The sequence below is a fragment of the Pseudoflavonifractor intestinihominis genome (genome assembly GCF_040096055.1).
In the GTDB taxonomy this organism is placed as follows: Bacteria; Bacillota; Clostridia; order Oscillospirales; family Oscillospiraceae; genus Pseudoflavonifractor; species Pseudoflavonifractor intestinihominis.
This window is the reverse complement of sequence record NZ_JBBMFK010000001.1, coordinates 113,648-170,464: the sequence shown is the minus strand read 5'-3', so window position 1 is coordinate 170,464 and position 56,817 is coordinate 113,648. Positions and strand designations below refer to the sequence as shown.

Below are 56,817 nucleotides of genomic sequence, written 5' to 3'. Positions count from 1 at the left end.
GTAAAGCCCATGGGCCCCTTCAGGATGGACTTGCCGCTCTCGCTCAGGTTGAGGGCCATCTCGTTCTGCAGGGAGAAGTGGAGGCCCTTTTCATCCACGCCCACATAGAGCACATTGAAGATGTTGCGGATGATCTCGCCGAAGGCCAGGGTGACGATGGCCAGGTAGTCGCCCCGCAGGCGAAGCACGGGCACGCCCACGATGACGCCGGCCACGCCGGCCAGCGCCGCGCCCACCACCATGGCGATGGCCAGGCGGAGGCCGTCGTTGGGGATGACGTTCTGGAGGGACATGGCGGCCACCACGCCGGAGAAGGCGCCCACGCTCATGAAGCCGGCGTGGCCCAGGCTCAGCTCGCCGGAGATGCCCACCACCAGGTTCAGGGCGATGGCCATGACCACATAGGCGCAGATGGGCACCAGCTGGCCCTGGATGGAGGGGGACAGCAGGCCGCCGGCGTTGCAGGCCTGGAGGATGATGAAGGCGACGATGACGATGGCGTAGGTGATGGAGTTGTTGACCAGCCGCTTGCGGCCGGTAGAGAGCTTTTTCATATCGGCCACCTCACACTTTCTCGCGGATGGTCTTGCCCAGCAGGCCCGCAGGCTTGACCAGCAGCACGATGATGAGCACGGCGAAGACCACCGCGTCGGAGATGTTGGTGTTGATCACCTTGGCAAAGGTCTCGATGATGCCCAGCAGGATACCGCCCAGCATGGCGCCGGGGATGGAGCCGATGCCGCCGAACACGGCGGCGGTAAAGGCCTTGATGCCGGGCAGGGAGCCGCTGGTGGGGATCAGGTTCTTGTAGCTGGAGAAGAGCAGGGCGCTGGCGATGGCCGCCAGGGCGGAGCCGATGGCAAAGGTCATGGAGATGGTGCGGTTGACGTCGATGCCCATGAGCCGGGCCGCGTCCTTGTTCTCCGAGCAGGCCCGCATGGCCTTGCCCATCTTGGTCTTGCTGGTGAACCAGGTGAGGGCCAGCATGATGACGATACACACCAGCACGGTGACCAGGGACACGTAGGTGATGTTCACCCCTTCAATGGGCAGGGAGCCCTCGGGAATGACGGAGGTAAACACCTTGGGGTCGGCGCCCCACAGCAGCAGGGCGGCGTTCTGCAAAAAGTAGCTGACGCCGATGGCGGTGATGAGCACCGCCAGGGAGGACGCCTGGCGCAGGGGCTTGTAGGCCAGGCCTTCGATGACCACGCCCAGGACGGTACACACCACCACGGCCAGCAGGATGCCCACGATGGGGTTGAGCCCGAAGCTGCCGGTGGCGAAGAAAATCATGTAGGCGCCCACCATGATGACGTCGCCGTGGGCAAAGTTCAGCATCTTGGCGATGCCGTATACCATGGTGTAGCCCAGGGCGATGATGGCGTAGACGCTGCCCAGGCTGATGCCGGTGATGAGATTATTGAGGAAACTCAAGCCATTCACCTCTCTCTGTGTATTTCAGGCACTGTGTATGGCAGAAACATCAGCGGCCCGCCGGGCTGCGGATGTGTCCGCCATACAAACGGATAATACGGGGAAAAGCGGGCTGCCGGGTGCGCCGGCAACCCGCTTTCAATCCCTATGTCAGCGGAGCTGGATCAACTTACTGGGTGACGTACACGCCGCCCTCGACCTTGACCACCACGGGGGCCTTGGAGACCTCGCCGTTGGTGGACCAGGTCATGCCGGTGCCGGTCAGGCCGTCCACGCTGAAGTCGTCGGAGGTGAACTGGGCGATCAGGGCCTCGCAGATGTCCTGGGCGCTCATGTCGGCGGTGATGCCGGCGGCCTGGCAGGCCTCATAGATGGCGTACATGCAGTCATAGCCGTCAGCGGCGAACTGGTTGGGCAGGCCGCCGTAGGCGGACTCGTACTCCTCCACGAACTGGACGGTGCGGTCATCGGTGGCCCAGGCGTTGAAGGGGGTCATGAGCATCAGGCCCTCGGCCAGGGAGGTGTCAAAGCCCTCCAGGTCCAGAATGCCGTCCATGCCGTCGCAGCCGAAGAAGGTGGGCGCATAGCCCATGCTCTTGGCCTGGGACAGGATCAGGGAAGCGGGGGTGTAGTAGATGGGCATGAACACCAGGTCGGCGCCGGCGTCCTTGGCGGCGGTCAGCTGCACGTTGAAGTCGGTGTTGTTGTCGTCGGGGAAGGTCTGGACGGTGACAACCTCCAGGCCGATCTCGTCGGCGGTGGACTGGAAGGCGGTGTAGATGCCGGTGGAGTAGGCGTCGCCGTTGTTGTAGATAACGGCCACCTTGGTGCCCAGGTTGTTATCCTTGATGTAGTTGGCGGCGGTCTTGCCCTGGTTGGGGTCGGTGAAGCAGACCTGGAACACGTTGTCCTTGCCCTCGGTCACGTCGGTGGAGGAGGCGGAGGGGGTCAGCTGGAAGTAGCGGGCGGAGTAGGTCTCGGCGGCCACGGCCACGCAGGGGTTGGTGGTGGTGCAGCCGTAGATGATCTGGGTGCCGTCGCCGATGAGCTTGTTGTAGGCGTTGACAGCCTTCTCGGTGTCGCCCTCATCGTCCTGGAAGTCCAGGGAGAACTGCAGGCCGCCCAGGGCGTTGATCTCCTCAATGGCCACCTCGGCGCCCTGCTTGGTGGCAAGGCCGTACACGGCGGCGGAGCCAGTCAGGGGGCCGATGCCGCCGATCTTGATGGTGCCGGTGGTATCGCCGGTGCCGTTGGTCTCAGTGCCGGTGCTGGCGCTGGGAGCGGGGCTGTTGTTGCCGGTGGTATCGCCGCCGGTGCTGCCGTCGCTTCCGCAGCCGGCGAGCATGGAGAGGCACAGCGCGGAGGCCATTACAAGAGAGAGAACACGAAACTTCTTCATTTCATTTACCTCCTTTAAGGTTGTTGACAATTATAATCTTCGCCTCCGGAATTGTCAACCTCATTCTTGCACAACAGGAGGTCTTTGCACCCTTCCCTCTCTCGGCGCTTTGTACCAATCCGCCCCGTTTCACCCCCCAGCGGGGCGTTTCCGCCGGTCAGATGACCAGGCCGCCGTTGGGGCAAAGCACCTGTCCGGTGATGAAATCCGCCCCCTCCGACGCCAAAAACAGCACGCTTTCCGCCACATCTTCCGCCTTTCCGATGCGCTCCAGAGGGGTCTCCTCCCGCAGGGCGTCCAGGTCCTCGGCGGTGAGATTTCGGTTCATTTCCGTGTCGATCACCCCCGGCGCCACGCAGTTTACCGCAATTCCGGAGGGGCCCAGCTCCTTGGCCAGGGCCTTGGTCAGGCCGATGATCCCCGCCTTGGAGGCGGAGTAGGCCGCCTCGCAGGAGGCGCCCACCTGGCCCCACATGGAGGAAATGGTGATGATTTTCCCCTTTTTCCGGTGGATCATGTGAGGAAGCACCGCTTTACAGCAGTAGAATGGGCCGTCCAGGTTGACGGCCATCAGCTGCCGCCAGTCCGCCGGGGTCATGTCCCCCAACAGGCCCACCCAGCTCCTGCCTGCGTTGCACACCAGAATGTCAAGTTGACAAAATTTATCCAACACATTGTCAACCATAAACTGTACCTGTTCCGGGTCGGCCACGTCGGCCTTCACTGCCATGGCGGTGTGTCCCGCCTCCCGGAGCTCCTCCACCAGGGCCAGGGCCTTCTCCTCGCTGCGGCAATAGTTCACCGCCACGGCGTATCCCGCCCGGGCCAGCCGCCGGGCCGTGGCCGCGCCGATGCCCCGGGATGCCCCGGTGATCAGGGCTGTCTTCTGTTCCATATCTCTCTCCCTCTCAGTCGTTGTTCCGCCAGGTCTCCCGGCGCAGCCACCGGACGCACAGGGGCAGCCAGGTGGCCGCCTGCTCGTCCTGCCAGCCCGGGTCGCCCCCCGACTCGGCGGTGGCGGTGCCCATGGCGTGGGGGCCGTGGCCGTAGTAGTGGAGCTCCAGGGGCACCCCCTGCCGCCGCAGGGCCCAGGCGTAGAGCAGGGTGTTCTCCGCCGGGACGGTGCGGTCGGTGTCCGTGGTCCAAATAAACGTGGGCGGATTGCCCGGCGTCACGCTCTTCTCCAGGGACAGCTTCTCCAGCTCAGTCGGCAGCGCCTCCCGGCCGGTCAGGCGGAAGAAGCTGTCCCTGTGGGCCCACTCCCCCGCCGAGATCACCGGATAACTGAGGATGGCCGCGTCGGGCCGCACCTCCTCGGGAGTCAGGCCCAGCTTCTCCCCGATGACCGGGTCGCCCCACAGGTTGGCCAGGCAGCCCGCCAGGTGGCCGCCGGCGGAAAAGCCGCACACCGCAATGCGGTCGGGCCGGATGCCGTACCGTGCCCCGTTCCGGCGGAGAAAGGCCACCGCCGCCGCGGCCTCCAGCAGGGCCTGGGGCCACCGGTCGGGCTCCACGCTGTAACGCAGCACAAAGGCCTGCACCCCGCCGTGGAGGAAGTCCAGGGCTACCGGCTCGGCCTCGCTGTCTGCGGTCAGCCGGTAGCCGCCCCCGGGCAGGATCAACACGCCCCAGCGCTCTCCCCAGGGCGCGGCTCCGGTCTTCTCCCTGGCGTAGGCAGTCAGGGAGATCTCCGTCGCCCCTTGCGGCAGGGCGGGACAGATCTGTTCCCGTCCGAATCGCTCATATATCATGGTATCGCTCCTCCTTCCGCCCCTGGCGGCCGCTGAACTGTCCTCAGTATAACAGCATTTTCCCCTGCTGCATACCCTCCCCCTCCGCCGCCTTAGAGGCGATTTTATTTTTTCTCAGTCTTTTTTAAAAAAGCTGTTGACAAAGGGCACCTTCGTGGATATAATAGATTTTGCCCTTTGGACGATTAGCTCAGCTGGTACGAGCATCCGCTTGACGTGCGGGAGGTCACAGGTTCGAATCCTGTATCGTCCACCACAGTACAAAGCCCTGAAGCCGTAAGGTTTCAGGGCTTTTGTCATTTTCACGGACAGAACTCTGCCTTTTCGGCGGTCTATTCAAATTAAGCGGAACAATATACGCAGCTTGGAACGCAAAACACCCCAGCGCCATGCTTGAAGCAGGCGCCGGGGTGTTTTCCTGTTTTCCCGTCCGGCAGATGCGGGCGCGCCCCGGTCCAATAAAAAGCACCGGGGTATGCGCGCGATTAGGCGCACCCGAACCCTCCCGGAAACCAGCTCCGGCTGCGCCGTGTCAATTGTCAAAGAGATAGAGCAAATAGCCGTACCCCTCGGCCTCCATCTTGGCGTAGGGGACAAACCGCAGGGCCGCACTGTTGATGCAGTAGCGCACGCCGTTGGGGGACTCGGGATCTCCGGTAAAGACGTGTCCCAGGTGGGAGTCCCCGGCCCGGCTGCGGACCTCGGTACGGTGCATGCCGTGACTGTCGTCCGGGAGCTCCACCAGAGCGGGCGCTTCGATCGGCTTGGAAAAGGCGGGCCAGCCGCAGCCGCTCTCAAACTTGTCCGTGGAGGAGAACAGCGGCTCGCCGGTGACCACGTCCACATAGATGCCCTTCTCAAACTGATTCCAGAATTCGTTGGCAAAGGGCCGCTCGGTGCCGCTCTCCTGGGTGACCCGGTACTGCTCGGCGGTCAGCTTGTCCCGGATGGCCTCCGCCGCCGGCTTCTGGTAGTCGCCGGGGTCGATGTGCAGCTGGGAGAAGAGCCGCATCTCCTCCCGGGGAATGTGGCAGTAGCCGCCGGGGTTCTTCTCCAGATAGTCCTGGTGGTACTCCTCCGCCGGATAGAAGTTCACCAGCGGGCCGATCTCCACAAAAAACGCCTTGCTGCGGCTGCGCTCGATGTCCGCGATGCGCTCCACTGTCTCTCTGGCCTTGTCATTGGTGTAGTAGACGCCGGTCTGATACTGGCTGCCCTTGTCGTTGCCCTGCTGGTTCTGCACCGTGGGGTCGATGACGTAGAAGTAGGCCAGCAACAGGGCATCCAGGCTGACCTGCTCCGGGTCGTACTCCACCCGCACCGTCTCTCGGAAACCGGTCTCGCCGGTGGAGACCGTCCGGTAGTTGGCGTCGGCCTCACCGGTGCCGTTGGCGTAACCGCTCTGGGCGTCAATCACGCCGGGGATGGACTGCATCACCAAGGCCGCCGAGGCGGGATACACCGAGAATGTGGCCCTGCCTCTGTTCCTCAACACCCTGCTGGGCACCCTCTTTGTCTCGGTCCTGCTGTTCATCCTCTACCGGGGCTGGCGGGTCAAGGGCAGCGCGGACCGCAAGAGCTGGAAGGACATCCCCAGGTTCAACCGCAACCAGTGGCTCACCCTGGCGGCCATTCTGGTCATGGTGGTGTGCGTGGTGGTGTTCAAGACCGACATCGGCCTGACCTGCTTCCTGCTGGCCTGCATCCTGGTGGCCCTGAAGGTGGCTGACATCCGGGAGGGCGTCCAGTCCATCCCCTGGAACACCATCCTGCTGATCACCGGCATCGGCGTGCTGATGAACGTGGTCATCACCGCCGGCGGCATTGAGCTGCTGGCCAGGGGCCTTGCCAGCATCATGATCCCCCGCACCGCCCCCGCCCTCATCGCCCTGGCCTCCGGCGTCATGAGCTGGTTCAGCTCCACCTCCGGCGTGGTCATGCCCACCATGATCCCCACCGTGCCCGCCATCCTGTCCAACCTGGGCCCCGGGGCCGCCTCCATCCCGCCCATGCTGATGGTGTCCGCCCTGACGGTGGGCTCCTCCTGCGCCGGTATCAGCCCCGCCTCCACCGGCGGCGGCCTCATCATGGCCTCCCTGGCCGGCGACCTGAAGGACCACAACATCCCCCTGGACCACAACAAGCTCTTTATCAAGCTGTTCCTCACCTCCATCTTCTCGGTCATGATGGCGGTGCTCTTCGCCTTCATCGGCGGCTATAACTTCACGCCCTACGGCTGATAGGGCAGCAAGGAGGAAATTTTATGTGAATGACCATAAGTGAAAAGATCCTGGCCCGGGCCTCCGGCCGGTCGTCGGTCAAGGCGGGTGAAATCGTCTGGGCCAAGGTGGACAAGGCCATGATGGACGACATCCTGGGCCCCCGGGTGGAGATTGCGGAGAAGCTGAAGCTGCTGGGCGCCAAGGTCTGGAACCCGGACCGGGTGACCATTATCTCCGACCACTACACGCCCCCCGCCAACGCCAAGCAGGCGGAGATTGTCAAGTTCACCCGGGAGTGGGCCTGTGAGAACCATGTGGAGCACTACTACGAGTTCGCCGGTCCCTGCCACCAGGTGATGGTGGAGAAGGGCCGGGTGGCCCCCGGCGAGGTGGTGGTGGGCACCGACTCCCACACCTGTACCTACGGCGCCCTGGGGGCCTTCGCCACCGGCATCGGCTCCACCGAGATGCTGGGTGTGCTGGCCACCGGCGAGATCTGGCTCAAGGTGCCCCAGACCATCCGCCTGCGGTTTGACGGCGCCCTCCAGCCCGGGGTCATGGCCAAGGACGTGGCCCTGCGGGCCATCGGCACCGTGGGCCACAACGGCGCCACCTACAAGGCCATGGAGTTCTGCGGCTCCACCTTCCGGTCCATGATCATGGACGAGCGGCTGTGCGTGGCCAACATGGCGGTGGAGGCGGGCGCCAAGAACGGCCTCATCCCCTATGACAGCATTACCCAGGCCTATCTGCGGGAGCTGGGCGTGGACGGCGGCTGGCCCTGCGAGAGCGACCCGGACGCGGTGTACTGTCAGGACCTGCACTTTGACGCCAGCGCCCTGGAGCCCCTGTGCGCCTGCCCCCACGAGGTGGACAACGTGGCCCCGGTCCGCCAGGTGACCGATGTTGCCATCCATCAGGCCTATCTGGGCTCCTGCACCGGCGGACGGTATCACGACCTGGCCCAGGCGGCCAGCCTCCTCCGGGGCAGAAAGATTGCCAAGGGCATCCGCCTGCTGGTGTCTCCCGCCTCCCGGGAGATCACGGTGGCCGCCTCCGCCCTCACCGGACGGCTCACTGACCCCCGGGATATCTGTTAACGGAAAGGAGGCCCCTTATGTCACATCTGATTTACGGCACCGCCCTGAAATACGGCGACAACATCAATACCGACATCATCTCTCCCCCGGCCTACATGGAGCTGTCCATCGAGGAGGCGGCCCGGTACGCCATGAGCCCTGTGGAAGACACCTTTGCCGCCCGCTGCAAGCCGGGCGACCTCTTTGTGGCCGAGAAGAACCTGGGCTCCGGCTCCAGCCGGGAGACCGCCCCCCTCACCCTCCGTGCCCTGGGCATCAAGACCATTGTGGCCCAGTCCTACGCCCGTATCTTCTACCGCAACTGCATCAATCTGGGCATTCTGGCCATCGAGTGCCCTGAGACCGACAAGATCTCCGAGGGCGATAAGCTGGAGATCGACTACCAGAACGGCGTCATCCACAACCTGACCACCGGCCGGGAGCTGCCCTGTGACCCCATCCCCAGCCATATCATGGACCTGGTGGCCCGGGGCGGGCTGGTGGAGTACCTGAAGGGACGCATCAAGACATCATAAGGAGGTAACGTTATGCACCCTGAAATGGAGGCCCTGTGCTGCGCCATTGTCCGCGGCGGCACCAGCAAGGGCATTTTTATCATGAAGAACGAGCTGCCCGCCGACCCCGTCCTGCGGGACAAGGCCATTCTGGCCATCTACGGCAGCCCCGACCTGCGGCAGATCGACGGCCTGGGCGGCGCGGACACCCTCACCAGCAAGCTGGCCATCATCGGCCCGGCCACCAAGGAGGGCGCCGACGTGGACTACACCTTCGGCCAGGTGAGCATCACCGACCCCTTTGTGGACTACGGCGGCAACTGCGGCAACATCTCCTCCGCCGTGGGCCCCTTTGCCATTGACATGGGCCTGGTGGAGGCGGTGGAGCCGGTGACCACGGTGCGCATCCACCTGACCAACACCGGCCGCATCCTCACCGCCCAGGTCCCCGTCAGGGGCGGCAAGGCGGCGGTGGAGGGGGACTTCGCCATTGACGGCGTACCCGGCACCGGCGCCCGCATCACCCTGGACTGGTCGGACGTGGTGGGCGGCATCACCGGCCGCCTGCTGCCCACCGGCAGCCCCAGGGACGTGATCCAGGCCGGCGGCAGGGACTACTGCGTGTCCGTGGTGGACGCGGGCAACGTGGTGGTGTTCATCCGGGCCGAGGAGCTGGGCCTCACCGGCACCGAGACCCCGGCCCAGATCGACGGCGACCAGGCCCTCATGGACCGCATTGAGGAGATCCGGGGCAAGGTCTGCCAGAAGATCGGCCTGGTGGAGCGGTGGGAGGACGCCAGGCGGCTCACTCCCTATCAGCCCTTCTTCGCCATGGTGAGCGCCCCCGCCGCCCACACCTGCTTCAACGGCGTGGAGGTGGCGGCCGACCAGGTGGACGTGGTATCCCGGCTCACTTTTATGCTCAAGATGCACAAGGCCTACCCGGTCACCGGCACCGTGGCCACCGGCGCGGTGGCCCGGGTACAGGGCAGCGTGGTGTGGGATCTGCTCAGCGACAAGGCCAAGGCGGACGGCGTGCTCCGCATCGGCCACCCCTCGGGCATCATCCCCATCGAGGCCCTGGCGGACAGCGCGCCCGGCCGCACCGAGATCAAGAAGCTGGGCGTGTACCGCACCGCCCGCATGATTATGGAGGGACAGGTCTATGTCCGGAAGGAGGTGTTCCATGGCTGAGTCCAGAAAAATCCGGCTGGTGGAGGTGGGCCCCCGGGACGGCCTCCAGAACCTGAAGGACTATCTGCCCGTCCGGGAGAAGCTGGCCCTCATCGACGGCCTGATCCAGGCCGGGGTGTCCCACCTACAGATCACCTCCTTTGTCAGCCCCAAGGCCATCCCCCAGATGCAGGACGCCGAGGAGGTGGCCCGCACCTGCCTGGAGCGCTATCCCCAGGCCGATCTGTTCGCCCTGGTGCCCAACCTGCGGGGGGCCCAGACCGCCCAGCGGCTGGGCATGAAGAAGGTGGCCAACGTCATCTCCCTCAGCGAGAGCCACAACAAGGCCAACATCAACCGCACCCGGGCCCAGTCCCTGGAGGAGCTCTCCCGCATCCGGGACAGCCTGCCCGAGCTGGAGGTGTGCGTGGACGTGGCCACCGCCTTCGGCTGCCCCTTTGAGGGCCGGCCCGCCCGGCAGGCCCTGCTGGACTTTGTGGGCCAGGTCCACCAGCTGGGCGTCCGGACCTTCTGCCTGTGCGACACCATCGGCGTGGCCGACCCGGCCCAGGTCCGCGGCTCCCTGACGGCGGTGAAGGCCGCCTTCCCCGACAGCGCCTTCCAGGTCCATATCCACGACACTCGGAACATGGGCATGGTCAACACCCTGGCCGCCATCGAGTGCGGCGCCGGCGGCGTACAGTCCACCCTGGGCGGCCTGGGGGGCTGCCCCTTTGCCCCCGGCGCCTCGGGCAACACCGCCACCGAGGATCTGGTGTACATGCTCCACCTGATGGGCTACGACACCGGCATCGACTTCGACCGCCTGCTGGCCCTGGCCAAGTCCTTCCACGCCGCCGTGCCCGGCAATTACAGCAGCCACCACATCCATATCGCTCAGAACCCCTGCTGCTGAGCCCCGAAATCCATACCGGGAAGGGCTGCAAGCCGCTGTTTTCCTCCGAAAACAGCGGCTTGTCCCTTTTGGGCCGGCCGGAAAGGGGATTCCACGGTATTCCAGGCGGTTTCGGATTGTCCGGCGGCAGAATTCCTGATATAATGTCCAGGCCCCGGCGCGGTCCGCTCCGGGGTGAGACACGGCGCAGGCCGTATCTTTTTAAGGAGGCATTTTTATGATTCAGGAAGAATTCGCCCAGATTCTCTCCTTTTATCAGGGCCGGGGCGCGGCCAGCGACCAGAATGAGCTGGTGGCGCTGCTGCGGGAGACCCAGGAACTGTACGGCGGCGTCATCCCCCAGCACGCCCTGGACGAGATCGCCCGCGTCCTGGGCTTCCGGGAGACCTTTCTCCCGGCTGTGCTCAGGCGCTACCCCTCCATCAAGACCGAGGCGGTGCGGCACAGTCTGACCGTGTGCCAGGGCCCCTCCTGCGGGCGGCGGCGGGAGCTGCTGGACTTTCTGTCCAGAGAGTACGGCGTGGAGCCCGGCGGCGTGGCTCCGGCGGGCTTCCGGCTCCAGACCGGCGGCTGCATGAAAAACTGCGGCAAGGGTCCCTGCGTCCGGTGGGACGGCGTTGTCCACACCGGCATGACCCCGGACGCCCTCCGGGCCCTCATCGAGAAGAAATGAGCGAAGCGGACCCCGGCCTGCCTTTCGGCAGGCCGGGGTCCGCTTTTTTCAAAAAATCTTTTGTAAATAGTTGTACAGGGCCAGGTGCCAGCTCTCCCAGGAGTGGGACTGCATGGGGAACACGTCAAAATTGGTGTTCACGCCGCTGGTCAGCCGGGGCTCCAGCTCCAGCAGGGCGGCGTAGTCCTGAAGCTGTCCAGGCAGGGCGAAGTCCAGGGTGCCGCTGGAGACATACAGGTAGTGGATGGGGTAGTCACCAAAGGCCTCGGACTGGATGGTCTCCCGGAAGTAGTCGGCGCTGGTGCGGCTGCCGCTGAAGGTGCCGAACCAGGAGAAGTAGTCCAGGCTGCCGCAGAGCACCGAGTGATAGGTGGTCACTGCCCCACGGGACAGCCCGGCAAAGGCCCGGTGGTCCCGGCTCTCGGCAAAGCCCTGCTCGTCGCAGGTAGCGGCGTAGGTGGAATAGCGGCTCTCCACGGCGGGCATCAGGTCGTTGCGCAGCTCCTGGGCAAAGGAGTAGGTCAGCTGGTCCAGGTCGCCGGCGCAGTCGTCCTCCACATAGAAGGTGGGGGTGACGATGATGAGGGGCTCGATCACCCCCTGGGCGATGAGCTGGTCCACCATGTCCTTGTTCTCGCTGTGCTCCACCAGCCAGGCCCGCTCGGTGTCGCCGGTGCCGTGGAGCAGGTAGAGGATATTGTACTGGGTATCCGGGTCGTACCCGGCGGGCAGATAGACATAGGCCGTCTTTTCCACCTCCCGCTGGTCAGTGGCGTAGGCCTTGGTCTGGTAGGTCAGCTCCTCCACCGTCCCTCCCTGCTCACAGGGCTGGGAGAACCGGTCGGGCACCGCCCAGATGGCCCGTCCGGCGGTCTGTACCGCCCGGCTGGACGCCGCGCTGCCCTGCCAGAAGGCCAGGCCGCCCACCAGCACCACCGCCAGCACCACCACGGTCCAGATTCTGGGCCGGCGGGGCGGGGTCTTGTGGCGGAGCTGGAACACGGTGCCGGCAACGGCGGCAATCAGGGCCACACCTGCCTGGACGAAGAAGCCCAGGTTGAAGAGGGTGGTCTCCAGGTAGTTGGTGGTGATGCCCAGCATCAGCCCCGGCACGGCCACCGCCAGCAGCAGGGCGGGCAGGCGGCTCTGCCAGGCCAGCAGGCACACAAGCAGGAAGAGCACCTCAAACAGGCACAGGTTGATCAGGGGCAGGGCGCTGGCCAGCAGGGCGTAGCGCACCACATCCACCACCGCCACCAGGGCGATGAGAACTATGGCCAGCAGGCAGATGCCCTCTGCCCCAATGGCTTTCTTTTTTCCTTCAGGCGTATGCAAGGCTGGTGCCCCCTCAGTCCTTGGCGGGCCACACAGTGGCCAGGGCAGCGGCGATGACGGTGACCACCAGCAGCACGGCGCTGGCAATCCAGGAGGCGCTCAGGCCGTCCATGTTGATTTTGGAGAGGATGTCGCCGATTTCGTCAAAAGCCAGGTCGATAAACACGGCCAGCCCGGCCAGGGCGCAGACAAAGGGGAGGTACTCCAGGAAGGAAGCCTTCCGGACTGCCACGGCCACCAGCTCCAGCACAGCGGCGGCAGCCAGCAGAATAATAATGGCGGGCGCGTTTTCCCGGGCCTTGGCGCCGGCGTAGACAATGGCGGTCACCACAGCCAGCACGGCGGCGGCCAGTGGGAGAATCCTGCTCTTATTCAACATCTTTTTCATGGTATTGTGTTACGCCTCCTTCTTCTTTCCCAGGCTGCCCCGGACCAGCACCACCACGGCGGCCAGGTCGATGACGGCCAGCACGGCAATCACAGCGTAGGCCGCGGCCTCCCAGTAGGGTGTGGTCTCCACCACGTGCGCCGTGGGGGACAGGCCGTTGACGCCAATGCTGTCGGCCAGATTGTAGAGGATGATATGGCAGGCCTCCCGCAGGTTCTCCAGCAGCTTGGCGTCGGTGGAGGCCTGGTTGATGACGTGGGCATAGAATACAGTGCCCGAGGTGGCCCACATGGTGCTGCCGTTCTCCAGGCCGGCAAAGACGCTCTGGAGAGTGGTATTGATGGCAATATCCGTGTCGATAATGGCGGTGGAGCCCCACTCAGTGCGGACAATGTCTTTCATCAGGCCCGCGCAGGCGCCCGACCAGGTGCAGCCGATGCGGTTGAAGGAGCCCATGGTGCCCTTGACGGCGCCCTCGGTAAAGGCGGCCTCAAAGGCCTTCAGGTAGATCTCACGGATGGCCTGCTCGTTGGAGAAGGTGCAGATGCCCTGCCGGTTGGTCTCCTGGTCGTTGAGGGCGAAGTGCTTGATGTAGGGGATGATGCCCTTGCTCTGGAGGCCCTCCACCTCCACCAGGGCCATCTGGCCGGAGAGGTAGCCGTCCTCGGAGAAGTATTCAAAGTTGCGGCCCGCGTAGGGGGTGCGGTGGATGTTGACGGCGGGGGTGTAGGCGCCCTCGGTGTCGGTGCGCAGCCAGTCCTCGCCCATGGCCTCGCCCACCCGGCGGAGCAGCTCGGTGTTGAAGGTGGAGGCCCGGACCACCTCGCCGCAGTAGCCGGTGGCGGTGCTGCCGTCCTCGGTGTAGGTGCGCTGGTTGTTGCCCTGGGGGCCGTCCTTCATGAACATGGCGGGGTAGGCGATGGAGGGAATGGGAGACAGGCCGGAGCCGGTGACGATCTTCACCATCTCATCCACGGTGAGCTGGTTGAGGATCTTGTCCCAGGCCTCCGTGTCGTCAAAGGCCACTCCGGTCATCTTGGCCAGGGTCATCTGGTTGTCCTGGCCGGTGATGATGGAGGAGATATCGCTGCTGCCCGGCTCATAGCTGCCCTCGGCGTCGATGTCTGCGATCATCTCGTCGGTGGCGGTCAGGTCGGTATAGGTCTCAGGGAAGGTGGTCCAGTCGCTGCGGGTCAGATAGCCGGTCTCGTAGCCGTAGTACTCCAGGCTGGCGCTGTCCAGCCGGTTGGTGATCTCATTGCCGCTGTAAGACTGGTTGAGCAGCTCCTTGGCGGGGTTGCTCCAGCGGTAGGTCAGGGCGGCATCGCCCTCATAGTCCATGCCGTCGGCCACGGTCTTGCCCCGGGCGGCCAGGATATTGTTCAGGGCGTCGTGGGCGCCGTTGCCCAGGGCAAAGTAGTAGTCGCCGGCGTCCAGTACGTAGGTCTTGGCGTCCTTGTAGTCGTAGGAGGCCATGTCCTGCCGGTCCACGGTCAGCTCCACCTGGCAGCTCTCGCCGGGCTGGAGCACATCGGTCTTGGCAAAGGCGGCCAGCTGCACAGCGGACTTCTCAATGCCGCCGGCGGTGTAGGGCTGCTGGAGGTAGACCTGCACCACGCTCTTTCCGGCGGCGGTGCCGGTATTGGTGACCTCCACGGTGAGGGTCAGCCCATCGTCCCCCATCTGGGCGGAGCGGATCTCCTGCTGGTAGGGCTGGCCGTCCTCAGCGCCGTAGCTCAGGCCGTAGCCGAAGGAGTAGCACACCTCGTCGGTGTAGTTCCAGGTGTCGCCCATAAAGGCGCCGGCGGAGGAGGCGGCGTTGGTGCCCGCCGGGTCCAGCACGCTGTCGGCGTAGCGGGTCTCGTAGTACCGGTAGCCCACGTAGATGCCCTCGGCATACACCACATACTTGGTGCCGTTGTTATCCGCGCCGATCTGGGCCTCAATCTCGCTGGCATTGGTGAAGGTGAAGTCCCCGAAGTTCTGCATGGCCGGAGAGGAGAAGGAATCGGCGGCATAGGTGTCCGCCAGATGGCCGGAGGGGTTGATCTCGCCGCACAGGGCCTTGGCCACCGCGCGGGCGCCGCTCTGGCCTACGCCGCCGATCCAGATGCAGGCGTCAATGCCGTACTCCTCCTGGTCCACCCAGCCCAGCTCCATGGCGTTGGAGGTGTTGATGAGGGCGATGACCTTGTCAAACTTGCCGCTGTCCTGGATCTCCCGCAGGACATCCTTCTCCTGCTCCTGGAGGGACAGATACTTGGTGCCGTCGCCAAAGTCGCCGGTGGGCATGTCGGAGCCCTCGCCGCCTACCCGGGAGAAGACCACAATGGCCGCATCGCTGTAAGCGTCGTAGGAGTCCCGCACCGCGTCGGTGTACTCGCTGACAGGCACCTCGGCGATAAAGATGTCCTCCGCCTTGGCGCCCATGTAGCTGCCGTTGCTGCGGGTATAGCCGTCCTTGCCGTCATAGCTCTTGTAGAAGTCCCAGACGGTACTGTTGACCTCAAACATGCCGTCGGCCTACATGGCGTCCTTCAGGTTGACGGCAATGGATGCGTCGATGCCGCCGGCGCCGGTGCCGCCCAGCACCAGGTCCGCCGAGGAGCGGCCGAAGAGGGTCACCTTGGAGCCCTTGGCCAGAGGCAGCGTGCTGTTCTCGTTCTTCAGCAGCACGATACCCTCCCCGGTGACCTCCTCCACCAGGGCGTCGGCCTGGGCCTTCCAGTCCTCCAGGCTCATGCCGTTGTCGGGATAGCGGTCGGTGACCTCCGTTCCGCTCTCGTCCACGGTCTTGTACATGTCGCCGCCTATGGCGCTGCAGATCAGCGACCGGTAGGAGGCTGCGCCGGACGTGACGCCGATGGCCACGGCCAGCAGGGTGCTCGCCACGGCGATGACGCCGCGGGAGGCGGATGCGCTCTTTTTCTTCACTGTGTATTTCCCCTTTCTCCCTGTCTTTTGGTAAGCTCAACATACCACAAATCAAAGGAGATAGGGGGTGTTGGCAAATCCGTCAGATTTTCTGGCAAATCTGTCGCCGCTCAGGGATTGCCGCCCGGCCTGGGCAGAAGGATGCTCACCACGAACAGCTCCCCCTCCTGGCCGATGTGGAGGGTGCCGCCGTACTTCTCCGTAATGTACCGCACGCTGCGCAGGCCAAAGCCGTGGTAGTCCCGGTTGGACTTGGAGGTGACAGGCAGCCCGTCCCGCATGGGCGGGGAGACGGGGCAATAGTTCTCCGCCCGGATGCAGACAAAACCGTTCTTCTCCGCCACCGTCAGGGCCACGCACCGCCGGGCGGCCGGCTCCACGGTCCGCTCATACTCAATGGCGTTGTCCAGGATATTGCCGAACAGGGAGGCGATGTCCGCCTGCTGGAGGAAGGACAGGGCCTCCCCCTGGGCCATGACGGTCATCTCGATGCGGTCCTCCCGGCAGCGGAGCTGTTTCTCGGTGAGGATCACGTCCAGGGCCTTGTTCCCCGTGTTGCTGCTGGTCTCGTACTGAGCCACCGCCGCCTCAATCTCGGACAGCTCACGGCTGTCGCAGCTGCCCAGAGACCGCATAAGGGTGATCTGGTGCTTCAGGTCGTGGGCCTTCATGTTGATGAGGTCCATGCTGTTGCGGGTGATCTCGTACTGCTTCTGCTCCTTGCGCATGAACCGCTCCAGCAGCTGGTTCTCCTCCCGGGCATTGCGCAGGGCCAGCAGGCCGTACTGGAGACACAGCCCGGCAATACAGCACAGGATCAGGGGCGGACGGATAATCCACAGGCTGTCGATGCCGTAGCTCTGGAAGAGGAACTGCATGGTGTACACAAAGAGCGCGGAGGCCAGGGAGATGGCGTACACATAGCGCCCCGGCAGGCGGATCTCCCCGCAGCGCTCGGTCTGCCGGGCAAAGAACCACCAGCACGCCCCGTAGACCACTGCGGTGACGGCCAGGGAGAGGCACGGCCATCCAACCTGGCTGAAGGAGGCGGCAAAGGGCTGGTAAATGAGGTTTTCCACATTGTAGGACAGGTTCTGGGTCAGCTGGGCGCCCACGCAGCAGAAGAGCACCTCCCTGAGCCGGGCCCGGAAGCAGAACAGGCACAGCCCCAGGGACAGGAGAAAGATGGTCAGGGAGAAAAAACCGGACACATAGCGGGCGATAAAGTTGGGAATGACCACCGACAGCACTATATAGACCCCTCCCCCTGCCGTCAGCCGCAGCCAGAAATGGCTCCGGCGGGGCAGGGGCCGGGTAAAGATCAGCTCCGCCGCCAGGATCTGAAGCAGATAGCCGTGGTAAAGGGTGATCTGAAACAGGCCCTCTCCCATCATTTCAAAATCCCTCCGCTCATGTACACCGTCAGCCGGTTCCAGAAGTCGTTTTTATAAGTCCGGGCCACCGAGAGGCGCTCCCCCGCCACGGTCACCTCGCTGCCCGACGCCTGCTCCACGTAGGACAGGTTGATGAGCAGGGAGGCGCTGGCGGCGGCAAAGCCGTTGGCCAGGAAGGCGGCGGTGATGTCCCGCATGGACCCCCGCATCCGGTAGTCGCCGGTCTCCGTGTGGAAATAGAGGTAGTGCTTGCTGCTCTCCACGTACCTGATCTGGGAGAAGCGGACGGTCTGAATCCCGTTGGACACGGGGATATGGAAGCTCTCGTCCACCTTGATGTGGGCGATGGCCTTCTCCAGCTTGATCTTGAACAGGTCGTAGGCCAGGGGCTTGATGACAAAGTCCAGGGCGGCCACCTCGTAGCCCCGGATGGCGTACTGGGCCATACTGGTGAGGAAGATGAGGCACACGTTCTGGTCGGTCTCCCGCAGGCGGCGGGCGGCGTCCAGCCCGTCCATGTGGGGCATGACGATGTCCATGAAGATGATCTGGAAGCGGCCGTCGTACTCGTCCAGGAAGGTGGCCCCGTCCCCGAACACCTGGGCCTGGACCGCCTGGTGGGTCTCGGCCCCGAACCGGTGCACATATTCCAGCATCTGATTGGCAAAAATCTCCTCGTCCTCCACAATGGTAATGGAAATCATGCGCTGTCTCCCTCCGTGTCTCCCCGTCCCGGGGTCCCCTGTTTTGTGATTATTTTATTTTATCATAGCCCCGGGGGATATTCCAGCGCTCTGCCGGCGGTTTTGCCCCTCCTCCCCGCCGCTTTTCTCTCTTCCGGTTGAATTTTGCACGAAAATTTCTGTGAAACCCCGGCCTACCCCCGTTCTTTGTTGACACTGGGGCGGAAATACGATAAAGTAGTGTCTGCTGAATCGATCCTGCGATGTATTTTCCATGCGAGGGAGGATTTCCCGCCATGTTTGACGGCGTTTTATTTGACCTGGACGGCACGCTGTGGAACGCCACCGTCCGTATCTGCGAGGGCTGGAACCGGGCCCTGGCCCGGCACCCGGAGATCTCCCGGCCGCCGGTGACCGTGCCCGAGGTGGAGGCCACCATGGGCCTGCTCCTGCCCGACATCGCCCGCAAGATCCTCCCCAATGAGAGCGAGGAGACCCGGGCCATGATGCTTAAGGCGCAGGAGGACGAGGAGTTCGTGCTTCTGCGGACCCAGGGCGGCGTGCTCTACCCCGCCGTGAAGGAGACCCTGGCCGCCCTCTCCGCTCGGGCAAAGCTCTTTGTGGTGAGCAACTGCCAGGACGGATACATCCAGACCTTCTACGCCGCCCACAAGCTGGACCGGTATTTCACCGGCTTTGAGTGCGCCGGACGCACCGGCCAGCCCAAGAGTTACAACATCGCCCTGGTGGCCCGGCAGTACGGCCTGGCGCGGCCGGTCTATGTGGGGGACACCCTGCTGGACTGCACCTCCGCCCGGGAGGCCGGGGTCCCCTTCCTCCACGCGGCCTACGGCTTCGGCGGCCCCGTTGAGGGCGTACCCGCCGTCCGCGCCTTTGCCGACATCCCCGCCGCACTGGCGGCCATGTGTCCCCCCTGAGGGCGCTTTCTCCTGTGTGCTGTATAAAACTGTAGAGAGGTTTGCATCTATGTCAAAATACGAAGCTGAAATTTCCCGCCGCCGCACCTTTGCCATCATCTCCCACCCCGACGCCGGTAAGACCACCCTGACCGAGAAGTTCCTCCTGTACGGAGGCGCCATCGCCCAGGCCGGCGTGGTCAAGGGCAAGAAGAACAGCCGCGCCGCCACCTCCGACTGGATGGAGATCGAGAAGCAGCGCGGCATCTCCGTCACCTCCTCGGTGATGCAGTTCCAGTACGAGGGCTTCTGCATCAACATCCTGGACACCCCCGGCCACCAGGACTTCTCCGAGGACACCTACCGCACCCTGATGGCCGCCGACAGCGCCGTCATGGTCATCGACGCGGCCAAGGGCGTGGAGGCCCAGACCCGGAAGCTGTTCAAGGTGTGCGCCATGCGGGACATCCCCATCTTTACCTTCATCAACAAGATGGACCGGGAGGCCCGGGACTCCTTCGAGCTGCTGGAGGAACTGGAGAAGGAGCTGGGCATTGAGACCTACCCCGTCAACTGGCCCATCGGCTGCGGCAAGGAGTTCAAGGGCGTGTACGACCGGGGCAGCAAGAAGATCATCCACTTCACCTCCAACGGCGGCGCCAAGGCGGCCACCGCCACCGAGGTGGAGCTGGGGGACCCCAATCTGGACGACCTGATCGGGGAGCGGCTCCACCGGCAGCTCACCGACGAGATCGAGCTGCTGGACGGCGCCGCCGCCGAGTTCGACCTGGACCGGGTACGCCACGGCAAGCTGTCCCCCGTGTTCTTCGGCTCCGCCCTGACCAACTTCGGCGTGGAGCCCTTCCTGGAGCACTTTCTCCGCATGACCACCGGTCCCCTGCCCCGCACCGCCGGCGACACTCTCATCGACTCCATGGACGACAGCTTCTCCGCCTTTGTGTTCAAGATCCAGGCCAACATGAACAAGGCCCACCGGGACCGGATCGCCTTCATGCGCATCGTGTCCGGCAAGTTCGAGGCGGACAAAGAGGTCTACCACGTCCAGGGCGGCAAGAAGATCCGCCTCTCCCGGCCTCAGCAGCTGATGGCCGCCGAGCGCGAGATCATTGAGGAGGCCTACGCCGGGGACATCATCGGCGTGTTCGACCCGGGCATCTTCTCCATCGGCGACACCCTGTGCGCTCCGGGGAAGAAGTTCAAGTTCGACCCCATCCCCACCTTTGCCCCCGAGCACTTCCGCCGGGTGCGCAGCCTGGACACCATGAAGCGCAAGCAGTTTCTCAAGGGCATGGAGCAGATCGCCCAGGAGGGCGCCATCCAGATCTTCAAAACCCCCTACTCCGGCATGGAGGAGGTCATCGTGGGCGTGGTGGGCACCCTTCAGTTCGACGTGCTGGAGTACCGGCTGAAGAACGAGTACAACGTGGACCTCTATATGGAGGGCCTGCCCTATGAGTACCTCCGCTGGATCGAGACCGAGGACGGCGAGCCGGTGAAGGAGGAGGACCTGATCCTGGGCGACGGCGTGAAGCTGGTGGAGGACTACAAGGGCAACCAGCTGCTCCTCTTCGCCACCCAGTGGGCCATCAACTGGACCAGCGAGCGCAACAAGCAGCTCACCCTGCTGGAGTTCGGCGGCGGCTGGCAGAAGTAAGTTTATCTGAAACAATCAGGGAGTGTGCTCCGATGCCGGAGCACACTCCCTGATTGTTTCAATCCCGCCTTGCCATCCCTCCTCCGCTCTGCTATGATGGAAAATAACAGCGGATACCCTCTATTTCTGTCAAATCAGGAGGAAGGATCATGGCCGGCTTTACAGACAAGCCACTCAGCGGGCGCAGCGAAGACATCTTTGACGTGGAGAAGTACATCAAGGGCCTGAGCAGCTTTATTCTGGAGTGCGACACGCCCATGACCGTTGCGGTCCAGGGGGACTGGGGCAGCGGCAAGACCAGCTTTATGATGCTCATCCGGGAGGAGCTGGAGGACAAGGTGCTCCCCGTCTGGTTCAACACCTGGCAGTTCTCCCAGTTCAACCTGGGGGACCGGCTGCCCCTGCTGCTGGTGTCCCGGCTGACGGCCTCCCTGGGCCTCAAGGGCATCCAGGCCGACTCCATCAAGAGCTCCCTGCGCACTCTGGGGAGCGTACTGTTCCGGGTTGGCCTGTCGGCGGCCAGCACCGTCACCGGTCTGGATGTGGCGGGCGCGGCGGAGTCCGCCATGAACTCCGAAGAGGAGGACGTGACCGAGGCCATCTCCACCCTGAAGGCCCGGTTCCAGGACTGCGTGAAGCAGGCCCTGAAGGAGCAGAAGAAGGACCGGGTGGTCATCTTTGTGGACGACCTGGACCGGCTGGAGCCGGCCCGGGCGGTAGAGCTGCTGGAGGTGCTCAAGCTCTTCCTGGACTGCGACAAGTGCGTGTTCCTTCTGGCCATCGACTACGCCGTGGTCTCCCAGGGCATCCGGCAGAAGTACGGCGAGAGCCTGGGCATGGACAAGGGCCGCAGCTTTTTCGACAAGATCATCCAGGTGCCCTTCAAGATGCCGGTGGCCCACTACGACATTGAGAAATTCGTCCGGGCCGCCATGGAGCAGATGCGCCTGCCCGTGGCAGACGCGGCCCCCTATGTGGCCCTCATCCGCACCTCCATCGGCTACAATCCCCGCGGCATCAAACGGCTGCTCAACGCCTTTCTCCTGCTCCAGCGCATCCACAGCGGCGAACACCTGGACCAGGACCACGAAAAGCGGCTGCTCTTTGCCGTGCTCTGTCTCCAGCTGTCCTACGAGGAGGTATACAACTTTGTGGTCCGCAGCAGCGGCCGGCTGACGCCGGAGTTTTTCAACCAGCTGGCCCAGCCTGAGCGGTACGCCGCCCTGCTCTCCGGCGATGAGCTGGACGAGGACATGGAGGAGACCGACCCCCTGCTCCAGGAGCTGTTTGAACAGTGGGGCCTGGACGGCTCCGCCGATGTGAACCGGATCACCGATTTTATGGAGAGCTTCCGCACCGCCCTGGCGGCCTCCGATCAGGCCCTCACCCGGGAGGATCTGAGGCTGCTGGAGAACATCCTCAATTTCTCCGCCACCACTACCGCCGAGGCGGACGTCCCGGTCAGCCGGTTTATCTCCGCCAACGGCAACACCGGCAAGGGCGTACGCTACCAGAACCGGCTGGACGATACGGCCGCTTATCACAAGATCGACGAGCCCATTGTCTTTGACAATCTGCGGAAGCTCCCCGGCTGGAACGGCTCCCAGCTGGAGGCCTTCCGCCTCTTCGGTCAGGAGACGCCTGTCCGCAAATACAGCGCCCTGCTTACCCAGGTGCTGGACATCCTCTATGAGCGGGACCCGGAGAAATTCCGGGCCATTCAGGCCTCCCCCGCCGCTCACGACCTGTCCACCCTCTTCGACTGCAAACGGGACTCCTCCAAGACAGCCCGGGTACCGAAGGCCGGGGTGGACGTGGAGGTCAACAACTCCAGCCACACCAAGGTCAACGACCTGCGGAAGATGATGACCGCCATGGGGTACGCCCCCGGCGAGTTGGAGCTGAAGGTCCGGCTGGCCCACCGGGTGGAGCAGGAACGCGCCGATTGAACCGGCAAAAAAGCGCTGTCCCCATACGGGACAGCGCTTTTTTGTCTCTCTTTACCCCTGCTGAGCGGCAGTCACGGAATGCCGGGCCTTCTGGACCGCAGCGGCCAGGGCCGGGGCGCAGACAATGGCAACCACAGCGTTGAAGGTGGTGGCGGGCAGCTTGGGCACCAGGGCCGCCAGGGCGGGGCCCGCCTGAAGGCCGCCCAGCAGCAGGCCGTCCCAGGCAAAGCCCTTGAACAGGTACAAAGCCGCGTACACCACCGCGCCGGTCACCGTGCCCGCCAGATTCCAGCCGTACCGCTCACCCCGGCGGCCGGCGCTCCAGGCGATGAGGCCCACCGCCACGCCGTAGGCCCCCTTGGTGATAAAGGTGATCCAGCACTCGGAGATGTACAGGGGGTTGGTCATATCATAGATGGCCGAGCCGATGCCCGCCGCCAGGCCGCCCCCCACCGGGCCCAGGAAAATGCCCGACAGGGCGCACATGATGTTGCCCAGGTGAAAGGACGTGGTGCCCACGTTCACGGGCAGGGTGATCCGCAGGGCGGAGCCCACCGCCACCAGGGCGGCCATCAGGCCCGCCATGACGGCAAACATCAGCTTTTGGTCCCTTGTGTTTCTGGAATTGAGAATCATAACGCTTCCCTCCTGAGGATTGACTTGTACTCTCTGATGCTGTATTATACACGCAACTGGCATCTTTAAAATATCCAGTTTTATTATTTTTTATCAGGTCAGTTTGGAGGCGGTTCTGATGTCCACATCCTTCTTTGTGCCCCAGGAGGGGGCTCTCCCCCTCTACGAGCAGATCTACCGCCGCATGGTGGAGGAGATCCGCACCGGCCGCCTGGCCGCCGGGGAGCGGGCCCCCTCCAAAAGGCAGCTGTGCGCCCAGCTGGGGGTGAGCCTGTCCACGGTGGAGACCGCCTACGGCATGCTGGTGGCCGAGGGCTACCTGCAATCCCAGCCCCGGAGCGGATACCGGGTGTGCTCCCTGCTGCCCCTGGACGCTCCGGCGGCGGCCCCTCAGCCCACCGCCTCTGAGCCCGCCCCGGCGGCCCCCGCCCTCAGCGACGTCTTCTCCACCGCCGCCGTGGACACCCACATCTTCCCCTCCTCGGTGTGGGCCAGCCTGACCCGGGAGGCCCTGAAGGACCCGGAGCTGCTCCAGCGGGGGGACCCCCAGGGGGATCTGCCCCTGCGGGAGGCCCTGTGTGACTTTCTCCAGTCCTGTCGGGGCGTGCGGTGCCGCAGCGAGCAGGTAGTGGTGGGCGCGGGCATGGAATACCTGCTCAGTGTGCTCTTCCAGCTCTTTGACCCGGCCACCCCGGTGGCCCTGGAGGACCCGGGGTACAACGCCGCCTACCGCACCCTGGAGAATCTGGGCCGCTCCGCCGTCCCCGTGCCGGTGGACAAACAGGGCATGGTACCCGCCGCACTGGCCGCCTCCGGGGCAGGGGTGGCCTATGTGACCCCCTCCCACCAGTTCCCCACCGGCGCGGCCATGCCCGCCGGACGGCGGACCGAGCTGCTCCGCTGGGCCTACGCCGCCCCCTGCCGCTATATTATTGAGGACGACTACGACAGCGAGTTCCGCTACGCCTCCCGGCCCATCCCCGCCATGCAGGGCATGGACACCGGCGGCCGGGTAGTGTACACCGGCACCTTCAGCCGCACCCTGGCCCCCTCCATCCGCGCCGCCTACCTCATCCTGCCCGAGGCGCTGCTGGAGGTGTACAGGGCCCGGTTTGCCCACGGCGCGTCCACGGTGTCCCGGTTTGAGCAGCAGGTGCTCTGCCGCTTCCTGTCCTCGGGGCAGTACGGGCGGCACCTGCGGCGGGCGGGCAGCCTGTACCGGGCCCGGTGCGCCGCCCTCACCGCCGCGCTGAAGGAGGCCTTTCCCCAGGGCCGGGTGTCTGGAGCCGGGGCCGGGCTCCACTTGCTCCTCACCCTGCCCGGTCGGGATGAAGCCGATCTGGCCGCCAGGGCGGCGGCGGCTGGCTACCGGGTGCGCACCCTGGGGGAGTACTGCCGGGGCGCCTCTCCCCTGCCCGGTTCCCTGGTGCTGGGCTTCGCCGGGCTGGACGCGGCCGCCGCTCCAAAGGCGGTGGGCGACCTGGCACGGGCCTTCGGCGGCATGTGACATCTCCTCTCCCCCGTGCATAGGATACTGCGGAGGCGGGCGGAGCCTGCCGGACGAGAGGAGGCGGTCGGATGGAAGAGACGGATCGGGAGACCCTGGCGCGGCAGCTCTCAGACGCCGACGGGGCGGTGTTCTTTCTGCTGGTGCTGCTCGGTTCTCTGCTGCTCTCCCTCAGCGCCTCCCTCACCCAGCGGCGGCAGCTGTGTCTGGCCCTGGCGGGCAGGACGGAGGAGGCGGCAGCCGTGCCGTCGGTACTGCCGGTGCGGCGGCGGGCCAGCGCGCTGGCCGTAGGGTCCCTGGGCTTTTTCCTCTGTCTGGCCGTCCAGGCCTGGCACAGCCTGACCCCGGAGAGCGGCTGTGCCGCCCGCCGGTCGGCCGGGCGCAACCTGTGGGCCTCCATGCTGGTGCTGGCCGCCGCGGTGGTGCGGCTGGACGACCTGGACGACTCCGCCTCATCTCCCGCCTCCCACACCCTTGCGGGCTGACCGGCCCTGTCAGGAGGAACATTCAATGGCATATTCAGACCTGGAGCTGCTGGCCCGCATTGTCAAGTGCGAGGCGGGCGGCGAGGGACTCAACGGCATGCGGGCGGTGGCCTCGGTGGTGATGAACCGGGTCAACATTACATACGGCGAGTACGGGCGGCTCCACACCGTCCGGGAGGTGGTCTTCCAGCCCCGGCAGTTCGTGTGCGCCATGGAGACCGTGGGTGGACAGTACAACGCCCAGAACCTCTACAACATGTCCCTGGAGCAGACCCACTGGGACGTGGCGGAGTGGGCCATGGCGGGCAACCGCCTGACCAACCTGGGCTTCGCCCTGTGGTTCTTCAACCCGTACAGCCCCGAGTGCCGTCCCTTTTTCCCCTCCCAGGTGGGAGAATTCGCGATCCGCATCGGCGACCACTGCTTCTACAACCCCACCGCCGCCTATGCGGACACCTGAAATCTGGAGGTTATCCCCTATGGCACAGTATTATCCCGGCACAGCAGGAGACATGGCCCTCAACAGCTCCGGCAATGGCGGCTCCCTGGTGGTGCCGCCGGAGGAGAACTTCAACACCCCCGCCATGCAGGGCTCGCTCCAGCAGTTTTTGGCGGACAATCTGGGCGAGTACGTGGTGGTGGAGTTTCTCATCGGCACCAACGCCCTCACCCGGAAGCAGGGCGTGCTCTACTCCGTGGGCCGCAGCGTGCTCACTCTGTACGAGGAGACCAGTCAGACCTTTGTGGTCTGCGACATCTTCTCGGTGAAGTTCGTCACCTTCTATCTCCCCGGTCAGCGGCCCTACCGGGTGCCCGCGGCCACCTACGCCCCGGGCAGCATGTACACCCCCAGCGCGGCCCCCATGCCCGGCGTGGCCATGCCGGGTACGCCGTCCATACCCGGCACGGGCTGGACCTCCCAGCCCGACACGACCCCCATCACCAACAGCGGCACCGCCATGGGCAGCGCCGCCTGTCCCGGCGGCTTCTGCGGCGGGTACGGCGTGCCCATGTCCGGCTGAACCCGAATCTTTGCGCAAAAAATACCCGCTGCCATGTGGCAGCGGGTATTTTTACACATTTCAGGTCCGGACTGTGGAAAATTCAGATCTCCTCCGGGCCCTCCGGATGGCCGCCGAAGGCCTCCACGGCCCGGGCGTCGGCCTCACGCTTCTCCTCGATGGCCTCCTTGAGGAGCATATCCTTCACCTTCATCAGGCGGATGGTGTTGGACCGCTCGTTCTCGTCCAGCTTCATGGAGATATACTTGATGGCCTCCTGCATCTGGGGGATCTTCACATACTCCAGGGCGTTGACCCGGCGGCGGGTCTTTTCGATCTCCTCGGCCAGCAGCTGGGAGGTCTTTTCGATCTGGGCCAGGCGGAGCATGTCCTGGAACACCCCCGCCAGGGCGTCCACCGCGTCGTCCAGCTCGCCGGAGGTGGCGGCGAAGCCATAGGGGTAGATCTCCCCGGCGTCGCTGCTCTTGGTCTTGAAGTGGTACTCCGGCACGTTGACCGACATGATGTTGTGGAAGGTCATGTCCAGCTCCACGCTCTGCTTGGGGTAGAGCAGGGACTGCTCCAGCATCTCGGCGGACATGAGGGCGGAGGCAACGGTGAAGGACCCGTGGGAGCGCATGAGCCCCTCCTCCACCTTTTTCCGCAGGGCGCGGTTTTCCCGCACCACGTCCAGGAACTGCTTCATCAGCTCGTCCCGCTTGTCCTTGAGGAGCTTGTGGCCCCGCTGGGCGGTTTTGAGCCGGGTCTTCAGCCGGGTGAGCTCCATCCGGGTGGGGTTTACATTGATGGCCGGCAAGGGATTCGCCTCCTTTCAAAGTCGGATTCGCCGGTCTGCCTCTCCGCCTGCTCCGGCGGAGAGGTGGGGCGTCACTCCGCCTTCTTGGGGAGGTACTTGTCGATGAGCTCGGGCTTGATGCGCTTGAGCTCGCTTCTGGGCAGGATGCTCAGCAGCTCCCAGCCCAGGTTCAGGGTCTCCTCGATGGAGCGGTTCTCCTCGTTGCCCTGGGCCACGTACCGCTTCTCGAACTCGTCGGCGAACTTGGCGTACAGCAGGTCGGTGGGAGAGAGGGCGCTCTCGCCCAGGATGGACATGAGCTCCTTCATCTCCTTGCCGGTGGAGTAGGCGGCAAAGAGCTGGTTCATGGTGCCGGCGTGGTCCTCCCGGGTCTTGCCGGCGCCGATGCCCTTGTCCTTCAGACGGCTCAGGGAGGGCAGCACGTCCACGGGGGGGATGATGCCCTTGCGGTAGAGCTCACGGGAGAGGATGATCTGGCCCTCGGTGATATAGCCGGTCAGGTCGGGGATGGGGTGGGTCTTGTCGTCCTCGGGCATGGTGAGGATGGGGATCATGGTGATGGAGCCGGGGCAGCCCAGACGGCGGCCGGCCCGCTCGTACATGGTGGCCAGGTCGGTGTACAGGTAGCCGGGGTAGCCGCGGCGGCCCGGGACCTCCTTCTTGGCCGCGGACACCTCCCGGAGGGCCTCGGCGTAGTTGGTGATATCGGTGAGGATGACCAGCACGTGCATGCCCTTCTCAAAGGCCAGGTACTCGGCGGCGGTGAGGGCCATACGGGGCGTGGAGATGCGCTCCACGGCGGGATCGTTGGCCAGGTTGGTGAAGAGCACGGTGCGGTCGATGGCGCCGGTGCGGCGGAACTCCTCCACGAAGAAGTTGGACTCCTCGAAGGTGATGCCGATGGCGGCGAAGACCACGGCGAAGTTGGACGCGCCGTCCAGCACCTTGGCCTGGCGGGCGATCTGGGCGGCCAGGGCGGCGTGGGGCAGGCCGGAGCCGGAGAAGATGGGCAGCTTCTGGCCGCGGACCAGGGTGTTCAGACCGTCGATGGTGGAGATACCGGTCTGGATGAACTCGTTGGGGTAGTCCCGGGCGGCGGGGTTCATGGCCAGGCCGTTGATGTCCCGGCGCTCCTCGGGCAGGATCTCGGGGCCGCCGTCAATGGGGCGGCCCATGCCGTTGAACACCCGGCCCAGCATGTCGCCGGACACCGCCAGCTCCAGGGGGTGGCCCAGGAAGCGGATGCGGGACTCCTTCAGGTTGATGCCGGCGCTGGCCTCAAAGAGCTGGACCACGGCGTTGTCGCCGTTGACCTCCAGCACCTTGCAGCGGCGGACGTCCCCGTTGGGCAGCTGGATCTCGCCCAGCTCGTCGTAGGTGACGCCCTCCACCTTGCGCACCACCATCAGAGGGCCGTTGATCTCCTGTATGGTTTTATACTCGCGGATCATGCCTCCGCCTCCCCTCTCTCGGCCACGGCCTCGATCTCCCGCTCCATCTGGGCGGCGATGTCGGCGTACTCGGCCTGATACGTGCTGCTCTCCACGCTCTTGGCCCGGCCGATGCGCTCCCGGGACGGGATCTCAAAGAGGGCCTGCACGTCCGCCCCCCGGAGAATGGCGGCCCGGCAGAGGCTGTCATAGCGGAGGATCATGGCCAGCAACTTCTCCTGCCGGTCGTACTCGGAGAAGCTGTCCACGTCCACAAAGGCGTTCTGCTGGAGGAAGTCCTCCCGGACCATCTTGGCCGTCTCCAGGGTGAGCTGGTCGGCGGGAGACAGGGAGTCCTTGCCCACCAGCTGGACGATCTCGTTCAGGCTGGCCTCCTCCTGGAGCAGGCTCATGGCCTTGTCCCGGTCGATGAGGAAGGTCTTGCCCAGATGCTCGTCAAACCAGGGCTTCAGGGAGTCCAGGTACAGGGAGTAGGAGTTGAGCCAGTTGATGGCGGGGAAATGGCGCTTGTAGGCCAGGCTGGCGTCCAGGGCCCAGAACACCTTGACGATGCGCATGGTGGCCTGGCTGACGGGCTCGGACAGGTCGCCGCCGGGAGGCGACACGGCGCCCACGGCGGTCAGGCTGCCCCGGCGGTCCCCGTCGGAGCAGATGCAGGACACGCTGCCCGCCCGCTCGTAGAACTGGGCCAGGCGGCTGGACAGGTAGGCGGGGTAGCCCTCCTCGCCGGGCATCTCCTCCAGACGGCCGGACATCTCGCGCAGGGCCTCGGCCCAGCGGGAGGTGGAGTCGGCGATGACGGCCACGTCGTAGCCCATGTCGCGGAAGTACTCGGCGATGGTGATGCCGGTGTAGATGGACGCCTCACGGGCGGCCACGGGCATATCGGAGGTGTTGGCGATGAGCACGGTGCGCTTCATCAGGCTCTCGCCGGTGCGGGGGTCCTTCAGCTCGGGGAACTCCCGCAGCACGTCGGTCATCTCGTTGCCGCGCTCGCCGCAGCCGATGTAGATGACGATGTCCACGTCGGCCCACTTGGCCAGCTGGTGCTGCACCACGGTCTTGCCCGAGCCGAAGGGGCCGGGAACGGCGGCGGTGCCGCCCTTGGCGATGGGGAACATGGTGTCGATGATGCGCTGGCCGGAGCACAGGGGAGCCTTGGGGGGGTATTTGTGCTTGTAGGGGCGGCCCACACGGACGGGCCACTTCTGCATCATGGTCAGCTCATGCTTGTCGCCGTTCTCGTCCCGGAGGACGGCCACGGTGTCCAGCACGGTGAAGGACCCGGCCTGGATGGACTCGATGGTGCCCTTCAGGCCCACGGGGACCATGATCTTGTGGAGCACCACGGCGGTCTCCTGGACGGTGCCGATGAGGTCGCCGGCGGACACAGCGGCCCCGGCCTCAACAGTGGGGGTGAAGTCCCACTTCTTCTCCCGGCTCAGGGCGGGCACCTGCATGCCGCGCTGGATGGTGGCCCCGGCGATCTTCATGATCTCCTCCAAGGGGCGCTGGATGCCGTCGTAAATGTTCTCAATCAGGCCGGGGCCCAGCTCCACGGACAGAGGGGCGCCGGTGGTCTCCACCACAGCGCCGGGGCCCAGGCCGGAGGTCTCCTCGTAGACCTGGATGGAGGCCGAATCCCCGTTCATGGTGAGGATCTCTCCGATGAGCTTCTGCTCGCCCACACGGACCACGTCGGCCATGTTGGCGTCGGACAGGCCCGCGGCCACCACCAGGGGGCCCGAGACCTTGACGATTTTTCCGCTCAATGTTTCAACCTTCTTTCTGACAAACGCTCAGGCGCGCGAAGCTCCAATATGCGCGCTCCGGCGCTTCAGGTCTGAATTGGTAAGGTGACAGGTTTGCCGGTGGATGGGCTTTTATAAGATGTCGGCGCCCACGGCCCGCTCCACGGCGATTCTGATGTTGTCCATGCCGATGCCCAGGCTGCCGGCCTTGCCGGGGATGAGGATGATGGCCGGGGTCAGCTCGTCCTTGTAGCGGTCGATCTCCGGGCCCATCTCGGCGGCGTACTGCTCGGTGAGGTACACCACGGCGCAGTTCTCCTTGGCCAGGCGGTGGAGGATGGTCTTGGCCTCCTCCACGGTCTCGGCGGGGCAGACCTCCAGCCCCAGGGCCTTGAAGCCCATGACGCTCTCCCGGTCCCCCAGGACGGCGATTTTCCAGTTAGACATAGCTCTCACGCAGCCTTTCCCGGATGGTATCCGCGTCCAGCCCGGCCAGACGGCCGGAGAGGATGACCCGCACGTTGGTCAGCTCGGTCTCCCGGGCGGCCAGGTAGCCGATGAGGGGGGCCTCGCCGAAGGCCACGTACCGGGCCCCCGCCAGGTAGGCGGTGACGGCGTCGTCACAGAGCTTCTCAAAGTGGGTGAGCCGTCCCCCCGCAATGGCGGCGGTGCCGGCGGCGGCCGCATCCCGCAGGGCGGAGGTGGTGTAGATCTCCTCGATGGAGCCGCCGGAGGACACGGCGGAGAGGATCCGCCCGGTGTCCACGTTGCCGCCCCGGAAGAGGACGCCCTTGAGGAACTCCGCCCCCTTGCCCATGCGCAGGGTACGCACCACGCTGCGCAGGTTGGCCGCGTCCACGGTGATGCGGACGTACCCGGCCAGGAAGGCGCTGCCCGACTTGCTGGCGATGTCGGCCATGTCGGCGTAGCAGGCCCGGTCCAGCACGAAGTCGGCCAGCTGGGGGTCGCCGGTGGTGCCCAGCACCTCCCGGGCCTCCCCGGCGGCGGCCTGGAGGATACCCGGCAGGCCCCGCAGGTCGCCGGAGCGGAGCTTCTCCGTCAGCTCCTCCACGCTCACCCGGCCGGCGGACACCAGAAGCCGCTCCGGGTCCACCCCCATGGCCTCGGCCTTGAGCAGGGTCTTGATGTTGTGGTAGTCGTATTTGACCTTGAAAACCTCCAGAATCTCCGGATGAGGGGCGGAGGAGGTGAGATCCTTCAGCGTCTTGTCCCGCTCCTGGGTCAGCACCCGGTCCAGCTCATCCAGATCCACTCTGGGCATGTCGGGCCAGCCGCACTCGGTGAGGACCTTGACCGCGTCCTCCGGCGTTCTGGCCTCCAGCATGCGCTCCAGCCGCTCGCCGTTGAGGAGGTTGCGCTCCATGGACTTGATGCGGGTGGAGAGGAAGAGGTAGTCGGTGTCTTTGATCTTTGGCAAGCCGTGATTCCTCCTTTCGAGAGGAAGTGATTCCGGGCGGCTCTCCCGCCCCGGGCTGGGAAATTAGTCGAAGAGGACCTTGGCCACCTCGCCGGAGATGTTCTCCCGCTGGAGGCGGACCAGCGTCTCAAAGGTACAGTTGGTCTCCACGTCGCCGTCGGACAGGATGATGCCGCCCTTGATGGGCCGGGTCTCCTCGGCCAGGGTGAGCATGCCGGTGCCCGCCAGGATGGCGGAGGCGCCGGTGACCACCTTGTCCAGGATGGCGCCGGCCTTGGTGTCGGTCAGGTCGTTGGGGAGACGGGGGGCCACCTTGCGGGCCAGGGCGTCGTTGGCCTTGGTGACCACGGCCTTGCCCACCCGGTTGCGGTCCTTCTGGGAGAAGATGACCTTCTCCCGGCCGGTGCGGGCGGCCTTGACGGCCAGGGCGGCCAGGAGCTCGATGTACTCCTCGTCGGGGAGGGTACACAGCTTTTCCAGCGCCATGGTGAAGGCCTCGTCCAGCACCTCCTGCTTGGCGGCCAGGACCAGCTTGCGGGATTCCATCTCCGCCATGCTCTCCAGCCGCTTTTCCCGCTCGGCGGCGGAGCTCTCACCCCGGGCCACGATGGCGGCGCTCTCCTTGTCCGCCTGCTCCCGGCAGCGGCGGGTGATCTCGTCGGCCTGAGTCCGGGCGGTGGTCAGGACCTCGTTGATCTCCCGCTGGGCGTCGTCCTCCATGCGCTGGGTAATCTTTTCAATTCCATTCATGGCGTTTCACCTCAGGCGGCGAAGAAGAAGATCATCAGGAAGGAGGCCAGCAGGCAGAGGATGGCGTAGAACTCCACCATCAGGGCCATCAGGATGCCCTTGGAGGCCTGGTCGGGGCGCTTGGCCACGATGCCGATGCCGGCGGCGGCGCAGCGGCCCTGGGCGACGGCGGTCACATAGCCGCCGATGGCCATGGGCAGGCAGGCGCCGAACACGGCGATACCGGCGCCGATGTCCAGGGTGGGCACGCCGCCGAGCAGGCCCATGTTGAAGATGGCCCAGAACCAGATGACCAGGCCGTACAGGCCCTGGGTGCCGGGCAGCAGCTGAAGGATCAGGGTCTTGGCGAACTTGCTGGGGTCCTCGGACACCACGCCGGCGGCCGCCTCACCGGCGATACCCACGCCCCGGCCGGAGCCGGCGCAGGACATACCAACCGCCAGGCACGCGCCGATAAAGGCGATGCCGGTACCGATCAGGTTTTGCAGTTCCATAACTTATTCCTCCTCAATGATATCCACGTATTTGGTATTGTAGGTCATGGGCTGGAATGCCTGGCCGCCCTCCTCGTAGAACTTGCCGAAGAACTCCAGGTACTGGAGTCGGGCCGCGTGGACATAGGTGCCGATGATGTTGACGCCCACGTTGAACACGTGGCCGATAAGGAACACCACCACGAACAAAATGACGCCGCCCACGCTCAGGCCGCCCAGGGTACCCAGGGTGTTCATTACGCTGGCGATGACCGAGGTGGCCAGCATGAGGGCCATCAGGCGGGAGTAGGACAGCACGTCGGACAGCCAGCTGGTCACGTCATACAGGCTGGCCACGCCGCCGAACAGCTTGCCGAAGAAGCCCCGCTTGGTGTGGCCCTGGGTGGCGATGAGGATAACGCAGCCCACCAGGATCCACCACCAGGGCTGGCCGGCGGCCACCAGGCCGATGGACCCGAAGAAGAGCCACCAGGGCACCACATCCAGCAGTCCGTCGGCGGGATGGCCGTCCCGGAAGCACATATAGATGTGGATGCACTGGCCGAACACCAGCTGGATTACGCCGATGACCACAGCCATAATCAGGGTGGTCATGGGGTCGTTGATGGGGTTGACGATAATACCGTTGCTGAAGGTCTGGAGCCACTGGGGCAGTCCCTCCATCGGGATGCCGAACATCTGCTCGGCCACCTTGGGGATCACGTCGCCGAAGAATCCGCCGGTAAAGATGCCGCAGATAAGGGTGGAGATACCCATATACTGGCCCAAACGGAACATATAGCCCATCGTGCCCTTGGGGTTGTACTTCCTGGTGATGACAAAGCTGATGGCCCAGATGATGATGCCGTAGGCCACGTCAGCAAACATAAAACCGAAGAAGAACAGGAAGAACCAGAAGATCAGGGGGTTGGGGTCGATGCCCCGGTAGGCGGGCAGGGAGTACATCTCGGTGACCATGTTGATGGGGGTCATCCACTTGGGGTTGTGGAGCAGGATGGGGGGCTCCTCCTCTTCCAGGGGGTCGGAGGTCTCCCAGGCGCAGGCGAATTTCAGCATCTCCGACTCGGCCCTGGGGATGCCCGGCTCGCTGATCCACCCCTCCAGGAACACCACGGTGCCGTTGGTGAGCAGGCGCTCCTTGGCGCTCTCCTTGCTCAGCTCGGCGGTCAGCCGGTCGGAGCACACCTGGAGATCCCGGCGGCAGTCCGCCATGGCGGCGATCTCCCCGGCTGTCTTCTCCCGGCGGGCCCGGAGTTCCTCCAGCTCGCCGTCAATGCGGGCGATGTTCTCCTCCGCCGTACCGTTGAGATCCTTGAAGGTGACGGTGGAGAAGGACCAGGGGCGGACGGTCTCGGTGACGGTCTCCGCCTCGGCCCGGTGACACATGATAAGCAGATACTGCAATTCCCGGTCGGCGCTGACGGGGAACAGCTCCGCCGAGGGGGCCGCCTGGGCCAGCGCCTGGCGGACCTCCCTCAGGTCCACCGCCGCGGGGCAGGTGTGGAAGGAGACCCGGGCGTGCTCCGTGCCGCCGGTGTTCAGGTTCAGGTCCAGGCCGGACCAGGGCACCAGACTGGCCCGTTGGCCGGTGAGCCGGTTATCCTGGGTGAACAGCTGGGAGATGCGCTGCACCCGGGTGTTGATCTCCGCCGCGCTGTGGAGGGCGGAGTTCATGGCCGCGTCGCTCATGAACTCCTGTTCCTTGATGGTGCGGCGGTGGATGAACAGGCCTTTTTTCTCGGGCGCGTACTTCTGCAGGGCTTCCAGCGCACCGTTGACGGCGTTCTGCCTGGCCTTCACATCGCTCAGAGCGGAGGTATCCCGCTTGAGCAGGGCCATCCACTCCGGGTCGCTGAGCTCCGCCTGGGGCTCGGTGACCTCCACGCACCCGGCGTGCAGCAGCCGCTGGAGCAGCTCGTCCCGCTGGGAGGCCAGGGCGATGACCCGCAGCCGTTTCATCTTGACGATGGCCATTAGATGCTCACAACCCTTCCGACTATCAGTTCCACCGCCGCCGGCAGCCGCTCACGGGCGGCAGACCGGAGCGCATCACAGGCGCTGCGCTTTTCCGCCAGGATCTCTTCGGTACGGCGGGCTGCGCGGCTCTCCGCCTGGGCCATGGCCTCCTTGGCCTGGGCCTCGGCCTGGGCGTTGGCCTGCTCGATCAGTGCCCGCCCTGCCTTTTCCGCGTCGGATACCAGCTTTTTGGCCTCAGCGGCCGCGCCTGCCCGACGGGACTGGGTGTCCTGCTCTGCCTCCGTGATCTTTTTCATCGCTTCCAGGGACATGATTTCACCGCCTTCCAGTGTGGGACCTTCAAATTAAATTCTCCCACTTATATAGAATAATAGACGAGTCCGCAATAGATTGCAAGCATTTTTACCCGAAACGCTCTGCTCCAACCGGTTGTATTTTGGCAGAAACAGCACAATCAAATTCTTTTTTATGCTGCCAAATAATTTTTCTTGCTTTTTCCGTCATCTTTTTCCCACGAAAAAAAGATGTGAAACACAGGTGTGTTTCACATCTTTGTGAAGATATTCTGCTTATTGGGGCAGTACGGCCCAGCTGTAGGGCAGGTCTCCGATGGGGGCCTGGTCCAGGATGACCACCAGGTTCTCCTCCGGGTTCTCCATGCCCGCCTCCCGCAGGGCGGGGTAGTAGTCCGCCGGGTCGCCGCCGTCCAGCTTCACATAGAGCCGGTCCGCCGCGGCGCACAGGCCGGACAGAGTCTGGCCGCTGAGGGGATTGCTCCCCTGCGCCAGGGTGGTCTTGTCGGTAACAATGGACAGCAGCGGCGCGTTCTCCCCGGTGCCGATGGCCTGGCGCACCTGCTGATAGAAGGCGTCCACCGTCTGGCTGAAGGTGTCCGGGTTGTACCGGTCCCCGGTGAGGATCAGGGACAGGTCGCCCTCGGTGGGGAAGGCGGCGTAGTCCAGGATGATCTCGTCAAAGCCCAGGCCGGCCAGCTCGCTGCACACGCCGGCCAGATAGGCCCGCACGTCGGCGTTCTCCGGGGTCATCCAGCGGATCTCCCCGGGGCCCCGCCAGTTGCCGATGCTGGTGCGCAGGGCCAGCTGGTTGTTCTGGTAGGGGGCGGTGTTGTCCCGGAAGCAGGACACATAGGCCGCCGTGTCCATGGCGGAGCACAGAGCGGTCAGATCCCCGTTGCGGGCGGTATCCGCCGAAGAGGCCCCCACGGACTGGGCCACCGTCTGGGCGGAGGTGTACCCCAGCAGGCCGTCGATGCCCTTCATGGTCAGGATGGGGGCGGCGTCGCTGCCGCCGGTATAGGCCGTCAGGTCCAGTCCTCCCGCCGCGTACAGATTCTGCACGCCGCCGCCGGCGATCAGGCTGTCGGGCAGGGCCACCGCCCGGGTGTACACCGGTTCGGGCTCCGGCGAGGGCGTGGGCTCCGGCGTGGGCGAGGGAGAGACCACCACGATGGACGGGGTCTCCTCGGTCTCGCTGGGCGGCGGGGATTCCTCCTCCCGGTTCAGGAAGGGCAGGTCAAAGTAGATGCCCCCGGTGGAGGAGACCACCATATACCGCTGGAGGAAGAAAAAGGTCCCCACCAGCAGCACCAGCACCACGGCCAGCACGGCGATCACGAACTTCAAAAAGGTACGGAGCTTGGACTTGCCCCGGTAGGCCCCGTATCCGTAGTGATTCCTTCTTCTCATGGAAATGTCCGTCCTTTCCCGGTCAGCTCAGTTCTGCCGGTTCCATAATACCCCGTGTGCAGGTATCATATCACATGCCGGGAAAAAAAGCATCCCCTTTTGGTCTCAGGAGTCTCCGCACTGGGTCAGGGCCTGGTCCAGTTTTTCCAGCGCGGTGAGGACCATCTCTCTGTCCTGGGGCTCCATGGTGTTGAGCACCGTGGCAAAATAGCCCGAAACATCGGTTTTGGCCTTCTGCCGCAGGTCCTGATACTTCTCCGTGGCGGTGACATAGATCACCCGGCGGTCGGTCTCAGACCGCTCCCGGCGGGCCAGCTCCAGCTTCTCCAGCCGGTCCACGATGCCCGAGACGGTGGAGTTGGCGCTGCCGGTCCGCTCGGCCAGGGCACTGATGGGCATGGGTCCGTCCTCTCCCAGCACGGTCAGCACCAGGGCCTGAGGGAAGGTCAGGTTCAGGCGGCCGAAATGGCTGCGAAAATGCTGGGACATATGCTGCGTCACCCGCAGGTAGCTCATTAAAATATCATTGGATTCCTTCATCCGCGTCCGTTCCTTTCTTCCGGCAGGCGGACCCGCCGGATACTTCGCTTCGCGCACGAAAAAAGCATACCCCCGGGCTTCCGCTTTGTCAATGAACACGGAAAAAGGTTCATCGTTTGTTTACACATATGTCACATTTATTAAAGATTTCCCCCTCAAGGGCAAAAAAAGTGCCGTGCTGTCTTTCGCTCACGTCCAGTCCTTCCACACGTCGGGGCAGTACCCCACGGTGGCCTGGCGGCCGTTGCGCACCACGGGGGTGCGGATGAGTCTGGGGTTGTCCAGCAGCTTCTCCAGCTTGTCCCCCTCCCCAGCCAGGTAGCGGAGGATGGCCGCGTCCGGGTTGTCCCAGTCCACCAGGTTCTCCAGCCCAACCGCGTTCTTCACGCTCTGGAGCTCCCCGCGGCTCATGCCGAACTTCACCAGGTCCACCGCCTGGAACTTGATCCGCCGCTCCTTGAAGTACCGCTCCGCCTTCTTGGTGTCAAAGCACTTGGACTTGCCGAAAATCTGGATATTCACCCTTATTCTCCTCCAATATACACGAATCTGGGGCCGGAGTACCCGTCCCGCTCCACATGCTCGCTCCACATGGCCGCCGGGCGCACCCACATGCCCCCCTCGCCGTACAGGGGCTGGTAGACCACCATCAGCTCCTCCGTCTCCGAATGGCGGGCGGTGAAAAACACCCGGTACTCCCTGCCCTTGAAATGCCGGTAACGGCCCGGCCTGATCTCCTCCATGGTCCCCTCTCCTCTCTCCGGGCCAGGCCCGGACTGCTGAAAACAGGATACTTGATTTTGGCCGAAAAAGAAAGTCCCTTTTGGAATTTCCCCTGCCGCCGGAGATGCGCTCCCCCTGTCCTTCCCCTGCGGCCATGCACGCCGCACGCGGACATACCTTTATATATAAAAGGAGCGCGGAAACCCACCGGCGGCGAATGGGGGCGAAAAGTTTCTGTATACTTTTCCCCATCCGTGTGGTATACTAAACCACAGGATGCTCCCCTCCGGGGTCGAGCGTATGCGATTTGGCTTTATGTGCGCTGTGCGCACCTGAGATAAGGCAAAGACACGGATATACAGCACCGGCGGCGAATGGCCGCCCCTTTTTCCGGCGAGGCAGGGCCGAAAAGAGCGGGCGGAATCGCCTTGTTTTGGTGCGCTCATGTGTCTGTTACATCCCTTTCAATCTTGGAATACAACACAAATTAAGGAGTGCAATCAACCTATTATGGCAGAAAAACTGAAAATTATCTCCCTGGGCGGTCTGAACGAGATCGGCAAGAACGTCACCGTCTACGAGTACGGCGGGGATATCATCGTCATCGACGTGGGCATGGGCTTCCCCGATGACGACATGTACGGCATTGACGTGGTCATCCCCGACTTCACCTATCTCATCAAGAACAAGGACAAGATCAGGGGCATCTTCCTGACCCACGGCCACGAGGACCACATCGGCTCCATCCCCTACCTGCTGCGGGACGTGCAGGCCCCCATCTACGCCACCCGGATGACCGCCGGACTGGTGAAGCTGAAGCTGGAGGAACACCGCCTGCTGGACAAGACCAAGCTCATCACCTGTGAGGCGGGCGAGACGGTGAAGGCGGGCAAGTTCTCGGTGGAGTTCATCCATGTGAACCACTCCATCGCCGACGCCTGCGGCTTTGCCATCAAGTGCCCGGTGGGCGTGTGCGTCCACACCGGCGACTTCAAGATCGACCCCACCCCCGTGTCCGGCGGCATGATCGACCTGACCCGTCTGGGCCAGCTGGGCAAGGAGGGCGTCCTGGCCCTGCTGGCCGACTCTACCAACGTGGAGCGCCCCGGCTTCACCAAGAGCGAGCGGAGCGTGGGTGCCTCCTTTGACGCCCTGTTCCGGGGCTGCGAGGAGCGGATCATCGTCACCACCTTCGCCTCCAACGTGGACCGGATGCAGCAGATCATCTCGGTGGCCGCCAAGTACGGCCGGAAGGTGGCCGTCACCGGCCGCAGCATGGAGAACGCCATCAAAGTCTCCACCGAGCTGGGGTATATGAACATCCCCGCCGGCGTGCTGGTGGACGTGAACCACCTCAAGAGCCTGCCCAAGAACAAGGTGTGCATCATCACCACCGGCAGCCAGGGCGAGACCATGTCCGCCCTGACCCGTATGGCCTTCTCCACCCACCGGCAGGTGGACATCCAGGCCGGCGACCGGGTCATCATCTCGGCCTCCGCCATCCCGGGCAACGAGAACGCCATCGGCAGCGTCATCAACGAGCTCTACCGCAAGGGCGCCGAGGTGGTCAACGAGCGGGAGGCTCCCCTCCACGTCTCCGGCCACGCCTGCCAGGGCGACCTGAAGATCATCCACGCCCTGGTCAAGCCCAAGTTCTTCGTCCCCGTCCACGGCGAGCAGCGGATGCTCAAGACCCACGCCAAGCTGGCCCGTGAGATGGGCATGGACCCCAACAACATCCTCATCAGCGACATCGGCAAGGTGATGGAGTTCACCCGCACCAGCGCCCGCATCAACGGCACCGTGCCCGCCGGGCGGGTGTTCGTGGACGGCTACGGCGTGGGCGACGTGGGCGCCGTGGTCCTGCGGGACCGGAAGCACCTGGCCGAAGACGGCATGATCGTGGTGGTGGCCACCATGTCCGCCGAGGACGGCGCCCTGCTCTCCGGCCCGGACATCATCACCCGGGGCTTTGTGTACGTCAAGGAGTCCGAGGGCCTGATGGAGGAGCTCAAGCGGGTGGCCACCGAGGCCATCGAGGCGTGCCAGGACCAGCGCCTCAAGGACTGGTCCGCCATCAAGACCCAGATCAAGAACGATCTGTCCGCCTTCCTCTACAAAAAGACCAAGCGCAATCCCATGATCCTGCCTGTCATCATGGATGTGTGATACAGCGAACAAAAAAGGCGTCTGTCCGTTGGACAGACGCCTTTTTTCATTTCTTCTTGGGCAGCTTGTGCTTGGTGCCGTCGGGCTCCACAATGTAGGTGTTCTCCAGCTGGGCCGTCAGGTTCTTCCGAAAGGCGGCCACGTACTCCTGCCGGAGGGCTGCACGCTCGGTAATCTCCTCCGGGGTGAGGCCCTCGGGTGTCCTGGATTTTCTGGCCAGCTCATTGATGCGGTCGATCTTTGCCTGTTCCATCAGAGATATCGCTCCAATTCTATCATGATACGGCCCTTTTTCGACAGGCCGCCCACGGTCTTCACCGCGGCTTTTCCCATGCCCCGGCAGGAGATCACATCCCCCTGGGCCACGGTCCGGTCCGGCTTGGTGCACTCCCGGTGGTTGAGCTGCACCCGGCCGGAGGAGATCAGGTCCGCCGCCTTGGACCGGGGCAGGGAGAAGGCGGAGGCCGCCACCGCGTCCAGCCGCAGGGTGGCCACCGTGTCCCGGATCAGTTTGACCTCCACCTTGGGGGGCGTCAGCTCCGACAGGGCCACCGGGGCCACCTTGAGCCGGGTGCGTCCGGCGCTCTCCAGGTGGAGCAGGAGGAAGTCCTCGATCTCCTTGAGCAGCAGCACGTCGCACACGCCGGGGGACACCAGCAGGTCCCCCACCTTTTCCCGGTCCAGGCCCAGGCCCAGGATGGAGCCCAGGAAGTCCCGGTGAGTCAGCCCCGCGTCCTCAGGGAAGGTGCACCGCAGGGCGGAGATGGGGCAGTCCTCCCCCGCCAGCCAGTCCTCCGGGGCCTGCCAGTCGGGGAGAAAGACGCAGATGGTCCGCTCCGCCCCCTCAAAGCCCCCGAAGAACAGGTGGGACGGGTGGCCGCTGGCGTTGATGAGCATCTCCACCGACGCTCTCTCCTGGGGGGAGAGAAAGGCCGTGTGGGCGGGGATGTTCCGCCGCCCGGCCAGCTCCAGCTTGTCCATGGTGCGGGCCAGGAGCAGCCGCTCCTCCCCGTCCCGGGCAAGCCGGGTCAGAAGTTTCGTTTTGTTCATGGTTCCTCCCGATATGGGAATTTTACTGGTCCAGCTCGTACCGCTCCATCAGCCTGACCTCCAGGTCCAGATACTCCCCGTTCCGGTATACCCGGAAGGTGAGCACATCCCCGGCCTGAAAGCCCTCCTTGATGGCGTTGATGTCGTCCACGGAGGTGACGGTCTGGCCGTTGCACTCCGTGATCACGTCGCCGGAGCGCATGCCCTGCTTCTCCGCGTCCGAACCGGCGGTGACGCTCTGGACGTATACGCCCTCCACCAGGCCGTTGGCCGCGGCCCGCTGGGCATCCATGGTGGAGCCCAGGATGCCCAGGGTGGGATAGCCCCGGACGTGGCCGTAGGCGATAAGCTCATCCACAATGGCCTTGACGGTGCTGGTGGGGATGGCAAAGCCCAGGCCCTCCACCGAGCCGGAGTAGCTGGTCATCTTCATGTTGGTGATGCCCACCACCTGGCCCCGGTCGTTGAGCAGAGCGCCGCCTGAGTTGCCCGAGTTGAGGGCGGCGGTGGTCTGGATGAGGGTCATGGTGTTGCCGTCCACGTTCACATCCCGGCTGATGGCGGAGATGATGCCGTCGGTCATGGTGCCCCGCAGCTCCTCCCCCAGGGGGTTGCCGATGGCCAGAGCCGGGTCGCCCACCTGGAGCTGGTCGGAGTCGCCGAACTCCGCCGGGGTCAGGTCCTGGGCGTCGATCTTCAGCACGGCCAGGTCGTTGGTCTGGTCGCCGCCCACCAGCAGGGCCTGGTGGACGCTGTCGTCCAGAAGCACTACCTCCACCTGGTAGGAGCCCTGGATCACGTGGTAATTGGTAATGATGTACCCGTCCGCCGTCATGACCACGCCGGTGCCGGTGGCGCCGCCGCCGGTCTGGTAGGCCCGGATACTGACAATGGCGGCGATGTTCCGGTCATAGATCTCCTGGTAGGTCAGGACCTGATCGGGCAGTCCCGCCACGGTCAGGGTGACGCCGGTGCCGGTCGGGGCCCGCTCCAGGTCTGTGGTCCCGGCGGAGTCCGAGGCGGTGGGGATGGGGATGAGGGTATAGTTGCCGCCGCCGCTCTCCACCGTGGTCTCTCCGCTCTCGCCGCTCTGGGCCAGCATCCAGCTCAGGGCCAGGGTCAGGCCGGTCAGCGCCACGATGAGCACCAGGAAAACGGCGAAGATCCAGGGCGCCTTCCGGCTGCCCCGGCGCTTCTTCTCCTCCGGCGGGGGCACCTCAAAGGGGATGACCGTGTAACGGGGTGTGCCGGTCCGTCCCGGACCGCCGCCGGCAGGGGCGGTGGTGTAGTAATCGGTGCGCATAGGTGACCTCCCTGGATGGTTTCGATCTGCTCCCCTCACGCCAGCGTCAGCGTGAAGGTGAACTCCGTCACGCCGTTTTCGCTGGTGACGGTGATGTTTTCCTTGTGGTTGTTGAGAATGGTCTTGACGATATACAGCCCCAGGCCCACGCCGTCCCGGTCCTCGCTGCGGGACTTGTCACTCTTGTGGAAGCGGTCAAAGAGCAGGGGCAGCTCCTCGGCGGGGATGGTGTCCCCCACGTTGCGCACCGACACATGGGCCTTGCCGCCCTTGGTGGTGATGGAGATGGTGATGACCCCCTTCTCCTGGGAGAACTTGATGGCGTTGTCCAGCAGGTTGTAGCACACCTGGGTGATGCCGTCCGGGTCGCCCCACACCATGACCGGCTCCTCGGGCAGGTTGGTGGCCACGTCCAGGCCGGACTGGTTGATCTTGGTCTCCAGGCTCAGCAGCACCCGGACCATCAGCTCGGAGATGTCGAACTGCTCCTGGGCGGTCACGTTCTCCGCCGACTGGAGGCGGCTCAGGTCCAGCATCCGCCGCACCAGACGGGACAGCCGCCTGGTCTCGGAGGAGATGGTGCGCAGGGCTTCCTGTTCCTTCTCCGGGGGAATGGTGCCGTCCAGAATGCCGTCGGCGAAGCCGGCGATGGTGGTCATGGGGGTCTTGAGTTCGTGGGACACGTTGGCCACGAACTCGCTGCGCTTGGCCTCCGACTGGGCCAGGGACTCGGCCATGGCGTTGAAGGCCTCGGCCAGCTCCCCCACCTCGTCCTTCCGGTTGCCCACCTCCACGCGGGTCTCAAACTCCCCGTGGCCGAACTTGCGGGCCGCCTCCGCCATCTCCTTGAGGGGCTTGGTCTGCCGCAGGGAGGTGACCGAGGTGGTGATGAAGGCGATGCACAGCACCACGATGGCGGTGAAGAAAAAGATCTGGGCAAAGGCCCGCCACATCTCGGTGATGTTCTCGGTCTCCGCCGCCACAAAGACCATGCCGGTCTGGACGTTCTGGCCCAGCAGGCCGGTCTTGTAGATGGGGCACCCGGCCACAAACCGCTTCTCCGTGAACAGGCCGTTGAGGGTGGTCATGGAGCCGTAGGCCCCGTCCTTCACCGCCTGGCTGACCATGTCGGCGGACAGGGTCTGGCCGATGAAGGCCCCCTCGGTCTGGCCGTCGGAGGAGTAGACAATCTGGCCGATCCGGTCCGGCGTGGTCTCGCAGAGGATCACGTAGGCGTCGGCCAGCTGGGCCAGGTTGGAGGTGTACTGCCGGTAGGCAGAGTCGTAGATGGTGGTGGAGTAACGGGATTCCGAGAGATAGGACCCGGTGAATTCCGCGATATAGGCCGCGTTTTTCTCCATGGTGTCCTGTTTTTCCCGGACCGTGTACTGGTAGGAAAGGGTGATGAATGCAGCGCCCAGCAGGGCAAAGGAGATGAGGATCATCCCGGCCATAATGGCAAACTGGCGCTTATACAGGCTCTTCGTGCCGTTCTCCTCCTTTCTGAGGGCGCACTGCCGCCGGGCCGCGTCTGGCTCCGGACCGGTACAGGCTATGGTTTCTGCGGGGTGGGCGGGGCGTCAGCCGGAACACTCAGCTGTTCACGACCTCAAACTTGTAGCCCACGCCCCATACAGTTTTCAGACTCCACTGATCGCTGACGCCCTCCAGCTTCTCCCGCAGGCGCTTGATGTGGACATCCACGGTGCGGGAGTCTCCGAAGTAGTCAAAGCCCCACACCTCGTCCAGCAGCTGGTTGCGGGTGAACACCCGGTTGGGGGAGGCGGCCAGGTGGTAGAGCAGCTCCAGCTCCTTGGGGGGCGTATCCACCCGCTTGCCGTCCACCAGCAACTCGTAGGAGTCCAGATTGATGACCAGCTTGTCAAAGGTCAGCTTCTTCTCCCCGTTCCCCTCCTCCTCCGCGCCGAAGCGGCGGAGCACGGCGTGGATGCGGGCCAGCACTTCCTTCATCTCAAAGGGCTTGACGACATAGTCGTCCGCGCCCCCCTCCAGGCCGTGGACTTTGTCCTCGGTCTCGCCCTTGGCCGTGAGCATGATGACAGGGGTCTTGTCGCTCTCCCGGATCTTCTTGAGCACGGACCAGCCGTCCATCACGGGCAGCATGATGTCCAGCAGCACCAGGTCGGGGTGGAAGGAGCGGAACAGCTCCACGCCCTTTCCTCCGTCCGGCGCCACAGCGGTCTCGTAGCCCTCTTTCTCCAGGTACAGGTGGAGCAGCTCGGCAATGTTGGCCTCGTCCTCCACGATGAGTACCTTCTGCGCCATTTCCGTACACCATCCTTCCGCGGCCGGGACCCGCCCCGGCCATATGATTACTGTAATAACATTATAGACATTTTTCACCCCATGGGGTGAATTTTTTGTAAAGACTGGCCGGGTCAGTCGGGCTCCTGGGTGTAGGCCCGGTCGATCTGGATGACGGCAAAGCTGTTGGGGTCGGCGGAGCGGATCTTTTTCTCGATCTCGCGCCGGACCTCCTCGTCGGTGCGCTTCACGCTGTAGGGCACCACCACGTCAAAGATCAGGTTCCGGTGCCGGGGACCGCTGGTCATGCGGAAGTCGTGAATGGTCATGGCCGGGTCCACCTGGCGCACCAGGTCCAGCACCATCTGCCGGGCCTTGCTGATGGTGGCGTCCCCGGTGACGATGGGGTCCATGTGGATGCTGGCCTCAATATGGTATTTGGCCTTCAGCTCCCGCTCGATGGCGTCGATCTCGTCGTGGACCTCCATGATGTCCGACCCGGCGGGCACCTCAGCGTGGAGGGACATCATGGACCGGCCGGGGCCGTAGTCGTGGATGATCATGTCGTGGATGCCCAACACCTGGGGGTGGGCCAGAACGGTCTTTTCAATGTCCCGCACCAGCTCCGGGTCGGGGCTCTGGCCCAGGAGGGGGTTCAGGGTGTCCTGGGCGGCGCCCCAGCCCGCCCGGAGGATAAAGGCGGCCACCAGGATGCCCGCCCAGGCGTCGATGTTCACGCCGGTGAACTTGCCGATCAGGCTGCTGAGGAGCACGGCGGAGGTGGCCACCGCATCGGAGAGGGAGTCGGTGGCGGTGGCAGCCATGGCGGCGGAGCCGATACGGCGGGACAGGCTGCGGTTGAAATAGCTCATCCACAGCTTGACGCAGATGGCGGCGGCCAGGATGCCCGCGGACAGCCAGGAGAAGTCCACCGGCTCCGGGTGGATGATCTTCTCCACCGAGCTCTTGGCCAGCTCCAGGCCCACCAGCAGGATGACCACCGACACGGCCAGGCCGGACAGGTACTCGATGCGCCCGTGGCCGAAGGGGTGGTCGTCGTCGGCCTGCTTGCCCGCCATGCGGAAGCCCACCAGGGTCACCACCGACGAGCCCGCGTCGGTCAGGTTGTTGAAGGCGTCCGCCGTAATGGCGATGGAGCCGGTGAGCACGCCGGCGATCATCTTGCCTGCCGACAGCAGCAGGTTGAGAAAAATACCCACAGCGCCGGACAGGGTGCCGTACCGCTGCCGCACCTGGGGGTCCTGCACGTTGCCGCAGTCCTTAATAAAGGTCTTTACCAACAGATCGATCATAATCCCGCACCTCGGAACCAAGCACTTCAAATTTTACGCCCGCAGAGGCCGTGCCTCTTTTGCGGGCGTCTGCACAGCAAAACAGCCCGTCTCACCGGGCTGGCCTGGCATATTATCCCACGCCTGGCCGGGCCCGTCAAGAGGCGCCGCCGGACAGCAGCCCCCAGGCCACCAGCACCAGCTGGAGGATCAGGATGGCGGGCAGACCGTACCGGAAGTACCAGTGTCTGGTCTTGTGGCGGAAGAAGAACATGCCGATCACGCCCCCCAGGGCGCCGCCCAGCAGCGCCACGATAAAAAAGGTGCGCTCCCGCACCCGCCAGCCGTCCCGCCGGGCCCGGCGCTTGTCAAAGCCCATCAGGCAGAAGTCCAGCAGGCTCATGATACCGGCCCAGCCCCCGATCCAGGGCCAGAACCGCAGCAGAAATTCTCTCAATGCACTTCCTCCAGCCACACGAAGCCGCCCAGGTCCCGGGCGGTGTCATACCACAGCTTCAGGTCGATGGGAAAGGTCTTCCCGCTGTCCACAACGGTGACCAGGGTCCCCCGGTCCCCCTCCTCCAGAGCGGAGAGGAGCACCCAGTGCCACTTGTCCAGGGCCGCCACCGCCCCGTTGTCCAGATTGAGGAAGGCCACGGGGCAGTCGGCCGCCAATCCCGCCCGGATAAAGGCCACACAGCGGTCAAAGCCGGGCCGGCCTTCACCGGCGGGCACCTCCAGCGCCCGGGGGAGCAGCTCCACGCCCCTGGCCGCACAGAACCGGGCCACTCCGCCGGTGTACATCTCCACCCGGTTGAGCCCGTGGTCTCCGGGGGTGACGTACTCCCATACCTGGTCCATATAGCCCACAAAGGTCCCCTGCTCCCTCCCTTCCAGCGGGCACAGCGCCGCCAGAGACGGCCGCTGTGCGGCCAGATAGGCCATCTGCACCGACGCGGTGGTGGGACCGCATCCCGCCCGCTGCCGCCAGGGCAGGCTGTACCAGTCCTGGTCTGCGCCGTGGGAGCGGACGCCGTCCTGACGGCGGATGTCCATGGCCTGGGGGTGGGACAGGGAGAGTATGTGTTTCAAATCATGTCAACCTCTGTTCCTGATCCGGCCTGCGCTCGGGCCGTTTGTTTCCTATCATTATAGCGTATTCCGGGCCAAATAGGAACCAGCCCCCGGCCCTTTTGAAAAAATTTCAGGCGGGGCCTCCATCTCAAGGCATGCCCCTGATATGCGCAGGCGGGGCCTCCACGATTGGAGGCCCCGCCTGCGGGGTTCATTTATAAGGATGGGGGGAGGGCTTACTTCTCCTCTTCCTTCTTGCGGGAGATGGCGATGGACAGGCCGGCCGCGGCCATGGAGGCCATCAGGGCCAGCACGCCCAGGGTCCAGCGGTTCTCCACCTGGCCGGCCACGCTGCCGGTCTGGGGCAGGTTGCCGGTGGGCGTCTCGCCGTCGGGGATGTTGGTCTCGCCGGAGCCGTCGTCCCCGCCGGGCACGTCGGGCAGGTCGCCGGTGGGCGTGTCGTCGTCGGGAATGTCGGTCTGGCCGCCGTCGTCCCCACCGGGCACGTCGGGCAGGTCGCCGGTGGGCGTGTCATCGTCGGGGATGTCGGTGCTGTCGGCCACGTAGTACACGTTCACGGTCTTATTGCTGTTGAGCACACCGGTCAGGCTGTCGCCCTCGGTGCCGTCGTAGGTGTAGCCGTCGATGGCGATGGCGTTCTGCTCGCTCACGTCATACGCGCTGCCCTCGATGTGGCTGGGGCTGGTGTAGCTCTGGGCGATCTTGCTGCCGTCGGCCCGGTCCAGGTAGTTGACGGTGACGTGATAGTACATGTAGCCGGGGTTGTAGGGCACTTCGTAGTCGTAGTGGACCTCCACCACGTTCTTGGCGGTGTCGTCGCTGATGGTGATGTAGGTCACCACGCCGTCCTCATAGTCGGCGGGACGCATGGCGTTGACCCAGTCCTCACCCTCGGTGTAGCCCAGATACTGGGAGACCAGCTCCTGGGTGAGGGTGGTGCCGTAGGGCGCCTTGCCGGTGACGGTCAGGCCCTCGGCGGGCTCGATCTCCTGGTTGGTGTAGTCATTGAAGTACTTGACGGTGAACTCGTACTCATCGGCGGTGTAGTACACGTTGATGATAACGGTCTGGGTGCCGGAGATGGTGCCGGTCAGGCTGTCGGCGTCGATGCGGGTGTACATCTGGTGGGCGTCGTCAAAGGCGGCCACATCCGCGGTCACGTCGTAGGCGTCGTTCTCCTTGTAGGCCTTGATCTCCATGTCCAGAGGCGCGATCACGTTGTACGCGCCGCTCTCGTCCTTGGTGCCGTCGGTGAGCAGGTAGTTGATGTTCACATAGGCGGCGGCCTTGGGACCGTAGGTGTAGGTGATGGTGATGGTCTGCACCCTGTCGCTGTTGATGGCGGCGTTGCCGGCCTGGTCGAAGGTCACGCTGTCGGCGGCCTCGGTATTGACCGTCCAGCCCACCAGCTTGAAGTCCTGAGGGATCTTGTCCGCGCTCAGGGGAGCGGCGGCGCTCTCAGCGTCCACGTCGTACTGGTTGGTGCTGGTCTCCATGGTCTCGCCGGTGGCCTGGCTCACGTGATTGACCACCACGGTGTAGTCGGAGCGCTCCCACTGGGCGGTGTAGGTGGCGCCGCCGGTGACGGTCTCCGCCACCTCGGGCTGCCAGCCGGCAAACTCCCAGGTATCCTCGCCGGTGGTCTCGCCCCGGAAGGCGGGGGTATCATCGCCGTAGTGGAGGTCGGAGTAGCTCTGCTCGTCAAAGGTGCCGTGGTCGCCGGGCTTGTAGACCACGGTGTAGTCGATGTAGGAGAAGGTGCCGTGGATGTCCACGTTCTCGGCGGGCATGGTGGTGAGGGTCTTGTCCCAGCCGCTGAAGGTCATGCCGCTGGGGGCGCTGGGGGCGGGCCGCATGGTGACGGCGTCGCCGTAGTAGTAGTTCTCCACCTCGCCGTACTGCGTGCCGTCCACGTAGTAGGTCACGTTGTAGAGCACCTTCTTGGTGGTCAGGGAGACGGTGGCGTCCGCGCTCAGGTTGGTCAGATCCACCTGGCTGAGGGCATGGTCCACGCTGTTGACGGTGACGGAGACCAGCTCATAGCCGGGGTTCAGGGTCCAGCTGACGGTGACGTCGCTGCCCTTCTCATAGGTGCCCTGGCCGCGGTGGTGGAGGCCACGCCCTCATCGCCGTTGACGGTGACGACGTACTCATACCGGTCATAATACAGGGTGATGGTCTGTCCCACGCTGCCGTCCAGGGTGATGGACTTGTCGCTGGCAGCGGCGTTGAACACGTAGAGCTTGCCGTTGTAGTTGGGCTTTGCCTCCACATCGGCGGCGTAGACCACGCTGCTGTGGGTGCCGGTGGCGGGCACATCCAGATAGCCGTCCACAGTCACATTCTCGGCGTCGCCGGTGAGGGTGCGGTAGACGTATCTGACCGTGTAGTCCACGGAGCCGAAGGTCTGCCGCTCATAGCGGAAGGTGAGGGTGGCGCTCTCATTGTAGCTCAGCGCGGCGGTGGACTGGGTGGCCTCGCCCACCAGAGCATAGCCGTCCCCGTAGGCGGCAGGGGCCGTGTGGCTCTGTACGCCCAGGGCCACATACTCGGCGTCCTTGATGGTAACGGTGTCGGTTAGCTCGTACGCTCCGCCGTTGTGGGAGGTGTACAGCTCATACACCACGGTGAGCTTAGGCATCTCCTTCCACTGGGCCACATAGGTCACGTCGCCGGTGACGGTGGCGGTCACCTCAGGGGACCAGCCGTCGAACACCCAGTTGTCCGCGCCGGTGGGGGTTCCGTTAAAGGCGGGGGTGGGGTCGCCGGCGTAGAGGCCGGAGGTGATCTGATGCTTAAAGGTGCCGCACTTGCCGGGATCATAGGTCACAGTGTAGGTGGGCAGGGGCTCATAGGTACGGATGATGGTCACGCCGCCCTCGGGCAGGGTTCCGGAATAGGCGGCGCCGGTGGTGGCGATGTCGTCGCCCACGAACTGATAGCGCACGCCGCCATAGGTGGTGATCTCCGTGTAATCCTCGGCAGCGCTCACATCGTAGGACTGGCCCACCAGGCCGGAGTCGCTGATGGCGGTCTGGAGGTCATTGCCGTTCCGGTCCTGGAACAGGACGATGGCGGTGGACTTGTCGTTGGGGGTGTAGGTCAGATAGACGGTCACATCCCTGGCGCCGAAGGTGCCGCTGGTGTAGGCGGAGAGTTCGGGGCTGTACGTATACCCGGCAGGGCCGGCAGGCGCGGTGACTTCATAGGAATCGCCGATGTGGTAGATGTGCTCCTCGGTGTAGTCCACAAAGCCCTCGTCCTCGTGGGTGCTGTCATCGGTAAACACGTACTTCACATGGAGCTGGTAGTCGATGGGACTGGTGGTGACCTCCACGCTGTGGGCGGCATCCAGGCCGTTGAAGGAGATGGTGCCGTCGGCAGAAGAGCTCTCACCGTCCACCTTGACGCTGGCCACCTCATAACCCAGGTTGGCCTTCCAGTCCACCTTCACGTCCTCGCCGGCGTCATAGACGGCGGTGTCGGGGGTGATGGTACCGTTTTCGTCGATCCAGGTGGTGACGGTGTAGCGGTCCCGGACGTAGGTGATGGTGATGGTCTGCTTGCTGTTCTTGTCCAGCGTGATGTCGCCGGAGCGGCTCGTCTCGGTGTAGGTATACACGCCGTTGACAGGCTTGGCGGTGATGGTGTCCGCGTCGATGACCTGGTCGTGCTTGCCCGCGATGGGGCCGTCGGTGAGCGTGTCCTCAGGCGTATCGGCAATTACGCCGTCGGTGCGGACGTAGTACTCATGTACCACCTCATACTCCGCGGAGCTGGTCACGCTGCGCTCGTACCGCAGGGTGATGACGGTGCTCAGACCGTCGGTCTGGGTGTCGGTGGCCTCGGCGTTCAGGGTGTAGGTCTGGCCGTTGCCCTCCCAGGTCTGCTTTTCAGAGGCCACATAGTCCTGGTAGTCGCCATAGGTCAGGGACTTGAGAGTAACAGACTCAGTGTTGTCCTGATTGTAACCCTCGTTGTCGGTGTTGGTGTAGAAATTGGCCACCACGGTGTAGTAGGGCAGGGCCTTCCAGGAGCCGGTGAAGGTCACGTCACTGTTGACGGTGAACTTGCCATCGGAGACGGCGGCGTCATCGGTGGTCCAGCCGGAGAACTCATAGCCGGGCAGGACGGGGGCGGCCTCCACGTCAAGCACGGTGCCCTCGGGATAGGTCTGGCTGTCAGGCGCGGTGGGCGCGCCCTGCGGCACATCGCCGGTGTACTGGTAGGTCACGGTGTAGGAGTTCTGGAGCTTGTAGTACCGCACCAGGGTGTGCTCTCCGGTGGTGGCGGCAATATTGGCCTCCGTGTCGCTGTACTCCCGGTCGCCGTCCAGCGCGCTGCTCACATAGAACCAGGTCTGGTTGGTGCCCTGGGGGACGCTCTCGGCGGGCAGGTTCACGTCAAAGACAGGCTCGCCGTAGTCGGTGATGGTGGTGATGGTCCGGTCGGCGGGCAGCACGCTGATGGGCGCGCCGGTCTCCACGTCCCGGTACTCCACGGTCATGGTGCCCACCTCATAGCTGGCCTTGGGCAGGGGGAAGTCGGCGTTGATGGGGCCGTTCTCGCTGTTGCTGACCTTGTACTGAAGCTCCGCGTCGCCGTTGAGGGGCACACCGGTATGTACGCCGGCGGTCTTGGCGCTGTCCTTCAGCTTGACGGTGTAGGTCAGGGTGACGATGTCATTGTTCCGGTCCAGCTGAGTTTCGCCGGGATACCAGGTGATCAGGTCGCTGTACTCGTTCAGGACGCCGTCGGTAATGCCCGACGCCTGGGCGCTGCCCTTCACCACGGAGAAGTTGTCCCCCATGGGGTCCCAGATCATGGCGGTGATGTCGGTGGAGATGTCCTCCATGGCCTCGCCCAGCTCGGTATCGTCGCTGGCCAGCAGGGCGTGGTCCGCATCCGTGGCCAGATTGTTGAAGCTGCTGCTGGAGAAGGTGAAGCCCACGGTGTAGATAATGCCGCCGTCATTCTTGAAGTTGGTGGCGGTCCGGTTGGGATAGCCGTCGTCGGAGTCACCGTCGGCCACGACCACCAGCACCTGGCGGGCGGAGCTGCTCTTAAACTGGTCAACGCCCAGCGTCACGCCGGCGGACAGGTCGGTACCGCCCACAGCTGTCAGGCTGTCCAGCTGGCTCTCCGAGATCACCTTGGCGCTACTATTCTTTCTGACGCCATTTCCGTATCCATCGGAAGAGAAGATCACAAAGTTAGCTGTCAGTTTGCCGCCCAGCTGCGCTCTCAGGGTGTCCACCATGTTCTTGATGGCGGAGACGGCGATTTCAAGCCGGGACTGGGCCTTGCCGCTCTTCACCAGGCTGCAGGGCTCGCCGCCGGAGACATTGGCGTTCCAGCCGGTGGAAATATGGACATGCTCTTCCTTGCCGCAGGTGTAGCAGCTGCTGTTGTGGGTGTGCTCTTCCTTGTTGCAAATCAGCTGCCCCCACCAGTTGTAGCAGTCCCTGCCATGTGTGTGCTCCTCCAGGCCGCAGCCGATGCAGCTGCTGTCGTGGGTGTGCTCCTCGGCGCACCATGCCATGGAGCCGGATACGTCCAGGACAAAGGTGACCTCAAGGGGCTGCTGTTCGATCTGGATGTCGTTCACTTTGGCCGACAGGGTGACCTGCCACTCGTCGGCGGCGGTGCGCTCAGCGTTCTTGCTGAGGACCACCTTGGCGTTGGATTGGCTGGTAGGGGTGCCGTCCGTGGCGTAATACTTGCTCTCTGGACTCAGGAGTTCTCCCCCCGCGGCCAGTACGCTCATGGGCAGCAGGCCCACTACCATGGCTGCGGTGAGCAGGGATGCCAGGATTCTCTTCGTTTTCTTTGCCAACATTTTCATTCTCCTCTCATTGAGAATAGAAGTGCGGCGGTCGGACGGGCGTGGCGGAGGGGACTCCGCTTTAGCCTCCTGACTTTGCGTCCCGGTTTTTCAGCCGGTTTGCCATTTGTCGGTTCCATAGAGCTCTTCCCATCCCCTGCGGGAAATGGGAGCGGGATTGTCCCCGCATGGATCTGCGCTTCTTTCCTCTTCTGCTGGGTGTGAGCGTTATTTTCTTCTGTTTTCCTCCCCGCTTTCTTCTTGGTTATCTCCGGCACTGAGGACGCTGTCCATCAGTCGTATCAGTTCCAGCGCACTGCGAAAGGTCTCCTGTTTGCGCCCGTCTGTCCACGCAACAGTTCCCTGCCAGGTCGCGTTCTGTGTATTGCGGATCTGAACCAAAAATGTCTCACCGCCGTTTGTCTTCATCGCATGCACGCTCCTTTGCACTGCCTCTCTCCTGCACTTACACGGATTATTATACATGGCCGTGGTTACATTTCGGTCACATCTGATTTTTTTCTCTCCCGGCATCACCGTTTTTTATACCGTTTTTCCTCTTCTGTTTTCTGTAAACCCGGCGCTCTGTCAGGATCGGCGGTTTTTCTTTACCTGTGAAAAACCAGGCGGCGGTCCATCGGGACCGCCGCCTGGCGCCGTTATCCTATATTACGGAAGCTATGGCCTCTCCGCTCAGGCGTTTCTCCGGCTCTTGCGGAACAGGATCAGCGCCAGTCCGGCCGCCGCCAGAGCGGCGGACAGGGCCATGGCGCCCAGGGCCACGCGGGCCGCGGAGACCTGCGCCTGGGTACCGGTCTGAGGCAGGTTGCCGGTGGGTGTCTCGCCGTCGGGGATGTTGGTCTCGCTGCCGGTGCCGGTGTCGCCGGTGCCGGTATTGCCCGTGTCGCCGGTGCCGGGCAGATCGGTGGTGGGGGTGTTGTCGTCGGGGATGTCGGTCTGGCCGCCGTCGCCGCCGGGTACGTCGGGCAGGTCAGTGGTGGGCGTGTCGTCGTCGGGGATGTCGGTGCCGTCGGCCACGTAGTACACATTCACGGTCTTGTTGCTGTTGAGCACGCCGGTCAGGCTGTCGCCCTCGGTGCCGTCGTAGGTGTAGCCGTCGATGGCGATGGCGTCCTGCTCGCTCACGTCATATGCGCTGCCCTCGATGTGGCTGGGGCTGGTGTAGCTCTGGGCAATCTTGCTGCCGTCGGCCCGGTCCAGGTAGTTGACGGTGACATGGTAGTACATATAGCCGGGGGTGGGAGGAGGCGTGACGGAGCCGCCGTCGGCGGTCCACTTGGCGGTGTAGACAGCGCTGGCGGTGACGGTGGCGGGCCACTCGGTCACCTTGCTGCCGCTCTCGTCATACCAGCCGTCGAAGGTGTAGCCGCTGTTGGCCGCGGTGGTGGGGACGGCGGGGAACGCCGCGCCCTCGGTGTAGGTGCCGCTCACATTGGTGGTGCCCCCGTTGATGGTGCCGCCCGCCTCAGTCTTGAAGGTCACGGTGTAAGTAGTGGGCTGGGGATCGGTGCCGCCGTCCTTGGTCCAGGTGCCCACCAGGTACACGTCGTAGTCGGGCATGGTGAACTTGCCGCCGGAGATGGTCACCAGGTCGCAGCTCCAGCCGGAGAAGGTGTAGCCCTCAGCGGTGGGTGCGGCGGCCACGGTCACCTGGGTGCCCGCGGTGTAGGACGCGCTGGCGGGGGCGGCATATCCCTGGGGCACGTCGCCCACACAGATGTAGTTCACGGTATAGGTAGCGGGCTGGGGATCGGTGCCGCCGTTCTGAGTCCACTGGGCGTACAGGCTCATGTTGGCGGTCATGACGATCTTGTCGCCGGCCTTGTAGGAGTCGCCGCTGCCGTCGGGGTTGGTATTCCAGCCGGCAAAGGTATAGCCGGGCAGGGAGGGCTCCCCGCTGATGACAACGGCGGTCTCGCCGCTCTCATACAGCTCGGAGGCAAAGCTCACGTAGGTGTTGTTGTCCTTGTAGTAGTACTGGAGCACGTAGGTCTGGGGGACGGGCTTCTCCTCCTCCCACACGGCGTACAGGCTCTCGTTGGCGGTCATCACCAGCTTGTCGCCGGCCTTGTAGGTGATGCCGGTGCCGTCGGGGTTGGTGTTCCACCCCACCAGGGTGTAGCCGGGCATGGTGGGCGCACCGCTGATGATGACGGCGGTCTCGCCGCTCTCATACAGCTCGGAGGCAAAGCTCACGTAGGTGTTGTTCACCTTGTAGTAGTACTGGAGCACATAGGTCTGGGAGGTGGGCTTGGACTCCTTCCACACCGCGTAGAGAGTCACGTCGCCGCCCTGGGAGGGGATGGCGAAGGTGCTGTCCGGGGCGGAGGCGTTCTTGTCGGTGGACCAGCCCAGGAAGTCATAGCCGTCCCGGGTCAGGCCGTCGCCGCTCTTGGGGGTGAAGGTCTGGCCGGCCATGTAGCCCGCCTCGTCGGTCACAGTGCCGGTGCCGCCGTTGGCGTCATAGGTCACGTGGTAGAGCTGGACCTTGTCCAGGAGCTTGCCGTCCAGGTGCCAGACGTACTCGCCGCTGTCCACATAGTTGTCGGCGCCGTCGGCCACCCGGAGCATGTACCACTCCACGTCGGCCAGGTTCAGCCAGCTGTTGGCCGCAAAGCGCTCCATGCCGGTCAGGGAGACGGCGGAGCCGTACTGGCTGTAGTAGTTGTCGCCGGCCACCACAGAGGTGGGATCAGGCAGCTCCATCTGGATCTTGCCCACGGTGAAGTAGCCGTGGTCGTTGGGGGTGCCCTGGCCCTCCTTGCCGTCCACATACACATAGACGTTCTGGATGCTCAGCTCGGGCTCTCCGGGCTGGGTGGAGCCGGCGTCCTTCAGCTCAATCTCGTAGAAGCCGCTTGCAGCCTTCTCATAGAACAGGGCCTGAAGCTCCTCGCCGCTGAAGCGCAGGGTCTTCCGGGTGCAGCCGTTGTCCAGATACAGCTCAAGGGCGGTCATGTCCCCGGGCTGCTTGTCCTCCAGGCCGCTCACCGCAGTCCAGTAGATATTGGGCACTCCGTTCCACTTCAGCTCCCGGCTGTCGTCGCCGAAGAACAGGGTGGCCCCGTGGATATCGCGGTAGCCGTATTCCTTCTCGCCCTTCACCATATCCTTCAGCGCCTTGGCCGTGATATGGTACTCAAAGGTCAGGTCTCCGTCATAGGTCCCATTGGGGGTCTCCACAGCGGCCAGGGCCCCGATGGACAGGGCGCTCACCACCATACAGAACACCATGAGAAGGGCCAGGGCCTTCTTGCTCATTCTTGCCAACATGCTCATTCTCCTTCCTCGCTTTGCGCGGGCAGTTGTAAGTATGCGGCAGCCGGACGGACGTGGCGGCGCTCCCCCACCGCTTTAGCCTCCAGGCTTTGCGTCCCGGCCTTTCAGCCGGTTTGCCCTTTTCTTGCCGGATTCCGCCGGATTTTTCCGCTTCTTTCCGCGAAAAAATCCCGTCTCGTCCGGCGCTGTACCCACTCTACCACCGCAAGGTTACATTTCGGGTTATATTTTGAAAAAGTATATTTTTTCACTTCCCTTTTTCCGTCCGGCCTCTTTTGGGCAGGAGGCTGTTTTTTTACGAAAAAAATTCCCGATAAAATAGAAAAAAGACTCTTCCAGCCTTTTCAATCCTGTGCTATAATAGGAACAGTCTGGATTCTGCCCATTGTTTTTTCCCGGAAATATTACCGACGAAAGCAGGTGCCTGTCATGAGCGATTCCGCTGGTATCAAAAACGTAAAAGTCACTATGTTGGGCGGTTTTTCCATCGCTGTGGACGGTCACGTGCTGACAGACGAGGCAAATCGCTCCCAAAAGCTCTGGAACGTGCTCTCCTACCTGCTGGTCCACCGGGACCGGAACGTGCCCCAGAGCGAATTCATCGAGCAGTTCTGGCCGGGTGAGAACAGCGCCAACCCGGTCAACGCCCTCAAGACCCTGCTCTACCGGGTGCGGGCCATGCTGGAGCCCCTGTTCGGCTCGGAGGTGGAGCCCATCCTCTCCCGCCGGGGGTCCTACTCCTGGAATCCGGACATTTCCTGTACCCTGGACATCGACGAGTTCGAGGCCCTGTGCCACAAGGC

General features: G+C 64.2%; 53 protein-coding genes, 1 tRNA gene and 2 riboswitches (2 of these 56 only partly in view). Of the genes, 16 read left to right on the top strand and 38 right to left on the bottom strand.

The genetic code is table 11. The features are described 5' to 3' along the window. The 5 genes from WMO64_RS00835 to WMO64_RS00815 all read right to left on the bottom strand — a co-directional run. Positions 1-554: the 5' portion of a branched-chain amino acid ABC transporter permease gene (locus tag WMO64_RS00835; protein ID WP_349230689.1), read on the bottom strand. The gene continues 532 nt to the left of window position 1, outside the view; 554 of the gene's 1,086 nt are visible here — the first part of the coding sequence; it begins with the start codon at positions 552-554; its stop codon lies off the left edge, out of view. Between the two features lie 10 nt (positions 555-564). Then, complete coding sequence (locus WMO64_RS00830; protein ID WP_294518944.1) at positions 565-1,437, bottom strand: branched-chain amino acid ABC transporter permease; 873 nt, start codon at positions 1,435-1,437, stop codon at positions 565-567. 169 nt (positions 1,438-1,606) lie between these two features. Continuing rightward, entirely contained in the window at positions 1,607-2,836 is a 1,230-nt protein-coding gene (locus WMO64_RS00825; RefSeq protein WP_349230688.1) for an ABC transporter substrate-binding protein, read from the bottom strand. A 157-nt stretch (positions 2,837-2,993) separates the two neighbouring features. Next, a complete protein-coding gene (gene ymfI / locus WMO64_RS00820) occupies positions 2,994-3,731 on the bottom strand; it encodes an elongation factor P 5-aminopentanone reductase (protein ID WP_294518938.1) in 738 nt (245 codons plus the stop codon). Between the two features lie 13 nt (positions 3,732-3,744). Continuing rightward, a complete protein-coding gene (locus tag WMO64_RS00815; RefSeq protein ID WP_294518936.1) occupies positions 3,745-4,587 on the bottom strand; it encodes an alpha/beta hydrolase in 843 nt (280 codons plus the stop codon). A gap of 179 nt (positions 4,588-4,766) precedes the next feature. Here WMO64_RS00815 and WMO64_RS00810 point away from each other — a divergent pair. Beyond that, positions 4,767-4,843: transfer RNA gene (locus WMO64_RS00810), tRNA-Val, on the top strand. 276 nt (positions 4,844-5,119) lie between these two features. Here the strand turns inward: WMO64_RS00810 and msrB are convergent. Then, complete coding sequence (gene msrB, locus WMO64_RS00805; RefSeq protein ID WP_349230687.1) at positions 5,120-6,022, bottom strand: peptide-methionine (R)-S-oxide reductase MsrB; 903 nt, start codon at positions 6,020-6,022, stop codon at positions 5,120-5,122. Here msrB and WMO64_RS00800 point away from each other — a divergent pair. The 6 genes from WMO64_RS00800 to WMO64_RS00775 all read left to right on the top strand — a co-directional run bounded on the left by WMO64_RS00800 (position 6,012) and on the right by WMO64_RS00775 (position 11,165). Beyond that, positions 6,012-6,827 (top strand): SLC13 family permease, encoded by an 816-nt coding sequence (locus tag WMO64_RS00800; protein ID WP_349230686.1) that lies wholly within the window; start codon positions 6,012-6,014, stop codon positions 6,825-6,827. The two genes, msrB and WMO64_RS00800, sit on opposite strands and share 11 nt — an antisense overlap. Before the next feature lie 29 nt (positions 6,828-6,856). After that, positions 6,857-7,909, top strand: a complete 1,053-nt coding sequence (locus tag WMO64_RS00795) for an aconitase/3-isopropylmalate dehydratase large subunit family protein (protein ID WP_349230685.1) — start codon at positions 6,857-6,859, stop codon at positions 7,907-7,909. 17 nt (positions 7,910-7,926) lie between these two features. Continuing rightward, positions 7,927-8,424, top strand: coding sequence for a LeuD/DmdB family oxidoreductase small subunit (locus WMO64_RS00790; RefSeq protein ID WP_349230684.1), 498 nt, complete (start codon positions 7,927-7,929; stop codon positions 8,422-8,424). 12 nt (positions 8,425-8,436) lie between these two features. After that, positions 8,437-9,597: a 2-methylaconitate cis-trans isomerase PrpF family protein gene (locus WMO64_RS00785; protein WP_349230683.1), complete on the top strand. Its 1,161-nt coding sequence runs from the start codon at positions 8,437-8,439 to the stop codon at positions 9,595-9,597. Then, a complete protein-coding gene (locus WMO64_RS00780; protein WP_349230682.1) occupies positions 9,590-10,492 on the top strand; it encodes a hydroxymethylglutaryl-CoA lyase in 903 nt (300 codons plus the stop codon). Before WMO64_RS00785 ends, WMO64_RS00780 begins: the two co-directional genes overlap by 8 nt. Before the next feature lie 217 nt (positions 10,493-10,709). Beyond that, complete coding sequence (locus tag WMO64_RS00775; protein ID WP_349230681.1) at positions 10,710-11,165, top strand: NADH-quinone oxidoreductase subunit NuoE family protein; 456 nt, start codon at positions 10,710-10,712, stop codon at positions 11,163-11,165. Between the two features lie 48 nt (positions 11,166-11,213). On the opposite strand, the gene WMO64_RS00770 is transcribed toward WMO64_RS00775, so the two are convergent. The 6 genes from WMO64_RS00770 to WMO64_RS00745 all read right to left on the bottom strand — a co-directional run bounded on the left by WMO64_RS00770 (position 11,214) and on the right by WMO64_RS00745 (position 17,920). Beyond that, the gene (locus WMO64_RS00770) at positions 11,214-12,500 is read right to left on the bottom strand and encodes an alpha/beta hydrolase (RefSeq protein WP_294518881.1); all 1,287 of its coding nucleotides are present in this window, start codon (positions 12,498-12,500) and stop codon (positions 11,214-11,216) included. Positions 12,501-12,513: 13 nt separating this feature from the next. Next, the gene (locus tag WMO64_RS00765; RefSeq protein WP_349230680.1) at positions 12,514-12,888 is read right to left on the bottom strand and encodes a hypothetical protein; all 375 of its coding nucleotides are present in this window, start codon (positions 12,886-12,888) and stop codon (positions 12,514-12,516) included. Positions 12,889-12,897: 9 nt separating this feature from the next. Beyond that, positions 12,898-15,402, bottom strand: coding sequence for a glycoside hydrolase family 3 protein (locus tag WMO64_RS00760; protein WP_349230679.1), 2,505 nt, complete (start codon positions 15,400-15,402; stop codon positions 12,898-12,900). A 9-nt stretch (positions 15,403-15,411) separates the two neighbouring features. Continuing rightward, positions 15,412-15,822 (bottom strand): glycoside hydrolase family 3 protein, encoded by a 411-nt coding sequence (locus tag WMO64_RS00755; protein ID WP_349230678.1) that lies wholly within the window; start codon positions 15,820-15,822, stop codon positions 15,412-15,414. A 110-nt stretch (positions 15,823-15,932) separates the two neighbouring features. Then, complete coding sequence (locus WMO64_RS00750; protein WP_349230677.1) at positions 15,933-17,216, bottom strand: ATP-binding protein; 1,284 nt, start codon at positions 17,214-17,216, stop codon at positions 15,933-15,935. Beyond that, entirely contained in the window at positions 17,213-17,920 is a 708-nt protein-coding gene (locus tag WMO64_RS00745; protein ID WP_349230676.1) for a LytR/AlgR family response regulator transcription factor, read from the bottom strand. The genes WMO64_RS00750 and WMO64_RS00745 overlap by 4 nt, the downstream gene beginning before the upstream one ends. 275 nt (positions 17,921-18,195) lie before the next feature. Between WMO64_RS00745 and WMO64_RS00740 the strand changes: the two genes are divergently transcribed. The 3 genes from WMO64_RS00740 (at position 18,196) to WMO64_RS00730 (ending at position 22,440) form a co-directional block, all read left to right on the top strand. Continuing rightward, on the top strand, positions 18,196-18,837 hold the full coding sequence (locus WMO64_RS00740; RefSeq protein WP_349230675.1) for an HAD family hydrolase: 642 nt from the start codon (positions 18,196-18,198) through the stop codon (positions 18,835-18,837). A gap of 49 nt (positions 18,838-18,886) precedes the next feature. Next, positions 18,887-20,491 carry a peptide chain release factor 3 gene (locus WMO64_RS00735; RefSeq protein ID WP_349230674.1) on the top strand — a complete coding sequence of 535 codons (1,605 nt, stop codon included), beginning with the start codon at positions 18,887-18,889 and terminating at the stop codon, positions 20,489-20,491. 149 nt (positions 20,492-20,640) lie between these two features. Next, positions 20,641-22,440 (top strand): KAP family P-loop NTPase fold protein, encoded by a 1,800-nt coding sequence (locus WMO64_RS00730; protein ID WP_349230673.1) that lies wholly within the window; start codon positions 20,641-20,643, stop codon positions 22,438-22,440. Positions 22,441-22,491: 51 nt separating this feature from the next. On the opposite strand, the gene WMO64_RS00725 is transcribed toward WMO64_RS00730, so the two are convergent. Beyond that, positions 22,492-23,076 (bottom strand): ECF transporter S component, encoded by a 585-nt coding sequence (locus WMO64_RS00725; protein WP_294518853.1) that lies wholly within the window; start codon positions 23,074-23,076, stop codon positions 22,492-22,494. Between the two features lie 118 nt (positions 23,077-23,194). Between WMO64_RS00725 and pdxR the strand changes: the two genes are divergently transcribed. From pdxR to WMO64_RS00705, 4 genes are all read left to right on the top strand, one after another. Beyond that, positions 23,195-24,583 carry a MocR-like pyridoxine biosynthesis transcription factor PdxR gene (gene pdxR, locus WMO64_RS00720; protein WP_349230672.1) on the top strand — a complete coding sequence of 463 codons (1,389 nt, stop codon included), beginning with the start codon at positions 23,195-23,197 and terminating at the stop codon, positions 24,581-24,583. A 71-nt stretch (positions 24,584-24,654) separates the two neighbouring features. Then, entirely contained in the window at positions 24,655-25,068 is a 414-nt protein-coding gene (locus tag WMO64_RS00715) for a hypothetical protein (protein ID WP_294518847.1), read from the top strand. A 25-nt stretch (positions 25,069-25,093) separates the two neighbouring features. Beyond that, the gene (locus WMO64_RS00710) at positions 25,094-25,528 is read left to right on the top strand and encodes a cell wall hydrolase (protein ID WP_294518844.1); all 435 of its coding nucleotides are present in this window, start codon (positions 25,094-25,096) and stop codon (positions 25,526-25,528) included. A 19-nt stretch (positions 25,529-25,547) separates the two neighbouring features. Then, positions 25,548-26,090 carry a hypothetical protein gene (locus tag WMO64_RS00705; RefSeq protein WP_349230671.1) on the top strand — a complete coding sequence of 181 codons (543 nt, stop codon included), beginning with the start codon at positions 25,548-25,550 and terminating at the stop codon, positions 26,088-26,090. Positions 26,091-26,172: 82 nt separating this feature from the next. On the opposite strand, the gene WMO64_RS00700 is transcribed toward WMO64_RS00705, so the two are convergent. From WMO64_RS00700 to WMO64_RS00640, 13 genes are all read right to left on the bottom strand, one after another. Then, complete coding sequence (locus WMO64_RS00700) at positions 26,173-26,886, bottom strand: V-type ATP synthase subunit D (RefSeq protein ID WP_294518687.1); 714 nt, start codon at positions 26,884-26,886, stop codon at positions 26,173-26,175. Between the two features lie 71 nt (positions 26,887-26,957). Beyond that, positions 26,958-28,337: a V-type ATP synthase subunit B gene (locus WMO64_RS00695; protein WP_294518689.1), complete on the bottom strand. Its 1,380-nt coding sequence runs from the start codon at positions 28,335-28,337 to the stop codon at positions 26,958-26,960. Further along, a complete protein-coding gene (locus tag WMO64_RS00690) occupies positions 28,334-30,109 on the bottom strand; it encodes a V-type ATP synthase subunit A (RefSeq protein WP_349230670.1) in 1,776 nt (591 codons plus the stop codon). The genes WMO64_RS00695 and WMO64_RS00690 overlap by 4 nt, the downstream gene beginning before the upstream one ends. Positions 30,110-30,220: 111 nt before the next feature. After that, positions 30,221-30,535, bottom strand: coding sequence for a V-type ATP synthase subunit F (locus WMO64_RS00685; RefSeq protein ID WP_294518695.1), 315 nt, complete (start codon positions 30,533-30,535; stop codon positions 30,221-30,223). Further along, positions 30,528-31,526, bottom strand: coding sequence for a V-type ATPase subunit (locus WMO64_RS00680; RefSeq protein ID WP_294518698.1), 999 nt, complete (start codon positions 31,524-31,526; stop codon positions 30,528-30,530). Before WMO64_RS00680 ends, WMO64_RS00685 begins: the two co-directional genes overlap by 8 nt. A 63-nt stretch (positions 31,527-31,589) precedes the next feature. Beyond that, positions 31,590-32,276 (bottom strand): V-type ATP synthase subunit E, encoded by a 687-nt coding sequence (locus tag WMO64_RS00675; RefSeq protein ID WP_349230669.1) that lies wholly within the window; start codon positions 32,274-32,276, stop codon positions 31,590-31,592. Positions 32,277-32,287: 11 nt separating this feature from the next. Then, on the bottom strand, positions 32,288-32,770 hold the full coding sequence (locus WMO64_RS00670) for a V-type ATP synthase subunit K (RefSeq protein ID WP_294518704.1): 483 nt from the start codon (positions 32,768-32,770) through the stop codon (positions 32,288-32,290). Positions 32,771-32,773: 3 nt separating this feature from the next. Next, entirely contained in the window at positions 32,774-34,744 is a 1,971-nt protein-coding gene (locus tag WMO64_RS00665; protein ID WP_349230668.1) for a V-type ATP synthase subunit I, read from the bottom strand. Next, positions 34,744-35,058 carry a hypothetical protein gene (locus WMO64_RS00660; RefSeq protein ID WP_294518711.1) on the bottom strand — a complete coding sequence of 105 codons (315 nt, stop codon included), beginning with the start codon at positions 35,056-35,058 and terminating at the stop codon, positions 34,744-34,746. Before WMO64_RS00660 ends, WMO64_RS00665 begins: the two co-directional genes overlap by 1 nt. 258 nt (positions 35,059-35,316) lie before the next feature. Then, positions 35,317-36,453, bottom strand: coding sequence for a putative glycoside hydrolase (locus WMO64_RS00655; protein WP_349230667.1), 1,137 nt, complete (start codon positions 36,451-36,453; stop codon positions 35,317-35,319). A gap of 105 nt (positions 36,454-36,558) precedes the next feature. Beyond that, the gene (locus WMO64_RS00650) at positions 36,559-36,993 is read right to left on the bottom strand and encodes a MarR family winged helix-turn-helix transcriptional regulator (protein WP_294518716.1); all 435 of its coding nucleotides are present in this window, start codon (positions 36,991-36,993) and stop codon (positions 36,559-36,561) included. A gap of 189 nt (positions 36,994-37,182) precedes the next feature. Next, on the bottom strand, positions 37,183-37,515 hold the full coding sequence (locus tag WMO64_RS00645) for an arsenate reductase family protein (protein WP_294518719.1): 333 nt from the start codon (positions 37,513-37,515) through the stop codon (positions 37,183-37,185). A 2-nt stretch (positions 37,516-37,517) separates the two neighbouring features. Next, complete coding sequence (locus tag WMO64_RS00640) at positions 37,518-37,736, bottom strand: DUF1653 domain-containing protein (RefSeq protein WP_294518722.1); 219 nt, start codon at positions 37,734-37,736, stop codon at positions 37,518-37,520. A 490-nt stretch (positions 37,737-38,226) separates the two neighbouring features. Between WMO64_RS00640 and WMO64_RS00635 the strand changes: the two genes are divergently transcribed. Beyond that, positions 38,227-39,885: a ribonuclease J gene (locus tag WMO64_RS00635; RefSeq protein ID WP_294518726.1), complete on the top strand. Its 1,659-nt coding sequence runs from the start codon at positions 38,227-38,229 to the stop codon at positions 39,883-39,885. A 46-nt stretch (positions 39,886-39,931) separates the two neighbouring features. Here WMO64_RS00635 and WMO64_RS00630 read toward each other — a convergent pair whose 3' ends face one another. The 12 genes from WMO64_RS00630 to WMO64_RS00575 all read right to left on the bottom strand — a co-directional run bounded on the left by WMO64_RS00630 (position 39,932) and on the right by WMO64_RS00575 (position 56,008). Further along, positions 39,932-40,138, bottom strand: a complete 207-nt coding sequence (locus WMO64_RS00630; protein WP_349230666.1) for a DUF896 domain-containing protein — start codon at positions 40,136-40,138, stop codon at positions 39,932-39,934. Further along, a complete protein-coding gene (locus WMO64_RS00625) occupies positions 40,138-40,935 on the bottom strand; it encodes a YlmH family RNA-binding protein (RefSeq protein WP_349230665.1) in 798 nt (265 codons plus the stop codon). The genes WMO64_RS00630 and WMO64_RS00625 overlap by 1 nt, the downstream gene beginning before the upstream one ends. Positions 40,936-40,957: 22 nt before the next feature. Next, a complete protein-coding gene (locus WMO64_RS00620; RefSeq protein ID WP_349230664.1) occupies positions 40,958-42,238 on the bottom strand; it encodes a S1C family serine protease in 1,281 nt (426 codons plus the stop codon). 35 nt (positions 42,239-42,273) lie between these two features. Beyond that, on the bottom strand, positions 42,274-43,692 hold the full coding sequence (locus WMO64_RS00615) for a HAMP domain-containing sensor histidine kinase (RefSeq protein ID WP_294518738.1): 1,419 nt from the start codon (positions 43,690-43,692) through the stop codon (positions 42,274-42,276). A gap of 139 nt (positions 43,693-43,831) precedes the next feature. Then, on the bottom strand, positions 43,832-44,524 hold the full coding sequence (locus tag WMO64_RS00610) for a response regulator transcription factor (protein WP_349230663.1): 693 nt from the start codon (positions 44,522-44,524) through the stop codon (positions 43,832-43,834). Between the two features lie 113 nt (positions 44,525-44,637). Continuing rightward, positions 44,638-45,816 (bottom strand): cation diffusion facilitator family transporter, encoded by a 1,179-nt coding sequence (locus WMO64_RS00605; protein WP_349230662.1) that lies wholly within the window; start codon positions 45,814-45,816, stop codon positions 44,638-44,640. 136 nt (positions 45,817-45,952) lie between these two features. After that, positions 45,953-46,252, bottom strand: coding sequence for a DUF1294 domain-containing protein (locus WMO64_RS00600; RefSeq protein WP_349230661.1), 300 nt, complete (start codon positions 46,250-46,252; stop codon positions 45,953-45,955). Continuing rightward, on the bottom strand, positions 46,249-46,887 hold the full coding sequence (locus WMO64_RS00595) for a hypothetical protein (protein ID WP_349230660.1): 639 nt from the start codon (positions 46,885-46,887) through the stop codon (positions 46,249-46,251). The genes WMO64_RS00600 and WMO64_RS00595 overlap by 4 nt, the downstream gene beginning before the upstream one ends. A gap of 218 nt (positions 46,888-47,105) precedes the next feature. After that, entirely contained in the window at positions 47,106-48,902 is a 1,797-nt protein-coding gene (locus WMO64_RS00590) for a hypothetical protein (RefSeq protein WP_349230659.1), read from the bottom strand. A gap of 38 nt (positions 48,903-48,940) precedes the next feature. Next, positions 48,941-52,729 carry a VWA domain-containing protein gene (locus WMO64_RS00585; protein WP_349230658.1) on the bottom strand — a complete coding sequence of 1,263 codons (3,789 nt, stop codon included), beginning with the start codon at positions 52,727-52,729 and terminating at the stop codon, positions 48,941-48,943. A 29-nt stretch (positions 52,730-52,758) separates the two neighbouring features. Then, a riboswitch (cyclic di-GMP riboswitch) is annotated at positions 52,759-52,849 on the bottom strand. A 93-nt stretch (positions 52,850-52,942) separates the two neighbouring features. Continuing rightward, the gene (locus WMO64_RS00580) at positions 52,943-53,143 is read right to left on the bottom strand and encodes a hypothetical protein (protein ID WP_294518757.1); all 201 of its coding nucleotides are present in this window, start codon (positions 53,141-53,143) and stop codon (positions 52,943-52,945) included. 264 nt (positions 53,144-53,407) lie between these two features. Further along, positions 53,408-56,008, bottom strand: coding sequence for an InlB B-repeat-containing protein (locus tag WMO64_RS00575; protein WP_349230657.1), 2,601 nt, complete (start codon positions 56,006-56,008; stop codon positions 53,408-53,410). Between the two features lie 41 nt (positions 56,009-56,049). Next, positions 56,050-56,142: riboswitch (cyclic di-GMP riboswitch) on the bottom strand. A gap of 301 nt (positions 56,143-56,443) precedes the next feature. Here WMO64_RS00575 and WMO64_RS00570 point away from each other — a divergent pair. Beyond that, a protein-coding gene (locus WMO64_RS00570; RefSeq protein ID WP_349230656.1) for an AfsR/SARP family transcriptional regulator crosses the window boundary here: on the top strand, positions 56,444-56,817 show its beginning. 826 nt of this gene lie beyond the right edge of the window; 374 of the gene's 1,200 nt are visible here — the first part of the coding sequence; its start codon is at positions 56,444-56,446; its stop codon lies beyond the right edge, outside the window.

Coding starts and splice junctions, on each gene's coding strand:
- WMO64_RS00825 (WP_349230688.1), bottom strand. CDS start 2,836: ATGAAGAAGTTTCGTGTTCTCTCTCTTGTAATGGCCTCCGCGCTGTGC.
- ymfI (WP_294518938.1), bottom strand. CDS start 3,731: ATGGAACAGAAGACAGCCCTGATCACCGGGGCATCCCGGGGCATCGGC.
- WMO64_RS00815 (WP_294518936.1), bottom strand. CDS start 4,587: ATGATATATGAGCGATTCGGACGGGAACAGATCTGTCCCGCCCTGCCG.
- WMO64_RS00800 (WP_349230686.1), top strand. CDS start 6,012: ATGGACTGCATCACCAAGGCCGCCGAGGCGGGATACACCGAGAATGTG.
- msrB (WP_349230687.1), bottom strand. CDS start 6,022: ATGCAGTCCATCCCCGGCGTGATTGACGCCCAGAGCGGTTACGCCAAC.
- WMO64_RS00795 (WP_349230685.1), top strand. CDS start 6,857: ATGACCATAAGTGAAAAGATCCTGGCCCGGGCCTCCGGCCGGTCGTCG.
- WMO64_RS00790 (WP_349230684.1), top strand. CDS start 7,927: ATGTCACATCTGATTTACGGCACCGCCCTGAAATACGGCGACAACATC.
- WMO64_RS00785 (WP_349230683.1), top strand. CDS start 8,437: ATGCACCCTGAAATGGAGGCCCTGTGCTGCGCCATTGTCCGCGGCGGC.
- WMO64_RS00780 (WP_349230682.1), top strand. CDS start 9,590: ATGGCTGAGTCCAGAAAAATCCGGCTGGTGGAGGTGGGCCCCCGGGAC.
- WMO64_RS00775 (WP_349230681.1), top strand. CDS start 10,710: ATGATTCAGGAAGAATTCGCCCAGATTCTCTCCTTTTATCAGGGCCGG.
- WMO64_RS00765 (WP_349230680.1), bottom strand. CDS start 12,888: ATGAAAAAGATGTTGAATAAGAGCAGGATTCTCCCACTGGCCGCCGCC.
- WMO64_RS00760 (WP_349230679.1), bottom strand. CDS start 15,402: ATGTTTGAGGTCAACAGTACCGTCTGGGACTTCTACAAGAGCTATGAC.
- WMO64_RS00750 (WP_349230677.1), bottom strand. CDS start 17,216: ATGATGGGAGAGGGCCTGTTTCAGATCACCCTTTACCACGGCTATCTG.
- WMO64_RS00745 (WP_349230676.1), bottom strand. CDS start 17,920: ATGATTTCCATTACCATTGTGGAGGACGAGGAGATTTTTGCCAATCAG.
- WMO64_RS00740 (WP_349230675.1), top strand. CDS start 18,196: ATGTTTGACGGCGTTTTATTTGACCTGGACGGCACGCTGTGGAACGCC.
- WMO64_RS00735 (WP_349230674.1), top strand. CDS start 18,887: ATGTCAAAATACGAAGCTGAAATTTCCCGCCGCCGCACCTTTGCCATC.
- WMO64_RS00730 (WP_349230673.1), top strand. CDS start 20,641: ATGGCCGGCTTTACAGACAAGCCACTCAGCGGGCGCAGCGAAGACATC.
- WMO64_RS00725 (WP_294518853.1), bottom strand. CDS start 23,076: ATGATTCTCAATTCCAGAAACACAAGGGACCAAAAGCTGATGTTTGCC.
- pdxR (WP_349230672.1), top strand. CDS start 23,195: ATGTCCACATCCTTCTTTGTGCCCCAGGAGGGGGCTCTCCCCCTCTAC.
- WMO64_RS00715 (WP_294518847.1), top strand. CDS start 24,655: ATGGAAGAGACGGATCGGGAGACCCTGGCGCGGCAGCTCTCAGACGCC.
- WMO64_RS00710 (WP_294518844.1), top strand. CDS start 25,094: ATGGCATATTCAGACCTGGAGCTGCTGGCCCGCATTGTCAAGTGCGAG.
- WMO64_RS00705 (WP_349230671.1), top strand. CDS start 25,548: ATGGCACAGTATTATCCCGGCACAGCAGGAGACATGGCCCTCAACAGC.
- WMO64_RS00695 (WP_294518689.1), bottom strand. CDS start 28,337: ATGATCCGCGAGTATAAAACCATACAGGAGATCAACGGCCCTCTGATG.
- WMO64_RS00685 (WP_294518695.1), bottom strand. CDS start 30,535: ATGTCTAACTGGAAAATCGCCGTCCTGGGGGACCGGGAGAGCGTCATG.
- WMO64_RS00675 (WP_349230669.1), bottom strand. CDS start 32,276: ATGAATGGAATTGAAAAGATTACCCAGCGCATGGAGGACGACGCCCAG.
- WMO64_RS00670 (WP_294518704.1), bottom strand. CDS start 32,770: ATGGAACTGCAAAACCTGATCGGTACCGGCATCGCCTTTATCGGCGCG.
- WMO64_RS00665 (WP_349230668.1), bottom strand. CDS start 34,744: ATGGCCATCGTCAAGATGAAACGGCTGCGGGTCATCGCCCTGGCCTCC.
- WMO64_RS00660 (WP_294518711.1), bottom strand. CDS start 35,058: ATGTCCCTGGAAGCGATGAAAAAGATCACGGAGGCAGAGCAGGACACC.
- WMO64_RS00655 (WP_349230667.1), bottom strand. CDS start 36,453: ATGAGAAGAAGGAATCACTACGGATACGGGGCCTACCGGGGCAAGTCC.
- WMO64_RS00650 (WP_294518716.1), bottom strand. CDS start 36,993: ATGAAGGAATCCAATGATATTTTAATGAGCTACCTGCGGGTGACGCAG.
- WMO64_RS00640 (WP_294518722.1), bottom strand. CDS start 37,736: ATGGAGGAGATCAGGCCGGGCCGTTACCGGCATTTCAAGGGCAGGGAG.
- WMO64_RS00635 (WP_294518726.1), top strand. CDS start 38,227: ATGGCAGAAAAACTGAAAATTATCTCCCTGGGCGGTCTGAACGAGATC.
- WMO64_RS00630 (WP_349230666.1), bottom strand. CDS start 40,138: ATGGAACAGGCAAAGATCGACCGCATCAATGAGCTGGCCAGAAAATCC.
- WMO64_RS00625 (WP_349230665.1), bottom strand. CDS start 40,935: ATGAACAAAACGAAACTTCTGACCCGGCTTGCCCGGGACGGGGAGGAG.
- WMO64_RS00620 (WP_349230664.1), bottom strand. CDS start 42,238: ATGCGCACCGATTACTACACCACCGCCCCTGCCGGCGGCGGTCCGGGA.
- WMO64_RS00615 (WP_294518738.1), bottom strand. CDS start 43,692: ATGGCCGGGATGATCCTCATCTCCTTTGCCCTGCTGGGCGCTGCATTC.
- WMO64_RS00610 (WP_349230663.1), bottom strand. CDS start 44,524: ATGGCGCAGAAGGTACTCATCGTGGAGGACGAGGCCAACATTGCCGAG.
- WMO64_RS00605 (WP_349230662.1), bottom strand. CDS start 45,816: ATGATCGATCTGTTGGTAAAGACCTTTATTAAGGACTGCGGCAACGTG.
- WMO64_RS00585 (WP_349230658.1), bottom strand. CDS start 52,729: ATGTTGGCAAAGAAAACGAAGAGAATCCTGGCATCCCTGCTCACCGCA.
- WMO64_RS00580 (WP_294518757.1), bottom strand. CDS start 53,143: ATGAAGACAAACGGCGGTGAGACATTTTTGGTTCAGATCCGCAATACA.
- WMO64_RS00575 (WP_349230657.1), bottom strand. CDS start 56,008: ATGTTGGCAAGAATGAGCAAGAAGGCCCTGGCCCTTCTCATGGTGTTC.